General features: G+C 62.6%; 55 protein-coding genes (2 of these 55 cut by a window edge). 13 read left to right on the top strand and 42 right to left on the bottom strand.

Annotated features, from left to right (window positions below; translation table 11 throughout):
- Together AB5Y70_RS05560 and rpsU are read right to left on the bottom strand one after the other, a co-directional pair.
- Nucleotides 1-97: the 5' end (the start) of a GatB/YqeY domain-containing protein gene (locus AB5Y70_RS05560; protein ID WP_010675618.1), read on the bottom strand. 347 nt of this gene lie to the left of the window's left edge; only the first 97 of its 444 coding nucleotides appear in the window; it begins with the start codon at nucleotides 95-97; its stop codon lies off the left edge, out of view.
- 15 nt (nucleotides 98-112) lie between these two features.
- Entirely contained in the window at nucleotides 113-328 is a 216-nt protein-coding gene (gene rpsU, locus AB5Y70_RS05555; protein ID WP_005309452.1) for a 30S ribosomal protein S21, read from the bottom strand.
- Nucleotides 329-507: 179 nt separating this feature from the next.
- On the opposite strand from rpsU, the gene tsaD reads away from it, so the two are divergent.
- Nucleotides 508-1521, top strand: a complete 1014-nt coding sequence (gene tsaD, locus AB5Y70_RS05550; protein WP_041213897.1) for a tRNA (adenosine(37)-N6)-threonylcarbamoyltransferase complex transferase subunit TsaD — start codon at nucleotides 508-510, stop codon at nucleotides 1519-1521.
- Between the two features lie 73 nt (nucleotides 1522-1594).
- On the opposite strand, the gene rpoS is transcribed toward tsaD, so the two are convergent.
- From rpoS to rlmD, 14 genes are all read right to left on the bottom strand, one after another.
- Entirely contained in the window at nucleotides 1595-2578 is a 984-nt protein-coding gene (gene rpoS / locus AB5Y70_RS05545; protein WP_010675620.1) for an RNA polymerase sigma factor RpoS, read from the bottom strand.
- Nucleotides 2579-2624: 46 nt separating this feature from the next.
- Nucleotides 2625-3659, bottom strand: a complete 1035-nt coding sequence (locus AB5Y70_RS05540; RefSeq protein WP_223930489.1) for a LysM peptidoglycan-binding domain-containing protein — start codon at nucleotides 3657-3659, stop codon at nucleotides 2625-2627.
- Nucleotides 3660-3704: 45 nt separating this feature from the next.
- Entirely contained in the window at nucleotides 3705-4286 is a 582-nt protein-coding gene (locus tag AB5Y70_RS05535) for a YqaA family protein (RefSeq protein ID WP_010675622.1), read from the bottom strand.
- Nucleotides 4283-4900 carry a protein-L-isoaspartate(D-aspartate) O-methyltransferase gene (locus tag AB5Y70_RS05530; RefSeq protein ID WP_010675623.1) on the bottom strand — a complete coding sequence of 206 codons (618 nt, stop codon included), beginning with the start codon at nucleotides 4898-4900 and terminating at the stop codon, nucleotides 4283-4285. Before AB5Y70_RS05530 ends, AB5Y70_RS05535 begins: the two co-directional genes overlap by 4 nt.
- Nucleotides 4901-4904: 4 nt before the next feature.
- On the bottom strand, nucleotides 4905-5666 hold the full coding sequence (gene surE / locus AB5Y70_RS05525) for a 5'/3'-nucleotidase SurE (RefSeq protein ID WP_041211067.1): 762 nt from the start codon (nucleotides 5664-5666) through the stop codon (nucleotides 4905-4907).
- Nucleotides 5647-6705 (bottom strand): tRNA pseudouridine(13) synthase TruD, encoded by a 1059-nt coding sequence (truD, locus tag AB5Y70_RS05520; RefSeq protein ID WP_043154863.1) that lies wholly within the window; start codon nucleotides 6703-6705, stop codon nucleotides 5647-5649. Before truD ends, surE begins: the two co-directional genes overlap by 20 nt.
- Entirely contained in the window at nucleotides 6705-7181 is a 477-nt protein-coding gene (gene ispF, locus AB5Y70_RS05515) for a 2-C-methyl-D-erythritol 2,4-cyclodiphosphate synthase (RefSeq protein ID WP_043154801.1), read from the bottom strand. The genes truD and ispF overlap by 1 nt, the downstream gene beginning before the upstream one ends.
- A 58-nt stretch (nucleotides 7182-7239) precedes the next feature.
- Nucleotides 7240-7971, bottom strand: coding sequence for a 2-C-methyl-D-erythritol 4-phosphate cytidylyltransferase (gene ispD, locus AB5Y70_RS05510; RefSeq protein ID WP_043154802.1), 732 nt, complete (start codon nucleotides 7969-7971; stop codon nucleotides 7240-7242).
- Entirely contained in the window at nucleotides 7964-8281 is a 318-nt protein-coding gene (ftsB, locus tag AB5Y70_RS05505; RefSeq protein WP_010675628.1) for a cell division protein FtsB, read from the bottom strand. The genes ispD and ftsB overlap by 8 nt, the downstream gene beginning before the upstream one ends.
- 177 nt (nucleotides 8282-8458) lie before the next feature.
- Entirely contained in the window at nucleotides 8459-9760 is a 1302-nt protein-coding gene (gene eno / locus AB5Y70_RS05500) for a phosphopyruvate hydratase (RefSeq protein ID WP_043154803.1), read from the bottom strand.
- Between the two features lie 89 nt (nucleotides 9761-9849).
- Entirely contained in the window at nucleotides 9850-11487 is a 1638-nt protein-coding gene (gene pyrG, locus AB5Y70_RS05495; protein ID WP_010675629.1) for a glutamine hydrolyzing CTP synthase, read from the bottom strand.
- Nucleotides 11488-11628: 141 nt separating this feature from the next.
- Nucleotides 11629-12426: a nucleoside triphosphate pyrophosphohydrolase gene (gene mazG, locus AB5Y70_RS05490; protein ID WP_049636102.1), complete on the bottom strand. Its 798-nt coding sequence runs from the start codon at nucleotides 12424-12426 to the stop codon at nucleotides 11629-11631.
- A gap of 171 nt (nucleotides 12427-12597) precedes the next feature.
- A complete protein-coding gene (relA, locus tag AB5Y70_RS05485; RefSeq protein ID WP_010675631.1) occupies nucleotides 12598-14808 on the bottom strand; it encodes a GTP diphosphokinase in 2211 nt (736 codons plus the stop codon).
- 349 nt (nucleotides 14809-15157) lie between these two features.
- The gene (gene rlmD / locus AB5Y70_RS05480) at nucleotides 15158-16480 is read right to left on the bottom strand and encodes a 23S rRNA (uracil(1939)-C(5))-methyltransferase RlmD (RefSeq protein ID WP_134996888.1); all 1323 of its coding nucleotides are present in this window, start codon (nucleotides 16478-16480) and stop codon (nucleotides 15158-15160) included.
- A gap of 269 nt (nucleotides 16481-16749) precedes the next feature.
- On the opposite strand from rlmD, the gene barA reads away from it, so the two are divergent.
- The 3 genes from barA to AB5Y70_RS05465 all read left to right on the top strand — a co-directional run bounded on the left by barA (nucleotide 16750) and on the right by AB5Y70_RS05465 (nucleotide 20943).
- Entirely contained in the window at nucleotides 16750-19470 is a 2721-nt protein-coding gene (barA, locus tag AB5Y70_RS05475; protein ID WP_052814802.1) for a two-component sensor histidine kinase BarA, read from the top strand.
- A 64-nt stretch (nucleotides 19471-19534) separates the two neighbouring features.
- The gene (locus AB5Y70_RS05470; protein WP_010675634.1) at nucleotides 19535-20020 is read left to right on the top strand and encodes a DUF1456 family protein; all 486 of its coding nucleotides are present in this window, start codon (nucleotides 19535-19537) and stop codon (nucleotides 20018-20020) included.
- Between the two features lie 32 nt (nucleotides 20021-20052).
- Nucleotides 20053-20943, top strand: coding sequence for an N-acetylmuramoyl-L-alanine amidase (locus AB5Y70_RS05465; RefSeq protein WP_161470273.1), 891 nt, complete (start codon nucleotides 20053-20055; stop codon nucleotides 20941-20943).
- Nucleotides 20944-21084: 141 nt separating this feature from the next.
- On the opposite strand, the gene pdxJ is transcribed toward AB5Y70_RS05465, so the two are convergent.
- From pdxJ to rpoE, 10 genes are all read right to left on the bottom strand, one after another.
- Nucleotides 21085-21822 (bottom strand): pyridoxine 5'-phosphate synthase, encoded by a 738-nt coding sequence (gene pdxJ / locus AB5Y70_RS05460; RefSeq protein ID WP_010675636.1) that lies wholly within the window; start codon nucleotides 21820-21822, stop codon nucleotides 21085-21087.
- Between the two features lie 157 nt (nucleotides 21823-21979).
- Complete coding sequence (gene recO, locus AB5Y70_RS05455) at nucleotides 21980-22690, bottom strand: DNA repair protein RecO (protein WP_039040537.1); 711 nt, start codon at nucleotides 22688-22690, stop codon at nucleotides 21980-21982.
- On the bottom strand, nucleotides 22691-23590 hold the full coding sequence (era, locus tag AB5Y70_RS05450) for a GTPase Era (RefSeq protein ID WP_041211854.1): 900 nt from the start codon (nucleotides 23588-23590) through the stop codon (nucleotides 22691-22693).
- Between the two features lie 61 nt (nucleotides 23591-23651).
- Nucleotides 23652-24323, bottom strand: coding sequence for a ribonuclease III (gene rnc / locus AB5Y70_RS05445; protein WP_010675639.1), 672 nt, complete (start codon nucleotides 24321-24323; stop codon nucleotides 23652-23654).
- The gene (lepB, locus tag AB5Y70_RS05440; protein WP_010675640.1) at nucleotides 24324-25247 is read right to left on the bottom strand and encodes a signal peptidase I; all 924 of its coding nucleotides are present in this window, start codon (nucleotides 25245-25247) and stop codon (nucleotides 24324-24326) included.
- Between the two features lie 3 nt (nucleotides 25248-25250).
- Entirely contained in the window at nucleotides 25251-27044 is a 1794-nt protein-coding gene (gene lepA, locus AB5Y70_RS05435) for a translation elongation factor 4 (protein WP_010675641.1), read from the bottom strand.
- 159 nt (nucleotides 27045-27203) lie between these two features.
- Complete coding sequence (locus tag AB5Y70_RS05430) at nucleotides 27204-27665, bottom strand: SoxR reducing system RseC family protein (protein ID WP_039040538.1); 462 nt, start codon at nucleotides 27663-27665, stop codon at nucleotides 27204-27206.
- 90 nt (nucleotides 27666-27755) lie between these two features.
- Nucleotides 27756-28736 carry a MucB/RseB C-terminal domain-containing protein gene (locus tag AB5Y70_RS05425; RefSeq protein WP_010675643.1) on the bottom strand — a complete coding sequence of 327 codons (981 nt, stop codon included), beginning with the start codon at nucleotides 28734-28736 and terminating at the stop codon, nucleotides 27756-27758.
- Nucleotides 28737-28757: 21 nt separating this feature from the next.
- The gene (locus tag AB5Y70_RS05420) at nucleotides 28758-29345 is read right to left on the bottom strand and encodes a sigma-E factor negative regulatory protein (protein ID WP_043154818.1); all 588 of its coding nucleotides are present in this window, start codon (nucleotides 29343-29345) and stop codon (nucleotides 28758-28760) included.
- Between the two features lie 22 nt (nucleotides 29346-29367).
- Nucleotides 29368-29949: an RNA polymerase sigma factor RpoE gene (gene rpoE, locus AB5Y70_RS05415; RefSeq protein ID WP_010675645.1), complete on the bottom strand. Its 582-nt coding sequence runs from the start codon at nucleotides 29947-29949 to the stop codon at nucleotides 29368-29370.
- A gap of 181 nt (nucleotides 29950-30130) precedes the next feature.
- On the opposite strand from rpoE, the gene nadB reads away from it, so the two are divergent.
- Nucleotides 30131-31738 carry an L-aspartate oxidase gene (gene nadB / locus AB5Y70_RS05410; protein ID WP_010675646.1) on the top strand — a complete coding sequence of 536 codons (1608 nt, stop codon included), beginning with the start codon at nucleotides 30131-30133 and terminating at the stop codon, nucleotides 31736-31738.
- 118 nt (nucleotides 31739-31856) lie between these two features.
- On the opposite strand, the gene AB5Y70_RS05405 is transcribed toward nadB, so the two are convergent.
- Both AB5Y70_RS05405 and AB5Y70_RS05400 read right to left on the bottom strand, forming a co-directional pair.
- Entirely contained in the window at nucleotides 31857-32228 is a 372-nt protein-coding gene (locus AB5Y70_RS05405; protein ID WP_043154867.1) for a protein YgfX, read from the bottom strand.
- A gap of 58 nt (nucleotides 32229-32286) precedes the next feature.
- Nucleotides 32287-32556, bottom strand: a complete 270-nt coding sequence (locus AB5Y70_RS05400; protein ID WP_041213909.1) for a succinate dehydrogenase assembly factor 2 — start codon at nucleotides 32554-32556, stop codon at nucleotides 32287-32289.
- Nucleotides 32557-32669: 113 nt separating this feature from the next.
- Between AB5Y70_RS05400 and ygfZ the strand changes: the two genes are divergently transcribed.
- On the top strand, nucleotides 32670-33581 hold the full coding sequence (ygfZ, locus tag AB5Y70_RS05395; protein WP_043154820.1) for a tRNA-modifying protein YgfZ: 912 nt from the start codon (nucleotides 32670-32672) through the stop codon (nucleotides 33579-33581).
- Between the two features lie 7 nt (nucleotides 33582-33588).
- Here the strand turns inward: ygfZ and AB5Y70_RS05390 are convergent, their stop codons facing one another.
- Complete coding sequence (locus tag AB5Y70_RS05390; RefSeq protein ID WP_043154822.1) at nucleotides 33589-34470, bottom strand: LysR family transcriptional regulator; 882 nt, start codon at nucleotides 34468-34470, stop codon at nucleotides 33589-33591.
- Between the two features lie 124 nt (nucleotides 34471-34594).
- On the opposite strand from AB5Y70_RS05390, the gene AB5Y70_RS05385 reads away from it, so the two are divergent.
- Nucleotides 34595-35032 (top strand): PACE efflux transporter, encoded by a 438-nt coding sequence (locus tag AB5Y70_RS05385; protein ID WP_039040541.1) that lies wholly within the window; start codon nucleotides 34595-34597, stop codon nucleotides 35030-35032.
- Nucleotides 35033-35102: 70 nt separating this feature from the next.
- Here the strand turns inward: AB5Y70_RS05385 and AB5Y70_RS05380 are convergent, their stop codons facing one another.
- On the bottom strand, nucleotides 35103-35444 hold the full coding sequence (locus AB5Y70_RS05380; RefSeq protein ID WP_010675652.1) for a hypothetical protein: 342 nt from the start codon (nucleotides 35442-35444) through the stop codon (nucleotides 35103-35105).
- A gap of 183 nt (nucleotides 35445-35627) precedes the next feature.
- Here AB5Y70_RS05380 and cutA point away from each other — a divergent pair, with 183 nt between their 5' ends.
- From cutA to AB5Y70_RS05365, 3 genes are all read left to right on the top strand, one after another.
- Entirely contained in the window at nucleotides 35628-35945 is a 318-nt protein-coding gene (gene cutA, locus AB5Y70_RS05375) for a divalent-cation tolerance protein CutA (protein ID WP_010675653.1), read from the top strand.
- Nucleotides 35942-37720: a protein-disulfide reductase DsbD gene (locus AB5Y70_RS05370; RefSeq protein WP_043154825.1), complete on the top strand. Its 1779-nt coding sequence runs from the start codon at nucleotides 35942-35944 to the stop codon at nucleotides 37718-37720. Before cutA ends, AB5Y70_RS05370 begins: the two co-directional genes overlap by 4 nt.
- A 124-nt stretch (nucleotides 37721-37844) precedes the next feature.
- Entirely contained in the window at nucleotides 37845-38270 is a 426-nt protein-coding gene (locus tag AB5Y70_RS05365) for a hypothetical protein (RefSeq protein WP_039040544.1), read from the top strand.
- An 18-nt stretch (nucleotides 38271-38288) separates the two neighbouring features.
- Here the strand turns inward: AB5Y70_RS05365 and AB5Y70_RS05360 are convergent, their stop codons facing one another.
- From AB5Y70_RS05360 to AB5Y70_RS05320, 9 genes are all read right to left on the bottom strand, one after another.
- On the bottom strand, nucleotides 38289-39590 hold the full coding sequence (locus tag AB5Y70_RS05360; protein ID WP_043154827.1) for an FAD-binding oxidoreductase: 1302 nt from the start codon (nucleotides 39588-39590) through the stop codon (nucleotides 38289-38291).
- 153 nt (nucleotides 39591-39743) lie between these two features.
- Nucleotides 39744-40823 carry a class II fructose-bisphosphate aldolase gene (fbaA, locus tag AB5Y70_RS05355; protein ID WP_010675658.1) on the bottom strand — a complete coding sequence of 360 codons (1080 nt, stop codon included), beginning with the start codon at nucleotides 40821-40823 and terminating at the stop codon, nucleotides 39744-39746.
- A gap of 115 nt (nucleotides 40824-40938) precedes the next feature.
- Nucleotides 40939-42102 carry a phosphoglycerate kinase gene (locus AB5Y70_RS05350; protein ID WP_043154829.1) on the bottom strand — a complete coding sequence of 388 codons (1164 nt, stop codon included), beginning with the start codon at nucleotides 42100-42102 and terminating at the stop codon, nucleotides 40939-40941.
- Between the two features lie 66 nt (nucleotides 42103-42168).
- A complete protein-coding gene (gene epd, locus AB5Y70_RS05345) occupies nucleotides 42169-43179 on the bottom strand; it encodes an erythrose-4-phosphate dehydrogenase (protein ID WP_041211676.1) in 1011 nt (336 codons plus the stop codon).
- 50 nt (nucleotides 43180-43229) lie between these two features.
- Nucleotides 43230-44159, bottom strand: coding sequence for an ROK family protein (locus AB5Y70_RS05340; protein WP_043154831.1), 930 nt, complete (start codon nucleotides 44157-44159; stop codon nucleotides 43230-43232).
- Nucleotides 44160-44310: 151 nt separating this feature from the next.
- The gene (hemE, locus tag AB5Y70_RS05335; RefSeq protein WP_043154833.1) at nucleotides 44311-45378 is read right to left on the bottom strand and encodes a uroporphyrinogen decarboxylase; all 1068 of its coding nucleotides are present in this window, start codon (nucleotides 45376-45378) and stop codon (nucleotides 44311-44313) included.
- Nucleotides 45379-45517: 139 nt separating this feature from the next.
- A complete protein-coding gene (gene nudC, locus AB5Y70_RS05330) occupies nucleotides 45518-46297 on the bottom strand; it encodes an NAD(+) diphosphatase (protein ID WP_043154835.1) in 780 nt (259 codons plus the stop codon).
- A 165-nt stretch (nucleotides 46298-46462) separates the two neighbouring features.
- Entirely contained in the window at nucleotides 46463-47068 is a 606-nt protein-coding gene (locus tag AB5Y70_RS05325; RefSeq protein ID WP_010675664.1) for a TIGR04211 family SH3 domain-containing protein, read from the bottom strand.
- Nucleotides 47069-47220: 152 nt separating this feature from the next.
- Nucleotides 47221-47973, bottom strand: coding sequence for a potassium channel family protein (locus tag AB5Y70_RS05320; RefSeq protein WP_029314808.1), 753 nt, complete (start codon nucleotides 47971-47973; stop codon nucleotides 47221-47223).
- A gap of 100 nt (nucleotides 47974-48073) precedes the next feature.
- Here AB5Y70_RS05320 and AB5Y70_RS05315 point away from each other — a divergent pair, with 100 nt between their 5' ends.
- From AB5Y70_RS05315 to glnE, 3 genes are all read left to right on the top strand, one after another.
- Complete coding sequence (locus AB5Y70_RS05315) at nucleotides 48074-49324, top strand: methyl-accepting chemotaxis protein (protein ID WP_010675666.1); 1251 nt, start codon at nucleotides 48074-48076, stop codon at nucleotides 49322-49324.
- Nucleotides 49325-49464: 140 nt separating this feature from the next.
- A complete protein-coding gene (locus AB5Y70_RS05310) occupies nucleotides 49465-49905 on the top strand; it encodes a GNAT family N-acetyltransferase (RefSeq protein ID WP_010675667.1) in 441 nt (146 codons plus the stop codon).
- A 135-nt stretch (nucleotides 49906-50040) separates the two neighbouring features.
- Nucleotides 50041-52911, top strand: a complete 2871-nt coding sequence (glnE, locus tag AB5Y70_RS05305; protein WP_043154838.1) for a bifunctional [glutamate--ammonia ligase]-adenylyl-L-tyrosine phosphorylase/[glutamate--ammonia-ligase] adenylyltransferase — start codon at nucleotides 50041-50043, stop codon at nucleotides 52909-52911.
- Nucleotides 52912-52970: 59 nt separating this feature from the next.
- Here glnE and AB5Y70_RS05300 read toward each other — a convergent pair whose 3' ends face one another.
- The 3 genes from AB5Y70_RS05300 to AB5Y70_RS05290 all read right to left on the bottom strand — a co-directional run.
- On the bottom strand, nucleotides 52971-53705 hold the full coding sequence (locus AB5Y70_RS05300) for an SDR family oxidoreductase (protein ID WP_043154840.1): 735 nt from the start codon (nucleotides 53703-53705) through the stop codon (nucleotides 52971-52973).
- A 139-nt stretch (nucleotides 53706-53844) separates the two neighbouring features.
- Nucleotides 53845-56001: an AsmA family protein gene (locus AB5Y70_RS05295; RefSeq protein WP_043154842.1), complete on the bottom strand. Its 2157-nt coding sequence runs from the start codon at nucleotides 55999-56001 to the stop codon at nucleotides 53845-53847.
- A 203-nt stretch (nucleotides 56002-56204) separates the two neighbouring features.
- Nucleotides 56205-56630 carry the 3' end of a prolyl oligopeptidase family protein gene (locus tag AB5Y70_RS05290; RefSeq protein ID WP_043154844.1) on the bottom strand. The gene runs 1722 nt beyond the window's last position, so 426 of the gene's 2148 nt are visible here — the last part of the coding sequence; its start codon lies off the right edge, out of view; it ends in the stop codon at nucleotides 56205-56207.

The following is a 56630-nucleotide window of genomic DNA, read 5'->3' as shown; positions in this document are numbered from 1 at the left end:
TTTCTGCCATCAACAAGCGGATAGCACCCAACCGAGGCTTGTCTTTGGCAAGCATGGCGAGCTTTTGCTGATCCTTGAGTTGATCCTTCAGAGACACGGCATGATCCCTTGATTAGTACAGGCGGATACGACGTGCGTTTTCGCGGGACAGCTTCTTGGCGTGACGCTTGACAGCGGACGCTTTGGCGCGCTTGCGAATGGTAGTCGGCTTCTCGTAGAACTCACGGCTACGAACTTCGGACAGGATACCGGCCTTTTCGCAAGAACGCTTGAAGCGACGCAGAGCAACGTCAAACGGCTCATTTTCACGGACTTTGATTACTGGCATGTGCCTTTCACCTCAGTGATAAATTGTTAGCTGACCTTCAATCGATCAGCATGTCTTAAAATGGTGCGAAATTATACTCTGGACAGGGAATGAAAGTAAACCCGCAGAGATCGCTCTGGTTTAAAAAACCCGCGAAGGTTACCATAGCCGTCTCATTTTAGCAGTGAAATTTTTTAGCAATGCGTGTATTGGGCATAGAGACATCCTGTGACGAAACCGGGATCGCGATCTTCGATGATCAAAAAGGGATCCTTTCCCACCAGTTGTACAGCCAGGTCAAGCTGCATGCGGACTACGGCGGCGTCGTTCCCGAGCTCGCCAGCCGGGACCATGTACGCAAGACGATCCCCTTGATCCAGGCCGCCTTGAAAGAGGCCGGACTTGGCAAGGATGACATCGATGGCATCGCCTATACCGCGGGGCCAGGTCTGGTTGGCGCCATCCTGGTCGGGGCGACCATAGGCCGCTCGCTGGCCATGGCCTGGGACAAGCCGGCCATCGCCGTACACCACATGGAAGGTCACCTGCTGGCCCCCATGCTGGAAGAGAAGGCCCCCGAGTTCCCCTTCGTGGCGCTCTTGGTTTCCGGCGGGCACTCCATGCTGGTTCGGGTCGATGGCATCGGCAGCTACCAGTTGCTGGGCGAATCGATCGACGATGCCGCCGGTGAGGCGTTCGACAAGACCGCCAAGCTGATGGGTCTGGACTACCCCGGTGGTCCGCTGCTCTCCCGGCTGGCAGAAAAGGGCACCACTGGACGCTTTACCTTCCCGCGTCCCATGACCGACCGTCCCGGGCTCGACATGAGCTTCTCCGGCCTCAAGACCTTTGCCGCCAATACCATAGCAGCCAATGGCGACGACGAGCAGACCCGTGCCGACATCGCCCGGGCGTTTGAGGATGCAGTGGTCGACACCCTGGCCATCAAGTGCCGTCGTGCCCTGAAAGAGACCGGTCTCAATCGTCTGGTCGTGGCAGGCGGCGTCAGCGCCAACCGTCATCTGCGCGCCCAGCTGGCCGAGCTGATGGAGAGCCTCAAAGGTGAAGTCTTCTACCCGCGCACCGAATACTGCACCGACAACGGCGCCATGATCGCCTATGCAGGCATGCAACGCCTTAAGGCGGGAGTCTTCGAACCCCTGGTCGTCAAGGCCGTGCCGCGCTGGCCGCTGGATACCCTGGATCCGGTGTGATCCTGACGATCCACGACAAAAAGAAAGGGGCCTGCGGCCCCTTTTTCATCTTGATGACGGTATTCATACCCGTTTAGTTGGTGCGGAACAACGCTTCGATGGAGAGTCCCTGCCCCAGCAGGATCTCCCGCAAGCGGCGCAACCCTTCTACCTGGATCTGACGCACCCGCTCGCGGGTCAGACCAATCTCGGCGCCCACGTCTTCCAAGGTGGCCGGTTCATAGCCGAGCAGACCGAAACGGCGGGCCAGCACTTCGCGCTGCTTGGGATTCAGCTCCTCCAGCCAATGCACTATGCTGCTGCGCATGTCATCTTCCTGGGACTCCAGCTCGGGCCCCATGCCGCGCTCGTCGGAAAGTACATCCAGCAGCGCCTTGTCGCGATCGCCACCAATGGGAGTATCCACCGAGGTGATCTTCTCGTTGAGCTTGAGCATGCGATTCACATCGTCCACAGAGCGATCCAGTGCAGAGGCGATATCCTCGGCGGTCGGCTCATGGTCGAGACGATGGGAAAGCTCGCGCGCAGTGCGCAGATAGACGTTCAGCTCCTTGACCACATGGATGGGCAGACGAATGGTCCGGGTCTGGTTCATGATGGCCCGCTCTATGGTCTGGCGGATCCACCAGGTGGCATAGGTAGAGAAACGGAAGCCTCGCTCGGGGTCAAACTTCTCGACCGCGCGAATAAGACCGAGGTTGCCCTCTTCGATGAGATCCAGCAGCACCAGGCCGCGGTTGTTGTAGCGCCGGGCAATCTTGACCACCAGGCGCAGGTTGGATTCAATCATGCGCTTGCGCGCCGCTTTGTCGCCACGCAGAGCACGGCGGGCGTAGTAGACTTCCTCTTCGGCCGTGAGCAAGGGGGAGAAACCTATCTCCCCCAGATAGAGCTGGGTGGCGTCCATTACCTTGTTCAGCTCGGGCGCCATCAGTTCATCGGAAATGGTTTCTTCGGCTTCGGCCGCCACTTCCTGAACCTCTTCTTCCTCCTGAACCTCCAGCTCCTCGTCGAACTCTAACTCTGCATCCTGCATTACCAGTTGTTCTTGGCTCATGATATCTCTCCCTGACCTACACCAGAGTAAGACTCAGCTCTCTGAGTTAACGCTTTGGCAAATAGCCCATCGGGTTGATCGACTTGCCTTTGTACCGGATTTCAAAGTGCAAGCGCACATCCGGCGCATCCGTGCTACCCATATTGGCGATAACCGCTCCGCCCTTCACGGTGTCTCCCTCCTTGACCCTCAACTCATCGTTGTGAGCGTAGGCGGAGAGGTAGTCATCGTTGTGCTTGAGAATTATCAGCTTGCCATAACCTCGCAGTGCACTGCCCGCATAGACCACTTTGCCGCTGCTCGCAGCGTAAATGGGTTGGCCCTTCTGGCCGGAAATGTCGATGCCCTTGTTGCCTTGTTCCGCAACGGAGAAGCCTTCAACGATCCGCCCTTTGGTCGGCCAATGCCAGGAGAGTGTTGACGAGGAACTGACGGTTTTTTGTTCTTTCGCCTGAGCGTATGCTGTTGACGAGGCAGGAGCAATCGTTTTCTGAGCAATAAATGGTGTGGTCGTACCTGCCGGAGCCGTGGCCAGGGGTTTGGGCCCCGTGCTGGTCACAACCGGTGTGGTTGCTGCCACCATCTGACCACCCGAGGAACCCGCTCCCCCCACATTGAGCACCTGGCCCACGTGCAATGCATAAGGAGCCTGGAGGTTGTTGCGCTGGGCCAACGCCTGGTTGGAAAGACCGAACTGGCGACCGATGCTGCTCAATGTATCGCCACGGCGCACCTCGTAACTGCCAGACCCCGTCACGCTGCCACGACTGACAGGGCTGCCGACGGTTGCCACCGCCATAGGGGCGGAAGCGCCATCGAGCCTGAGCTGCTGGCCGGGATAAATGTTATAGGGGGGAGTGATGCCATTGATGCTGATAAGCGAAGCCACATCCATGCCAGAACGAAATGCAATGGAATAGAGAGTGTCTCCTTTGACCACGGTGTACCCGTTGCCTGCAATGCCGGGCTTGGTCATACCTTGACGCACGGGGATGGTCGAAGCGACCTGATCATTGCCCAGGCTGTGCACCGGAGCCGCAGTCTTGCTGGAGGAACAGGCAAGCAGCAGCCATGACAACACGACGACACCGCTACCTTGCCAAACACGCGAACACATAGTGGATCCTTAACGACTAAACCAGAAATAGGCCGCAACGGCCAAACCAATACAGAGCCAGCCCAGCACATCCACATAGTGCATCAGCTTGCGCTCCATCTTCTCGCCGCCCCAGCGCATCAGACCTGCAACCAGGAAGAAGCGCATGCCACGACCGATCAGCGAGGTCAGGATGAAAGGCAACAGTGCCATGTGGAGCAAGCCAGCCGTGACGGTAAACACCTTGTAGGGGATCGGCGTGAAGCTGGCAATAAAAATAACCCAGATGCCCCACTGCGCGAACCACTGCTCGGCCAGGGCAATCTTGTCCTCATAGCCAACCGAGGTCACCAGCGGCTGCACCACTGGCTCCCACAGGGCATAGCCGAGCAGATAACCAAACAGGGCGCCCAGCACCGAAAAGAGAGTGGCCAGCGCGGCATAGTGCCAGGCGCGATGAGGTTTGCCGAGCGCCATGGGTGCCAGCATCACATCCACCGGGATGGGCCAGAAGATGGATTCAATAAAGGCGGTGATGGCCAGATACCAGGGGGCATACTTGTGGCGTGCCCACTGCATCACCAGAACATAAAGGCGGGAAAACAACTTCACTCGACATCTCCGTCAATCAGGGGAACGAAACGTACCGGCTCCAGGATCCGGCTGGTGAGCTGGGAGCCCGATCGCTCGATGAGCTGCAGGGTCTGCTGACCATCACCCACCGGCAACACCAGACGACCACCGTCAGCCAGCTGATCGGTCAGGGCCTTGGGGACCTCACTGGCCGCCGCAGTCACCAGAATGGCGTCGAAAGGGCCCTTGTTGGGCCAACCTAGCCACCCATTGCCGTGCTTGGCCGACACATTGTGCAGATCGAGCTGGCGCAATCTACGCCGGGCCTGAAACTGCAGCGACTTGATCCGCTCCATGGTGTAGACATGCTCCACCAAGTGGGCCAGTACCGCCGTCTGGTAGCCCGATCCCGTCCCGATCTCCAGCACATGGGCTGGATCGTTCTGGATCAGCAGCTCGGTCATGCGCGCCACGATGTAAGGCTGGGAGATGGTCTGCCCATGGCCGATAGGCAGGGCCGTATTGTCCCAGGCCTTGTGGGCCATGGCCTCATCCACGAACAGCTGGCGCGGCACCTTCGCAATCGCCGCCAATACGCGGAAATCGCGGACATCCTGGGCAATCAGTTGATTCAACAGGCGCTGTACTATCACAACGTCATCCCTGCAGATCCAGCCACGCGCCCAGGGTCGACAGACTGCCGTAGGCCGTCATGTCGATGGTCAGGGGAGTGATGGAGACATAACCCTGCTCGATGGCGGCAAAGTCCGTTCCCTCTCCCGCATCCTGCTGGTTGCCGGGGGGGCCAATCCAGTAGACGGGCTGACCACGGGGATCCTCGGTGCGGATCACCGACTCCGCCCGGTGGCGATTGCCAAGACGAGTCACCCTGATCCCCTTGATCTGCTCGAGCGGCAGGTCCGGCACATTCACGTTGAGGATCTGATCCGCAGGCAACGGATGCACCATCAGCCCCCGCACCAGCTGGGCGGCGTAGTGGGCCGCACTGGCGAAATGAGTCTTGCCCACCAGCGAAACGGCGATGGAGGGGAAACCAAGATGACGCCCTTCCGTCGCGGCCGCCACCGTCCCCGAGTAGATGACGTCATCCCCCAGGTTGGCCCCGTGATTGATACCGGCCACCACCATGTCGGGCTCAGGGCGCAACAGTTCGTTGACCGCCAGATGAACGCAGTCGGTCGGCGTCCCCTTGACCGCATAACTCTTGATGCCGTGAAAACTGGACGCATCGAGGCGGGTGACCCGCAGCGGTACTTCCAGCGTCAGGGAGTGGCTGGCACCGCTGCGGTTGCGATCCGGTGCCACCACCACGACCTCGCCACAGGCACGCAACGCCTCGCTGAGGGCGCGAATGCCCTCGGCGTGTACCCCATCGTCATTACTGACCAGAATTCGCATCGGTTGAGTTCCTGAAACCGTGATCGGCCTCTTCGGCCAGCATTAACTCTCGTACCACGCTGGTGGCAAAGGCACCGGCAGGCAGGAAGAACGACAGGGTCAGCACCTCGCCCTCCCGTTGCCAGCTCATCTGCTCCGGCTTGAGCAGCAGCGGACGCCTGTCCTGATCCAGCCCGGCTTTCTCCAGTCCTTCGCACCAGTCACCATAAGGAGCCAGCACTTCTTGCTCGAACTCGGCAGCCGCGCCCTGGCTCGCCAGACGGCCACGGCCCCACTGGGGAGCGGTCAGCTGCACGTCTCCGGAGGCAAGGCGTGCCTCCAGCTCGGGAGTCACGCTCTCTTCGCTGAAGATGGAGTGGCTGCCCTTGAGCATCACGCAGTCGCCTGCCAGCAGCTGATGGGCCAGTCCCTGCTCGATGCGGGCGCTGACGATGGCATTGAACAGCATGCTGCGGGCGGCGGACAGATAGAGGGAGCGCTTGTTGCGATCCTTGATCCGTTTGCCGGCGAACATCGCCTTGGCGGCCTCCAGGTTGTTGCCACCTCGGCCGAAACGCTGCTCGCCGTAGTAGTTGGGCACCCCCTGGGTTGCTATCGCCTGCAAACGGGATTCCAGCCCGTCGGCCTGCTCCAGCCCGGTGAGACGCAGGGTGAAGTGGTTGCCCTTGAGATAGCCGACCCGCAGCTTCTTGTTGTGGCGCTTCACCTCAAGGATCCGGATGTTGTCGTTCTCGATGACCGAGAGATCCGGCTCGCCCTTGCCCGGCAGATGGATGCCGAACCACTGTTCGGTCACCGCATGGCGATCTTTCAGACCAGCCCAGGTCACTGCATTGCGGGCAACCCCGGCCGCATCGGCCAGCAGGCCAGCCACCCAGGCGGTATTCTCGCCAGTTTTGCGTACCCGGACGAAGATGTGTTCCCCCTCGCCGCAAGGTGCAAACCCGAGATCTTCATTGACCACGAAGTCGGCGGCCTCGGCCTTGAGGATGCCGCGAGCAGTGGGCGTCCCGTGCAGATAGGCAAGTTGTTCAAGCATCATTGTTTCACCAGCAAGACGACGGCTTCGGTGGCGATCCCTTCCTTGCGCCCCGTGAATCCGAGTTGTTCGGTGGTGGTCGCCTTGACGTTCACCCGGTTCAAATCACATTGCAGATCCGCGGCCAGCACGGCGCACATGGCGTCGATATGGGGGGCCATCTTGGGGGCCTGGGCGATGATGGTCACATCCAGGTTGCCGATGGCATAACCTGCGCGCTGCACGCGGGCAAAGACATCCCGCAGCAGGATGCGGCTGTCGATGCCCTTGAATTCGGCTGAGGTATCGGGAAAGTGGCGGCCGATGTCACCGGCGCCGATGGCCCCCAGCAGGGCATCGCTCACCGCATGCAACACCACGTCGCCATCGGAGTGGGCCAGCAGGCCCTGTTCATAGGGCACCGCCACCCCGCCCAGCATGCAGGGGCCGACCCCGCCAAACTTGTGAACATCAAAACCATGTCCGATCCGCATCATGCCTGCGCCCTCCTCAATACACGGAAATCTGTCTCATCAAAACCATGTCCGGTGCGGATCATGCCTGCTCCTCTGGGGATGAATCGGGTCGTGCCGACCGGCACGCACGTTGTTGCTGTAAATAGAGCCCGGCCAGGGAGAGATCTTCCGGCCGGGTCACCTTGATGTTGTCGGCCCGCCCTTCCACCATGCGCACGGGGAAACCGGCGCGTTCCATGGCGGAGGCTTCATCGGTGATGGCAGCGCCGAGCGCCAGCCCCTCCTCCAGCGCCCGCTTGAGGGGGCGGACCAAAAACATCTGGGGCGTCAGGGCATGCCAGAGCTGCTCGCGATCCACGGTGGCGAGGATATTGCCGGCCGCATCGGTGCGCTTCATGGTATCGCGCACCCGGCTGCCGAGGATGGCACCGCCAGAGGCCATGGCGGCAACAATGAGCGCATCGAGATCCTCATGGGTCAGACAGGGCCGGGCGGCGTCATGCACCAGTGCCCACTCCCCTTCTGCCACGTGCAACGCATTGAGCACGGAGAAGGCGCGCTCGCTTCCCCCTTCCACTCGCAGCACCCGCGGGTCAGTGGCCACGGTCAAGGTCTCAAACCAGCTGTCGTGGGGCGCCAGCGCCACGATCACACGGGCGATGGCGGGATGGGAGAGCAAACGCTCCAGGGTGTGCTCCAGAATGCATTTCCCTGCCAGGGACAGGTACTGCTTGGGGCAACTGGCCCCCATGCGACTACCAATACCGGCAGCCGGGACGATGGCGGTCAGGCCGCTCAGGCTATCAGTCATCGTAGGGGGCACCATCAGGCTCCGTCACCTGATCCTTTTCTTTGGGAATGATTCGGTAGAAGGTCTCGCCCTGCTTGATATAGCCAAGATCGTTGCGCGACAACTCCTCGATGGCCTCAAGGCCAGAGGTAAGATCGTCGATTTCCCGGTAAATCAGACTGTTGCGATCCTTGAGTACCAGGTTGTCCTGTTGCTGCCGCTCGATGGCGGTGGAGAGTTCCCGATAGTCGGAGAGGCCGTTTTTCCCCAGCCAGAGGTCATATTGCAGCCCTCCCAACAGGAGGAGCAGGATAAGAGTGAGTAGCCGCATGCACTGAGTCTCCTTCAAGCGGCCTAGTTTCCCATATTCGCAGGCAAGACAAAAGAAAGCCTGTGTGCCGGATGGGTTGGTCGGAATAAAAAATGCAGGTCGCACACGCCCATAAGCGCAGAACGAAAAAGCCCCGCCAGATGGCGGGGCTTTGTGAAGCATGAACGCAGGCGAAAATTAAGCCTGGTTCTTCACTTCTTTCAGACCACGGAACGGAGCCTTGGCACCCAGGGCTTCTTCGATACGGATCAGCTGGTTGTACTTGGCAACACGGTCAGAACGGCTCATGGAACCGGTCTTGATCTGGCCAGCAGCGGTACCCACAGCCAGGTCGGCGATGGTCGCGTCTTCGGTCTCACCGGAACGGTGGGAGATGACGGCAGTGTAGCCAGCGTCTTTGGCCATCTTGATGGCAGCCAGAGTTTCGGTCAGGGAACCGATCTGGTTGAACTTGATCAGGATGGAGTTGGCGATGCCGTTGTCGATACCGCGCTTCAGGATCTTGGTGTTGGTTACGAACAGGTCGTCACCCACGATCTGGATTTTCTTGCCCAGTTCGGCGGTCTGGTAGGCGAAGCCTTCCCAGTCGGATTCGTCCAGGCCATCTTCGATGGAGACGATCGGGAACTTGGTGGTCAGGTCAGCCAGGAAGTCGGAGAAACCGTTGGAGGTGAAGATACGACCTTCGCCCTTCAGGTTGTACTCTTTCTTCTCTGCGTCGTAGAACTCGGACGCAGCGCAGTCCATGGCCAGGGTGATGTCGGTGCCCAGTTTGTAACCGGCAGCGGCAACAGCTTCAGCGATCACTTCCAGCGCTTCGGCGTTGGATTTCAGGTTCGGAGCGAAACCACCTTCGTCACCGACGGCAGTGTTGTAGCCCTTGGACTTCAGCACTTTGGCCAGGTTGTGGAACACTTCTGCGCCCATGCGAACGGCTTCTTTCAGGGTCTTGGCGCCAACCGGCTGGATCATGAACTCCTGGATGTCGACGTTGTTGTCGGCGTGCTCACCACCGTTGATGATGTTCATCATGGGCAGCGGCATGGAGTAGACACCCGGGGTGCCATTCAGCTCGGCGATGTGGGCGTACAGCGGCATGCCTTTGGCAGCAGCGGCAGCTTTGGCGTTGGCCAGGGAAACAGCCAGGATGGCGTTGGCGCCGAACTTGGATTTGTTCTCGGTACCGTCGAGGTCGATCATGATCTGGTCGACAGTGGCCTGGTCCTTGGCATCTTTACCCAGCAGAGCCTGAGCGATCGGGCCGTTGACGGCTTCGATGGCTTTCAGCACGCCTTTACCCAGGAAACGGCTCTTGTCGCCGTCACGCAGTTCCAGCGCTTCGCGGGAACCGGTGGACGCGCCAGACGGAGCGGCTGCCATACCAACAAAACCACCTTCCAGGTGAACTTCGGCCTCAACGGTCGGGTTACCACGGGAGTCGATGATTTCACGACCGATCACTTTAACGATCTTGGACATGTGTATTTCCTCAGGTTTCGTAAAAAAACAACAAAAATATGCCAAAAAAAGCGGCTGTGGCACAGAGCCCCAACCGCATTTATTTTCAATTACTTCAAATTACGCTTCTGATACTCGCCCGCCGCCTTCACAAAACCGGCGAACAGGGCGTGGCCATCACGGGGAGTCGAGGTGAACTCCGGGTGGAACTGCGCGGCCACGAACCAGGGGTGATCCGGGATCTCGATGATTTCCACCAGCTTCTTGTCGGCGGAGAGACCGGTCACCTTCAGACCTGCCGCTTCAATCTGCGGCAGCAGCTTGTTGTTCACTTCATAACGGTGACGGTGGCGCTCGTAAATGGTCGGGCTGCCGTACATCTGACGGACCTTGGAATCTTCCACCAGGTGGCAGAGCTGGGAGCCCAGACGCATGGTGCCGCCCAGATCGGACTTCTCGGTCCGGGTCTCGACGTTGCCTTCATCATCCACCCACTCGGTGATGAGACCGACCACGGGGAACGGGCTGTCTTTCTTGAACTCGGAGGAGTGAGCCCCTTCCATGCCCGCCACGTTGCGGGCGTATTCGATCAAGGCAACCTGCATGCCCAGGCAGATACCGAGGTACGGGATCTTGTTCTCGCGGGCATATTTGGCGGCCAGAATCTTGCCTTCCACGCCGCGTTCGCCGAAGCCACCCGGTACCAGGATCGCATCCAGACCTTCCAGCAGCTCGGCGCCACGGGTCTCGATGTCCTGGGAGTCGATGTACTTGATGTTGACGGAGAGACGGGTCTTCAGGCCACCGTGCTTGAGCGCTTCGTTGACGGACTTGTAGGCGTCCGGCAGAGAGACATACTTGCCCACCATGCCGATGGTGACTTCGGCAGTCGGGTTGGCCTCTTCATAGATGACCTGTTCCCACTCGGCCAGGTCGGCTTCTTTGCACTCGATGCCGAAGCGCTCGGTGATGTAGCCGTCCAGCCCCTGGGATTTCAGCAGCGCCGGGATCTTGTAGATGGAGTCGACATCCTTCATGGAGATGACGGCGCGCTCGGGCACGTTGCAGAACAGGGCGATCTTGGCACGCTCGTTGGCCGGAATGGCGCGGTCGGAGCGGCAGATCAGCACATCCGGCTGGATACCGATGGAGAGCAGCTCCTTCACGGAGTGCTGGGTCGGCTTGGTCTTCACCTCGCCGGCGGCGGCCAGGTAAGGAACCAGGGTCAGGTGCATGAACATGGCATTGTTGCGACCCACGATGGCCGCCAGCTGACGAATGGCTTCAAGGAACGGCAGGGACTCGATGTCGCCCACGGTACCGCCCACTTCGACGATGGCAACCTGATGGCCTTCGGCACCGGCAATCACCCGCTCCTTGATGGCGTTGGTGATGTGCGGGATCACCTGGATGGTGGCGCCCAGATAGTCACCACGACGCTCCTTGCGCAGCACGTCCGCATAAATGCGGCCGGTGGTGAAATTGTTGCGGCGGGTCATCTTGGTGCGGATGAAACGCTCGTAGTGGCCCAAATCCAGATCGGTTTCGGCCCCGTCCTCGGTTACGAACACTTCACCATGCTGGGTCGGGCTCATGGTGCCCGGATCCACGTTGATGTACGGGTCCAGTTTCATGATGGTCACATCCAGACCACGGGCTTCCAGAATGGCTGCCAGAGAAGCTGCGGCAATGCCTTTGCCGAGGGATGAAACAACGCCACCAGTCACAAAAATATATTTGGTCGTCATGCTGAACCTGAAAGAAGTTTAGGGAATTTTAAGGGGTGCTTCGGGGATGAAGCAGGACGGGGAAACAGTATACCAAAACCCCCACTCCCAAACAATGAACAAAAATCTATCAGGCTCCCCGCCGCCCCGTCTTGCGCCAAATCAACTTTGCTCGGTTTCCTTGGCCTTGTCCCAGGCCTCGTCCAGCTTCTCCAGGGAGCAATCCGTCATTTTCAGACCTTCTGCGGCAATAAAGTGTTCAACCTGACGAAAACGACGCTCAAACTTGGTGTTGGCAGCCCTCAGCACCTGCTCGGGATCCTTGCCCAGATGGCGCACCAGGTTGACTGTGGCGAACAAGAGATCACCAAGCTCGTCGCTCACCCGCCCCTCGTCCACATCCGCCATCAACGCCTCTTCCATCACCTCGTCGATCTCCTCGTGGATCTTGTCCACCACGGGCCCCAGCGTCTTCCAGTCAAAACCGACGGTAGCGCAGCGCTTCTGGATCTTGGCTGCCCGGGTCAGGGCAGGCAGGGAGAGGGGGATATCGTCCAGCACGCTCTCCTTGTCGAGCGCCGCACGCTCTTTGGCCTTTTCCGCCTCCCAGTTCGCTTTGACCGCCTGCTCGTCACCCAGGTCGGCATCGGAGAAGACATGGGGGTGGCGGCGAATGAGCTTCTCGCTCACGGTATCGACGATGTCGGCAAAGTCGAACAATCCCTGCTCCTTGCCGAGCTGGGCATAGAACACGACCTGGAACAGCAGATCACCGAGCTCCCCCTTCAGCCCTTGCCAATCTTCGCTCTCGATGGCATCCGCCACCTCGTAGGCCTCCTCCAGGGTGTGCGGCACTATGGTCTGGAAGCTCTGCTTGAGATCCCAGGGGCAGCCCCCGTTCGGGTCACGCAATCTGGCCATGATGTCGAGCAGTTGGGGAAGGTCGTAGCGTTGGGACATGGGTAACTCACTTTCGATTCGGTAAATGGGGTTCATCAATATCCGCTCACGCCACTGTTCCACATGATGTGGAGCCATGGCGGACGGAGATGGGGCGCGTGATATCCGTCTTCAATGCTCTGCAAGGAGGGAGAAAATGCAGACCGGCCACTGGGGCCGGTCGGTTGAGCATTACAGCCGCTTGGCGCTGATCACGTCGTTGAGCTGACTGAGCTTGGCCAACGCCCGGTTGAAGGCGTTGATGTTGTAAATCTCCAGCTCCATGTCTATTTCGGCGGTCTGCTCGCGCACGTTGGAGCGCGAACGCACTCCCATCACGTTGATCTTCTCGTTGGCGAGCACGGTGGTGATGTCGCGCAGCAGGCCGGATCTGTCGTTGGAGAGAATGCGGATGGTGAGACCGTAACCGCCGGAGTAGTTCTCCCCCCAGACCGCATCGATCAAGCGCTCCGGGTTGCGACGCGACAGCTCCTTGAGCTGCTCGCAATCCTCCCGGTGGATGGAAACCCCCCGTCCCATGGTGATGAAGCCCTGGATGGCGTCCCCCGGGATGGGCTGGCAGCAGCGGGCGATGTGAGTCATCAGGTTGCCCACCCCTTCCACTACTATGTGATCCTTGGGTTTGGGGCGGAAGGGCACATTGGCCTTCTGCTCCAGCTTCTCCAGCAGACGGCGATCTTCTTCTTCCGCCGTCGGCTTGTTGTAGCGGGTATCCAGATAATTGAGCAGCTGGTTGATGCGGATGTCGCCGCTGCCGATACCGGCCAGCAAATCTTCCAGCTCCTCCGCATGGAAGCGCTCCAGCACTACCTTGTCCACCTTGGAGAGGGTGAGGTTGTGTCTGTCCAGCTCTTTCTCCAGCAGCTCCTTGCCGGCGGCGATGTTCTTGTCCCGGTCCAGCTTTCTGAACCAGGTGGCCACCTTGGCCCGCGCCCGGCTGGAGCGCAGGAAGCCGGCGTTCGGGTTCATCCAGTCGCGGCTCGGGTTCGGCTCCTTCTGGGTGATCACCTCCACCTGGTCGCCGGTCTGCAGCGTATAGGTGAAGGGCACGATACGACCGTCGATCTTGGTGCCGATGCAGCGGTGACCGATCATGCTGTGCACGTGATAGGCGAAGTCGAGCGGCGTCGCCCCTGCCGGCAGGTCGATGACATCGCCCTTGGGAGTGAAGACATAAACCCTGTCCTCGAACACCTGACTGCGCAGATCGTCCAGCAAGGAGCCGCTCTCCGAGAGATCCTCCTGCCAGGCGAGGAGTTTGCGCAGCCATTCGATCTTGTCTTCGAAGGTGCTGGTCTTCGCAGCGGCCTGGGCCCCTTCCTTGTAGCGCCAGTGCGCGGCCACACCGAGCTCCGCATCCTGATGCATCTGCTCGGTACGGATCTGGATCTCCACCGTCTTGCCCTCCTCCCCCACCACCACGGTGTGGATGGACTGGTAGCCATTGGGCTTGGGGTTGGCGACATAGTCGTCAAATTCGCGGGGAATATGGTGGAAATGGGTGTGAACGATACCGAGCGCCGCGTAGCAATCCTGCAGCCGCTTGGTGATCACCCGCACCGCGCGCACATCGAACAGCTCGTTGAATTCGAGGTGCTTCTTCTGCATCTTGCGCCAGATGCTGTAGATGTGTTTCGGTCGGCCATAGACCTCGGCCTCGACGCCGGCCTCGGCCAGGGCATCGCGCAGAGACTGCACGAATTCACGGATGTAGCGCTCGCGGTCGAGCCGTTTCTCGTCCAGTTGCTTGGCGATCTGCTTGTAGGTGTCCGGGTGCAGGTAGCGGAAGGCGAGATCCTCGAGCTCCCACTTGAGCTGACCGATACCGAGGCGGTTCGCAAGGGGGGCATAGATGTTGGTGATCTCCTGGGCCATCAGCACCCGGGTCTCCTCATCCGCCTTCTTCGCCTCACGCAGGCAGGCGATGCGCTCCGCCAGCTTGATGACCACGGCGCGCACGTCCTCGACCATGGCGAGCAGCATGCGGCGCACGTTGTCCACCTGCTCCGGCGAGGTTTCGCTGCGGTGAAGGGTTTGCAGGGAGCGGATGGCCTCCATCTCCAGCACCCCTTCCACCAGCTTGGCGATCTTGGGGCCGAAGTCCTCGTTCACCTTTTCCTGGCTGATGAGACCGGCTTCGACGAAGGGATAGAGAATGGCGGCCTTGAGGGTGGCGAGATCCATGCTGAGCATCAGCAGGATGCCCACCATCTCGACCCCGCGCACCAGCAGGCGGTTGGTGAGCGCTTCGTCACCCAGGGTCAGGCAATACTGGTAGACGGTTCGCAGCTGATTCTTGTCACTTTCACTCAGGGTAAGGGAACTGACCCACTCATCCAGAGTGAAATTGTCTTTCAAATGAATATCGCGCACCGCAACCATGGTATCAATCCTTAAAAGTGTGGGGTCGAAAGCCGATGCTCTCCTCATCCCCTCATCAACTGATGACTGCCTCAAATGGGGATGCATGAAAGAGTTTTCAAGGCATGTCACCGCGCAAGGTGACAGGGCTCTTCCCCGCATCCGATCCACTATCGACGACCTAGATTACCCTAATCACTCCCGCTCAAACAGCGCTGCCGCCGCTGGAAAACCAAGATAACCGCATGCTGCCCTGCCCGTTGAAGGCAGCGAGAAACACCTGTTTTACCTCACTCTGGCAGCATCATGCACATCGAAAAATCATCACGACCGCATCTTGATTCATCCAGAATAATGCGGTCGCCTCGACTCAGCCCCGTTCGAACAGCGCCATGGACTCCAGATGACCAGTGTGGGGGAACATGTCCAGCATCCCCAGACGGGTCAGCTTGTAGCCCCCCTGCACCAGCACCTGACTGTCACGGGCCAGGGTGACCGGGTTACAGGAAACATAGACCACCCGTTTGGGGGAAAGTGCCACCACGTGGCTCATCACCTCCAGCGCCCCGGGTCTGGCCGGATCCAGCAGCACCAGATCGAACCCTTCCCGGGCCCAGGACATGCCCACGATGTCGCCGCTCAAGTCCGCCTTGTAGAAGCGGGCGTTGTCGATGCCGTTGCGGCGAGCATTCTCCTGTGCACGCGTCACCATGGCGAGCTCCCCTTCCACCCCCACCACTTCGCGGGCCTGACGGGCCAGCGGCAGGGTGAAGTTGCCGATGCCGCAGAAGAGGTCCAGCACCTTGTCATCCTTACCTGCGTCGAGCCAGCTCAATGCCTGCTCCACCATGCGCTGGTTGACGGGCCCGTTGACCTGGATGAAGTCGCCGGGAGCGAATGCAAGAGACAGGCCATCCAGCGTGTAACTTGGCTGAGACTGTTGACGCAGAGGTTCGATCTGCTCGTCCGCCGCCTGCAGATAGAGGTCTATCCCCTGGGCGGTGGCAAACTCGGTCAAGTGCGCCCGATCCGCCTCGGTGGGGCGACCGGTGTGGCGCAGCAGCATCAGAATGCCCTGCTCCCCCTGAATGAGTTCCGCATGGCCCAGTTCGCGCTGGCTCTTCAGCCGGTTGAGGCATTCGCGCAGAGGGGCGATAAGGGCGGAGAGGGGCTCGGCCAGCACAGGGCAGCCGGCAATCTCTACCAGATCGTTCGACTGGCGACGACGAAAGCCAACCCGGGTGCAGCGACCGTTCTTGTCAAACTTGATGGCCAGACGGCAGACCCGGCGGTAGGCGCGGGACTCTCCCGTCAGCGCAGGTGCCAGCGTAGGCGCCTGGATGTTGCCAAGGCGCTCGAACAGGCTGACCAGTCCCGCCTCCTTGGCCGCCAGTTGATCTCCCTCTCCCAGGTGCTGGGCACTGCAACCGCCACACTCGCGATAGTGGTCGCAGAAGGGGGCGACCCGGTTGGCCGCCGGGGTCACCACCTGTTGCAGGGCGGCGTGGGCATAGTGCTTCTTGTCGTCGATGATGCGGGCCTTGATGGCCTCGCCGGGCAGCGCCCCTTCGACGAAGATGGCCTTGCCCTGATGACGGCCGACGCCGACACAGTGGTGATCCAGACTGTCTACCGTAAATTCAATACGTTGGGGCTGGGTGGATTTCTTTTGGGGCTTGAAAAACTGGGCCATAAAACTTGGTGCCTATAGGTGGCTATGTCATGATTGTGGAATCTGCGGCAGACCATTGTCCCACAAGAATAATCGTATGACCAAATACGGCCTGAGGGCCCCAGCCGCGGCATCCGCCCCATCGTCCATTCTGACCAAAAGTGGCCCATTGATATGACCGGATACGGCCTGAGACCCCGTACAGCGACAGTGACTGTATTGCCTGCCCGACCCCGGTGCCTGCATGCGCCCCGGGTCATGGCTTCTCTTGCGAAAGGCGGGTCGGCGGCATGACCAAGTACGGTCTCAGGGCCCGGGTGCTGGCCTTCACCATCTTGCCGACCCTCATCATCGGCGGCCTCATCGCCGGCTATTTCACCTTCCACCGCTATCAGCAGCTGGAAAACAACCTCATCGATCAGGGCATCAACATCATCGAGCCCCTGGCCATCGCCAGCGAATACGGCATGACACAGCACAGCCGCGAATCCCTCAAGCGGCTGATCGGGCTCACCCATCGCAAGAACTCGCCCTTCATCAAGTCCATCGCCGTCTTCACCCAGGAGAACCAGCTGTTCGTGACGTCCAACTACCACAGGGACTTCAGCCAGCTTCGTCTGCCGGACGGCAGCGTCATCCCGGCCCTGACCAGCGTCTCCGTCAACGGCGATGACATCATACTGCGCACCCCCATCCAGGCAGAGACCAGCCTGGACGGCTTCCCGCTGCCAAGCGATCTGGAGCCGCCGGTCATCGGCTACATCTCCATGCAACTTGCCACGGACAGGGCCATCGTCCTGCAGTACCGCGACGCCTTCTTCGCGGTCATCATCGTGCTCATCGGGCTGGCCATCAGCGCCCTGTTCGGCTTCCGTCTGGTCAAGAGCGTGACCCAGCCCATCACCGACATGGTGCAGGCGGTGCACCGGATCAGGGAGGGGCGACTCGATACCCGGGTCAGCGGCCAGCTCACCGGCGAGCTGGACATGCTCAAGAACGGCATCAACGCCATGGCCAAGGCGCTCTCCGAATATCACGAGGAGATGCAGCAGAACATCGATCAGGCGACGTCGGATCTGCGGGAGACCCTCGAGCAGATCGAGATCCAGAACGTCGAGCTCGACATGGCGAAGAAGCGCGCCCAGGAGGCGGCCAGGGTCAAGTCCGAGTTTCTCGCCAACATGTCCCACGAGCTGCGCACCCCGCTCAACGGGGTCATCGGCTTCACCCGCCAACTGCTCAAGACCAGTCTGACCCCGAGCCAGACCGACTACATGCAGACCATCGAGAAGTCGGCACGCAACCTCCTTGGGATCATCAACGACATCCTCGACTTCTCCAAGCTGGAGGCGGGCAAGCTGCAGCTCGAGCACATCCCCTTCAGCCTGCGGGACACCCTCAACGAGACCATGCACCTGCTGGGGCCGAGCGCCCACGACAAGCAGCTCGAACTCTCCCTCCAGGTGGATGCCGCCGTGCCGGACTACCTCACCGGCGACCCCATGCGCCTGCAGCAGGTGCTCACCAACCTCACCGGCAACGCCATCAAGTTCACCGAGCGCGGCAACGTGGACGTGCGTGTCGAGCAGACCGGGGAATCGAACGGCAACAAGGTGCGCCTGCGGGCGCTGATTCGCGATACCGGCATCGGCATCTCGGAAGAGCAGCAGCGCCAGTTGTTCCAGGCCTTCAACCAGGCAGACTCCTCCATCTCCCGCCGCTATGGGGGCACCGGGCTCGGGCTCGTCATCACCCAGAAGCTGGTGCAGCAGATGGGGGGCCAGATCCGCTTCGAATCCGAACTCGGCAAGGGGTCGGTCTTCTCGTTCCACCTGGATCTGGATGTCTCGCCCCTGCCCCAGAGCGAGCGGCTTCCGCTGGATCGCATCCAGGGCAAGCGGGTCTGGCTGCTGGAGCCGGATCCCTTCACTCACGCCTCCCTGCTTGCCCTGCTGGGAGAGTGGCACCTGGATGTGCACTCCCTGACGGTGGACGAGGAGTGGCCCCCGATGAGCAGCCAGGACATGGTGCTCATCGGCAGCAGCACCCTGCACAGCCCGCAGCAGGTGATTGCCCGTCTCGACGGACTGGACGGCCAGCAGAACACCATAGTGCTGCTCAGCAGCCACGAGCCGGCCCTCTACGACGCCATGCTGGCCCACGGCGCCGTCCACTGCCTCTCCAAGCCCATCAACCATCGCAAGTTGCTGCACGCTCTGCTCTCCCCCGAGGCGGTACGCCGTGCCCCCCTGCCCGCGCCGACGCCGCGCAGCGTGCAGGCTGTCAAGGTGCTTGCGGTGGATGACAACGCCGCCAACCTCAAGCTCATCGCCGCCATGCTCAAGGAGATGGTGACCGAGGTGGTGGTGTGCAAGAACGGCAAGGAGGCGGTCAACCTGGCCCAGAGCCAGCCGTTCGACATCATCTTCATGGATATCCAGATGCCCGTCATGGACGGCATCAGCGCCACCCAGGCGATCCGCCACCACTCCCTCAACACCGAGACCCCCATCGTCGCGGTCACCGCCCATGCCATTCCCGGTGAGCGGGAGCGCCTCATTCGCCAGGGCATGGACGACTACCTGGCCAAACCCATCGACGAGGGGATGCTGGCGCAGCTCATCACCGACTTCGCTCACCGGCGGCACCAGAATCACGGGGATCAGCAGATAGACTGGCCCCTCGCCGTGCGTCAGGCCGCCGGCAAGCCAGCCCTCGCCCGGGAGATGCTGACCATGCTGCTGGCCAGCTTCGACGAGGTGGAGCCCATCCTGGCGGCGGCGCTGGAAGGGAGTGCCGACGATGCAGACGTGCTGGCCCAGCTCCACCGCCTCAACGGTGGCTGCGCCTACTCCGGGGTGCCGGGTCTGCAACGCCTGCTCTCCCAGCTCGAGCAGCAGCTGCGCGACGGGGTCACCGTGAGCGATCTGGAACCCGAATTGCTGGAGCTGCAGGATGCCCTGGAGCAGGTGAGGCAGGAGGCCCCCCGCTACCTGGCCCTGACCGACTGAGGCGCTTTTTCTGACTGGACAGGCGGCAGGTGGTAACATCTGCGCCGTTTCCACAGGAGTCAACATGACCAACAACGATATTCTGCGCCGCCTGCGCTATGCCCTCAGCATCAGTAACGACCAGATGGTCGAGATCTTTGCCAAGGGCAATCTGGCCATCACCCATGCCCAGTTGCACGGCTGGCTGATGAAAGAGGCCGAAGAGGGCGAGGCACAGGAAGCGGGCTTCGCCGCCTGCCCGGACTCGGCACTGAGCCAGTTCCTCGACGGCTTCATCGCCCTGCGCCGCGGTGTGCGGGAAGATGCCCCGCCCCAGGTGATCCCGAACCGGATCAACAACAACCTGATCCTGCGCAAGCTGCGCATCGGCCTCAACTACAAGGAAGAGGAGATGCTGGGCACCCTCAAGCTCGCGAACTTCAACCTCTCCAAGTCCGAGCTGAGCGCCCTGTTCCGTGCCAGGGATCACAAGCACTATCAGGATTGCGGGGATCAGATCCTGCGCAACTTCCTGATTGGCCTCACCGCCAAATACAGGCCCGGGCCCTGATGACCGCCTCCGGCCAGGTGCGAGGCTAGACCATGGGCTGGCGCCGCCTGCTGACTCCACGCCCGTCGGCGAGCGGCGGCGCGTGCCGGTTCGCGGCGCGCTGGCGCTGGTCACTGCCCCTCATCCTGCTGCTCGGCGCCTGCCAGCCTGCGCCCTATCGTCTCAACCAGGATCATCAGAGCGCCAGCCAGAACGAACGCATCGCCTTTCTCATCCTGCACTACACGGATGAAGAGGATGCCCGCTCCCTACGCCTGCTGACCGAACCGGAGCACAAGGTGAGCGCCCACTACCTGATCCCCCGCGACACCGACGAGCAACCGTTCCCGGTCTACCAGCTGGTGCCCGACAGCCAGCGGGCCTGGCACGCCGGACGCAGTCGCTGGCATCACTACGCCGGGCTCAACGCCAGTTCGCTCGGCATCGAGATAGTGAATCTCGGGTATGACGAGAAAGACGCGGCCCTGCCCGCCCATCTGAGACACTGGCAACCCTATCCTCCTGCCCAGATCGCCGCCCTCGGCGCCCTCGCCCGGGATCTGGTCGAACGCTACCAGATCCCCCCCACCCAGGTGCTGGCCCACAGCGACGTCGCCCCCGAGCGCAAGCAGGATCCCGGCCCCCGGTTCCCCTGGCGCGAGCTCGCCCTGCGCTACGGTGTCGGCGCCTGGCCCGACGAGGCCCGGGTGGCCGAGCTGCGCCAGACGCAGCTCATCCCCTGGGATGCGCTGCAATGGCAGCAGCAGCTTGCCCGTTACGGCTACGGCCTCCCCCAGCACGGCGCCTGGGATGAGCAGAGTCGCGCCGTCCTGCGCGCCTTCCAGCTTCACTTTCGCCCCGCCCTGGTCACCGGCGAGCCGGATGCCGAGTGCCAGGCCATCCTCACCGCCCTGCTGGAGCGCTACTTCCCGGAACCAGGCTGAGACGCCCCTTCCCTTTCGCCCTCTGCACACGGATGCCCGGCCCCATGCCAGATGAGCACGGGGTTCACCCCGCCTTCCACTCCTGAAAACCACAAGGGACGCCGAAGCGTCCCTTGTGGTTTTCATACCTGCGAAGCGGCATCAGATCCCCTGACGGGCTTCCTGCATCAGCGCACGCATGTCGCTGACCGCCTTGGCCAGACCGTCGAAGGCGGCGCGACCGATGATGGCATGACCGATGTTGAGCTCATAGAGCTCGGGGATCGCGGCGATGGCCTTGACGTTGTGGTAGTGCAGGCCGTGGCCCGCATTGACCTTCAAGCCCTTGCCAGCGGCGTAGGAAGCTCCGGCTGCGATGCGCTTGAACTCGGCGTTGCGCTCGGCATCCGTGGTGGCATCGGCGTAGCGGCCGGTGTGGATCTCGATGAAGGGAGCACCGCTCGCGGCGGCCGCATCGATCTGCAACGGATCCGCATCGATGAAGAGCGACACCTGGGCGCCCACGGCGGCCAGGCGGGTCACCGCATCGGTCACCTTGTCCAGCTGGCCCGCCACGTCCAGACCACCCTCGGTGGTCACCTCGGTGCGCTTCTCCGGCACCAGGCAGACGAAGTGGGGCTTGATGCGGCAGGCGATGCCGATCATCTCCTCGGTCACCGCCATCTCCAGGTTCATCCTGGTCTGGATGGTCTGGCGCAGGATCTCCACGTCCCGGTCGGTGATGTGGCGGCGATCTTCCCGCAGGTGGACCGTGATGCCATCGGCACCGGCCTGCTCGGCCACGAAGGCGGCCTGTACCGGATCCGGATACTGGGTGCCGCGGGCGTTGCGCAGGGTGGCGATATGGTCGATGTTCACACCCAGGTAGATCTCGCTCATTGCTTACTCCTTGATACAGGTCATCTGTGAATGCCGGAGCGGGTGGAGCCCGCTCCTCTGTCCATGTGCCGCCGCAGGCCGGTTCTGGTCGCGGCGACAGCATTATTGTTCATGAAAGGCGATGTCATAAACACAAAACATCACCAGATAATAAAAATCAGCTTGAAACACTGCCTTTTCGCTTCAAAAAGAGCTCCCTGCTCTTCAGTTGACGCTTGCCGAGATAGGGCTGCAGCGCCAGTCGGCTGAAACGCTTGGCCGCCTGCAGCAAGGGAGGCGTGTCAAAACGCCCCTCGGCGAAGGCCAGCAGGTGGGCGCCGAGGAACAGGGTACGGGGATCCGGCGCCCGCTCGCAAGCGACAAAGCCGAGCTCCCGCTCGAAGCCGTAGAGCAGGGTGGGGTCGATGGGGGAGTCGTCGTCCGCGGCATATTCGAAGTCCACCGCGTAGCCCAGGGCCTGCAGCAGCAGGAACTCGAAGCGGCGCAGGGGCAGCTCCGGGGTCTCGCCGTCCGCCAGGGCCATGATGGCACGGGCATAGGCGTCGAACACCTCGGGGAAGGGGGTGTGCGCTTCCAGCAGGTAGTAGACCAGCTCGTTGAGATAGAGGCCGTAGAAGAGACGATCCCCGCCGAGGCGCAACGAGTGATCCGGGCACTCCACCTGGGTGAGGTTCTTGAGATCCCCCTTGCCGCGCCAGGCAATGGTGAGCAGGGTGAAGGGCTGAAGCAGCCCCTTCAGAGAGGAGCGTGGCCCGCGGGAACCGCGAGCCACCAGGGTGAATCGACCGCTATCCTGGGTGAAGACCTCGACCAGCTGGCTGGTCTCCCGATAGGGCCGACTGTGGATGACGAAAGCCGGGGTCAGCAATCAGTCGTCGCCATACCCGAGGCTGCGCAGGGCCCGCTCGTCGTCGGCCCAGCCGGACTTGACCTTGACCCACAGCTCGAGATGCACCTTGTTCTGGAACAGCCGTTCCATGTCGATGCGCGCCTCTGTGCCGATGGTCTTGATCTTCTCGCCCTTGTTGCCGATGACCATCTTTTTCTGGCCTTCGCGCTCCACCAGGATGAGCCCGTGGATGTGGTAGAGACCGGTCTCCTCCACCTTGAAGCGCTCGATCTCCACCGTCACCGAATAGGGCAGCTCCTCACCGGTGAAGCGCATCAGCTTCTCGCGGATGATCTCGGAGGCCATGAAGCGGGAAGAACGGTCGGTCACGTAATCTTCCGGGAAGAAGTGGACGTTCTCCGGCAGCAGATCCTTGGCCCACTCGCGGATCTTCTCCACGTTGGTGCCCTTCTCGGCGCTGATGGGCAGGATGTGGGCAAAGTTCATCTGCTGACCCAGCCACTCGAGGTGCGGCAGCAGATCCTCTTTCTCCTTGACGTTGTCGATCTTGTTGACCGCCAGCACCACGGGGCACTTGAGGTGGCGCAGCTTGCCCAGCACCATCTCGTCATCCTTGGTCCAGTGGGTGCCGTCCACCACGAACACCACCATGGCCACGTCCCCCAGGGAACTGGTGGCGGCGCGGTTCATCAGGCGGTTGATGGCCCGCTTCTCCTCGATGTGCAGACCCGGGGTATCCACATAGATGGTCTGATGGTTCTCCTCGGTGTCGATCCCCAGGATCCGGTGACGGGTAGTCTGGGGCTTCTTCGAGGTGATGCTGACCTTCTGGCCGAGCAACTTGTTGAGCAGGGTGGACTTGCCCACGTTGGGGCGGCCCACGATGGCGACAAAGCCGCAATAAGTGGTATCTGTCATGACCGCGTTCCCAATGCTGATGGAGTGAAAAGAGCGCACAGTGCCGGATCCGTCATGGTGCTCATGACAGCCGTTCCAGTGCTTGCTGCGCCGCGGCCTGTTCGGCCTTGCGGCGGCTGGAGCCGATCCCGACCAGGGGGCCATCCAGCCCATCCACTTCGCACTGGACGGTGAACTCCTGGTTGTGGGCCTCGCCCTTGACGTTGGTCACCGTGTAGGTCGGCAGGGATTTGCGGCTTCCCTGCAGGATCTCTTGCAGACGGGTCTTGGGATCCTTCTGTTCGATCCCGGGCTTGATCTCGCCAAGGCGGCTGGCATACCAGCCGAGCAGGAGGCTGCGCACCCGCTCCAGATCCGTGTCCAGATAGATGGCGCCGATCACCGCCTCGACGGTGTCGGCCAGGATGGACTCGCGGCGAAAACCGCCGCTTTTCAGCTCCCCCGGCCCCAGGATCAGGTGATCCCCGAGGTCGAATTCCCGGCCCAGCTCGGCCAGCGTCTTCTCGCGCACCAGGGTGGCGCGCATCCGGCTGAGATCCCCTTCCGCCGCCTGCGGGAAGCGGTGGAAGAGGTCATCGGCAATCACCAGACTCAGGATGGAGTCCCCCAGAAATTCCAGGCGCTCGTTGTGACGGGACCCTGCGCTGCGATGGGTCAGTGCCCGGGTCAGCAGCTCAGGATCCTGAAAGACATGCCCGAGACGGGACTGCAGTCTGTTCATCTTGATATTCATTTACTTGATTCCGCCAATGCGGTTGAAGCGCACACCGGTCGGCACCCAGCTCGGCAAGCTGGATCCTTCCTCGCGCTCGAATTCGAAACTGATCCAGATGGCGACCGCCTTGCCCACCAGGTTCTGCTCGGGCACGAAGCCCCAGAAACGGCTGTCGGTGCTGTTGTCGCGGTTGTCACCCATCACGAAATAGTGGCCTTCCGGCACCACCCACTCGTCGGGGTAGGTGCCGGGCTGGCGATAGTAGCGGTCCACCAGGTCCGGCATCAGCGGGTTGCGCAAGGTCTCGTGGGAGACATCACCCAGCTGTTCGGTGTAGCGATCCAGCGGGATCCCCATCTGGCTGAACTCGCCGCGCTGCTCGAACTTGACGTCCAGCTTCTGGAAGCCAGGGCACGTTTTCCCTTCCTGCTCATCGCACTTGGGCCGGATCATCAGCTCCTTGTTGCGATAGATGACCCGATCGCCGGGCATGCCGACCACCCGCTTGATGTAGTCCACCCGGGTATCCAGCGGATACTTGAAGACCACCACATCACCGCGCTTCGGCTCACCGGTCTCGAGGAACTTGGTGTTGGTCACCGGGTCCTTGAGGCCGTAGGCAAACTTCTCCACCAGGATGAAGTCGCCCACCAGCAGGGTCGGCATCATGGAGCCGGACGGGATCTGGAACGGCTCGAAGATGAAGGAGCGCAGGATCAGCACCAGCGCGATCACCGGGAAAACCCCGCCGGTCTGTTCGATCCAGACCGGCATGGGGGCCACCTTGGCCAGTGTCTTCTCGTCCACATCCGGACCGGCATTGGCACGGGCGGCGGCAATCTTGGCCGCCCGCTGCTTGGCCCAGACCAGCTTGTCGAGCGTCCAGATGATGCCGGTCAGCAGGGTGACGACGACGAGGATCAGGGAAAAGGTGCTTGCCATCGATTAATCCTTTCCGACGTGGAGAATGGCGAGGAAGGCCTCTTGCGGCACGTCCACACGGCCCAGAGACTTCATCCGCTTCTTGCCTTCTTTCTGCTTGTTCAACAGCTTCTTCTTCCGGCTCACGTCACCACCGTAGCACTTGGCGGTGACGTCTTTACGCAATGCCTTGACGGTGCTGCGGGCGATGATCTGGTTGCCGATGGCGGCCTGGATGGCGATGTCGAACATCTGGCGCGGGATCAGCTCGCGCATCTTCTCCACCACCTGGCGACCGCGATACTGGGCGTTCTCCTTGTGGGTGATGATGGCCAGGGCGTCGACCCGCTCGCCGTTGATCATGATGTCCAGACGGACCATGTCGGAGGTTTCGAAACGCTTGAAGCCGTAGTCCAGGGAGGCGTAGCCGCGACTGGTGGACTTCAGACGGTCGAAGAAGTCGAGCACCACTTCCGCCATCGGGATCTCGTAGGTCAGCGCCACCTGCTTGCCGTGGTAGACCATGTTGGTCTGTACGCCGCGCTTCTCGATGCAGAGGGTGATGACGTTGCCCATGTACTCCTGCGGCAGCAGGATGTGGCACTCGGCGATGGGCTCGCGCATCTCCTTGATGTTGTTGATGGCGGGCATCTGGGCCGGGCTGTCGATGTGGATGGTGGAGCCATCGTTCAGCTCGATCTCGTAGACCACGGTCGGTGCGGTGGTGATGAGATCCAGATCGTATTCACGCTCCAGACGCTCCTGGATGATCTCCATGTGCAGCATCCCGAGGAAGCCGCAGCGGAAGCCGAAGCCCAGCGCCGTGGAGCTCTCCGGTTCGTAGAACAGGGAGGCATCGTTGAGGGAGAGCTTCTCCAGCGCATCGCGGAAGGACTCGTAGTCATCGCTGGAGATGGGGAACAGGCCCGCATAGACCTGGGGCTTCACCTTCTTGAAGCCGGCCAGCGCCTTCTCGGCACCGTGCTTGGCCAGGGTCAGGGTATCCCCCACCGGCGCACCGTGGATGTCCTTGATGCCGCAGACGACCCAACCTACCTCGCCACAACCCAGGCCGTCGGTGTCCACCTGCTTCGGCGTGAAGATACCGATGCGATCCACACCCCACACCTGACCGGTGCTCATCACCTTGATCTTGTCGTTCTTCTTCAGGGAACCGTTCTTGATCCGCACGAGCGACACGACCCCGAGGTAGGAGTCGAACCAGGAGTCGATGATCAGCGCCTGCAGCGGCGCCTCCGGATCCCCTTCTGGGGACGGGATCTTGGCGACGATCTCTTCCAGCACCAGATCGACACCGAGGCCGGTCTTGGCGGAGCAGCGCACCGCGTCCACCGCGTCGATGCCGACAATGTCCTCGATCTCCTCGGCAACCCGCTCGGGCTCTGCGGCCGGCAGGTCAATCTTGTTCAGCACCGGCACCACTTCCAGATCCATTTCCATGGCGGTGTAGCAGTTGGCCAGAGTCTGTGCCTCAACCCCCTGACCGGCATCCACCACCAGCAGTGCCCCTTCACAGGCAGCCAGGGAGCGAGAAACCTCGTAGGAGAAATCCACGTGGCCCGGGGTGTCGATAAAGTTCAGCTGATAGGTGTTACCGTCTTGTGCCTGGTAGTTCAGGGTCACACTCTGTGCCTTGATGGTAATGCCGCGCTCGCGCTCCAGATCCATGGAGTCCAGCACCTGGGCCTGCATCTCGCGATCGGACAGGCCGCCGCAAGTCTGGATCAAACGGTCCGACAGGGTCGACTTACCGTGGTCGATGTGCGCAATAATCGAAAAGTTACGAATGTGTTTCATCGAGCAAGAATCACTCAAAATTAAGTTAGGGTCGGATATGAGGGCAGGATTTTACTGGATAACCCGGTCGACGGCCAATCTTTAGTCGGCGGGCCCCACAAATAGCGCCTTGTCTGGCGGGCGTTGGGCACCTGGATGCCCTCCGCCAGACCAGGCCCCTCAAGAGAGATGACGGGTATTGAGCACCACCCCGAGCATGCGGGGACCGTATTCCCCCTGCTCGAGCCGGTCAGAAAAGTAACGAACCAGTAAAAATCCGATGGCGCCGCCCAGCAGACAGCAGAGGATGGTCACCCCCTCTCCCGCCGACAAGAGCGGCACCAGCCAGAGCTGGCCGAGCAGGGCGCCCAGCAGCAGACAGAAGAGCGGCAGCACGTACACCAGGGCCGCACCGCGCAGGATGCTGGCCTGAGGGATGCCCAGGCGGATCTGCTGGCCCACCGCTACATCGCCGGTGAGGGCGACCCGCAGCCGCTGCGCCTTCATGGGAAAGGCCTTGGCGACGGTGCCGGTCCCGCAGCTGGATTGTTGGTGGCAACCGCTGCAGGCGGATCGCCGCTCGCACTCCACCCAGGCGTGATTGCCGTCGATGGCCACTACTGTGGCCAGCTCTTCACTCATGTTACTCACCTGATGACTCCTCACAGGGGGCGGTGGATGCACCGGATCTCAGCACGGCGGCACCCTCAGGGCAAGTCTCACGGCAAAGACTCACTGCACCGCCTCGTTGCGGGCCAGCGGCTGCACGGCCTCGGCGATGCGCTTGGCGGTTTCGGCGGGCACCTCGCCCACCACGGTGATCTCTACCCCGACCTCGTTGACGAAGCTCACCAGCGAGGTGGCCCCCTGGCGAATCAACTGCTGGCGCACCGCCTGCTTGGGATCGACCCGGGAAACGTAGACGGAGAGATCCACCAGCCCGTCGGAGAGCATCATGTAATCCACCGGCAGACTGGTGCTGACCAGCTGATGCCGATCCTGAGAGAGCACCTTGAAGCCATCGGGCAACCAGGTCAGGTGCCAGTTAAGGGTCTGCTGGGGAGCGGGATAGGCATCTTCCAGCGCCAGCGCATCCGGCAGCTTGCTGCGTGCCAGGGTGACCAGCCAGGGGGCCGGCGCAGATTGCCTGTCCAGATCCACCCCCAGCACCTGCTCCACCAGATTTCCTTCCCGATCCACCATGTCCACCCGCAGCAGCAGATGGCTCTGTTCGTCAATCCAGAGCACGAAGCCGTACTTGTCCGCCTCCTTGGGCACCAGCCGTACCACTTGTGCCACCAGGCCGGCCACCCGGCTGCGGCCCGCCAGCACGGGGTCATAACTCTCCATCACCCGGGGCAGCGGCATCCTCACCAGGCTCGACCAGACCCCGGGGAAACGCGCCCCCTTGAGGGTGTAGGGTTCATGGGTGTTTTCGAAGAAGGTGTATTCGTTCTGGCGTTGCAGGAACTCCACGGCCTTGCCGTCGAGATAGCTCAGGTGAGCCACCTCCTTGCCATCGATGATCCCGTGGCTGAAACGGATAGGCTCGAGGCGCCCCTGGCGGGCCTTGACCATGGACAATTCGAAGTTTTGTTGCGAAACGGCACTCTGCATCTGCTGCAACAAGGCCTCGGCCGACAGATCGTCGGCCGAGGCCTTGGCACAAATCAACAGGAGAGAGGCCAGCAGGATACGGCTGGACTGGCGCACGATCTGATCCCTAAAAATGCGTTATTCCTGAATCTGCTTGTCTTGCAGCAGACGCTGTTGCAGTTGATGGTCGCGCAGGAAGGCATTGATGCGCTCGCGCTGCTCCTGCATCTGCTGCTCGCTCAGACCTTGCTGACGCACACCGGTCCGGCTGCCATCCTGGGGATAGTGCACGCTCACCGGCGCAGCACTGCCACCCACGGGTATGGTATTGAGCACCGGACTGGCCGGTACACCATCCTTGCCCTGGTACTGCTGCACGCCGAAGATGACGGCGGCAGCCACGGAGGCGGCAATGGCATACTGCCCCACTTGCTGGCCAAAGCGGCGAACGAAGGGGATCACCTTGCCGGCGGGCTGCACCTGGGGCGCAGCAGGCTGTGCCGGCTTGGGCGCCAGTATGGCGGGTTCATCCTCCAGCGCCAGCATGATGCTGTCGCTGAGATCCAGTTGCAGATTGACCGGCAGGTCACCCCGCATGGCATCACCGATCAGATGGTAACGCGACCAGGTATCCTGCAGAGCGGGATCCGTTCCCAGCTCGTTCAGTACCTCGATTTCGCTAAGGTCGCCATCCATCAGGGCTGAAAGTTGCTCTTTATTTGCCATAAGTTTGCCTGTCTTTCCCCAGTTAATGCTCGATCAGAGGTTGCAGCTTTTTATCGATTGCTTCCCTCGCCCGGAAGATGCGGGATCTCACCGTACCCACCGGACAATCCATGATCTCCGCAATCTCCTCGTAGCTCAGCCCTTCCATTTCACGAAGGGTGATCGCCGTTCTCAAATCTTCTGGCAAGGCTTCTATGGCGGTAAACACGGTACGCTTGATCTCGTCGGTCAGCGCCAGGTTTTCCGGGGTGGCCACCTCTTGCAGGGCTTCACCACCACCATAATATTCAGCCTCGTCCGCTTCGACATCACTGCTGGGCGGTCTGCGCCCCTGTGACGTCAGGTAGTTTTTGGCCGTGTTGACGGCAATCCGGTACAACCAGGTGTAAAACGCGCTCTCGCCACGGAATGTCGGCAACGCACGGTAGGCCTTGATGAATGCCTCCTGCGCCACATCCGGTACATCGCCCGGATTGTTGACATACCTGGCCACCAGGTTGACCACCTTGTGCTGGTACTTGCGTACCAACAGGTTGAATGCATTTTTATCGCCACGCTGGACCCGTTCAACCAGCTGTTCGTCCAGTAGATTCTGGTCGCTCATCAGAGCCGTAAAACCCCCATCAGGTTATCGTTTTTCTTTTCCGGCCCCTTCTAAGCGCACAAGTTCAGACAGGAGGAATCAGGGAAAGTTCGCTTGCATTGAAAAAAATGTGATGCGGGCTGCATCACAACCCCCCTTGGGCTACCATGGGGCCAGTTCTTAATCCAGGCCAATGATACTTATGAAAGCAAGTGTTGAATACCTTTGCGACGTACTCATCATTGGCAGCGGTGCCGCCGGTCTGTCCCTCGCGTTGCGATTGGCAGACCAGGCCAAAGTCCTGGTTCTGAGCAAGGGGCCCATCAGTGAGGGGGCCACTCTCTATGCGCAAGGAGGCATCGCTGCCGTGTTCGACGAGACCGACAGCATCGAATCCCACGTGAGCGACACGCTCAACGCCGGCGCCGGGTTGTGCGACCCGGCGGTGGTGGAGTTCACCGCCCGCAACGCCCGCGACTCCATCCAGTGGCTCATTCAGCAAGGGGTCCCCTTCGATCAGGAAGAGGATGCCGAGGGGGAATCCCACTATCACCTGACCCGGGAAGGGGGTCACAGCCATCGCCGCATCTTCCACGCGGCCGACGCCACCGGCAAGGCGGTGCAGCTCACCCTGATCGACCAGGTGCGCGCCCACCCCAACATCCAGCTGATGGAGCGCTTCAACGCGGTCGATCTCATCACCACCCGCAAGCTGGGTCTGCCGGGCAACAAGGTATTGGGAGCCTATGTCTGGAATCGCAACGCCGAGCAGGTCGAGGTGATCCGCGCCCGCTTCGTGGCGCTGGCCACCGGCGGGGCCTCCAAGGTGTACCAGTACACCTCCAACCCGGACGTCAGCTCTGGCGACGGCATCGCCATGGCATGGCGCGCCGGCTGCCGGGTGGCGAACCTGGAGTTCAACCAGTTCCACCCCACCAGCCTGTTCCACCCTGACGACCCCAACTTCCTGCTGACCGAAGCGCTGCGTGGCGAAGGGGCCTACCTGCGCCGTCCCGACGGCAGCCGCTTCATGCCGGAGTTTGACGAGCGGGCCGAGCTGGCCCCGCGGGACATCGTCGCCCGCGCCATCGACCACGAGATGAAGCGCCTCGGGGCGGATTGCATGTATCTGGACATCAGCCACAAGCCGGCGGATTTCATCATCAAGCACTTCCCGACCATTTATGAGCGCTGCCTCGCGGTCGGTATCGACATCACCAGGGAGGCGATGCCCATCGTCCCGGCGGCCCACTACACCTGTGGCGGCGTGATGATCGACAACAACGGCCAGACCGACATCCCCGGCCTCTATGCCATCGGCGAGGTGACCTATACCGGGTTGCACGGCGCCAATCGCATGGCCTCCAACTCCCTGCTCGAATGCGTGGTCTATGCCCACCAGGCGGGAGCCGACATCCTGGCCAAGCTGCCCACCAGCGTGGCGCCCCCCAGCCTGCCGGCCTGGGACGAGAGCCAGGTGGATGACTCGGACGAGCAGGTGGTGATCCAGCACAACTGGCACGAGCTGCGGCTGATGATGTGGGACTACGTGGGCATAGTGCGCACCAACAAGCGCCTGGCCCGGGCCAAGCGTCGCATCGATCTGCTCAAGCAGGAGGTGCAGGAGTACTACGCCAACTTCCGGGTCTCCAACAACCTGCTGGAGCTGCGCAACCTGTTGCAGGTGGCCGAGCTCATCGTCAACTGCGCCCTGGAGCGCAAGGAGTCTCGCGGTTTGCACTACAACCTGGATTATCCGGACATGCAGCCGGACTCCAAGCCAACCGTGCTGACCCCGGATCGGGAATGACGCCGGATCTGGAATAAGGCCGTTGCGTTCGATTCGGGCGTATGCCCTCCCCCAGATGACCCCGCCCAGGCGGGGTCATCTGCTATGAGCGGCAGATGTAGCAGGTAGAGAGACGCCCCTAGCGGACAGCGAGGTGGATGGCGCGGGCCAGGGCGCGGTAGTGTGCAGGGGCCAGGGCATCGGAGAAGAGCCAGAGCTGCCCCTCGGAGCCCTCCACCGTCTTCAGCCGCAACCAGAGCACCCCGGGCAGGATGCGGCTGCGGGGATCCAGCCGATGGCGCGCCCCTTGCCACTCGAGCCACTCCCCATCCCAGACGAGCACGCCGCTCGCCGCCGGATGGCGGCGCAACGCGCGCCACAGACTCAGCCCCCAGACAGGGAGGAACAGCCCCCATTGCCAGCCCTGGATCAGGCTGGCGACGGGCAAGAGCAGCAACAGAAACAGGATGCACAGCAGCAGACGCTGCTGGCGGGAGGCGATCACGGGCATCACTGCCCGCTGGGGAGACGCGAGGCTGGCCATGAGGGGTGGCGGTCGCGAGTCGGGCTCAGCGCAGGCTGTCGTGGCGGGCCTGATTGCGCTCGAGGATCAGGGGGATCATGGCGGCAAAATCGGGATCCTCGGGCACGCCGTGACCCATGCACCAGCGGAACAGCTCGGGATCCTCGCACTCCAGCAGGCGGATGAAGGTGCGCTGTTCGGCCTCGCCGAGGCCATCGAACTCGTGCTCAAAGAAGGGCATAAAGATCACATCCAGCTCGAGCATGCCGCGACGGCAGGCCCACTTCAGGCGGGACTTCTCACTTGGGTTCAACATGGAACTCTCCTTACAAAGACCGGGGAATGGTAGCAGCAGGATTTTCCGGCTGACAAACATTCCTTACGTCTTTACCATGCAGGTCACATACTTTCTGTCTCTGGAATCCCATCGTGAGCCTGCCGACCCCTCTTCTTCCTGCCGAGCCGACCCTGTTTTCCCTGACCAACCTGGCCATCACCCGCCTCGGCGGCCCGGATCGCGCCAAGTATCTGCAAGGTCAGGTCACCTGCGACGTCAACGCCCTGCAACCGGGTCAGAGCACCCTCGGCGGCCACTGCGATCCCAAGGGCAAGCTGTGGAGCGATTTTCGCCTGCTCTGCCTGGAAGACAGCCTGCTGATGTTGACCAAGCCGTCAGTGCTGGCCCGCCAGCTGCCGGAGCTCAAGAAGTTTGCGATCTTTGCCAAGGTCGAGATCGGCGAGTTTCAGGGCAGCCTGACCGGACTGGCCGGTCAGGGGACGGACGACTGGATGGCACAGCACTTCGCGCTGACCGGCACCGGTCTGGTGGAGGGCGGCATGGTAGTCAGGGTGGAGGCGGACCGCTGGCTGCTGGCGACCACATCCCCGCAGGCCCTGAACCTGCCGGTGGGCGACGAAGGACTCTGGTGGGGGCTGGAAATCAAAGCCGGTCTCCCCCATCTGGAAGCGGTCCACCAGGGGGAATACATCCCCCAGATGCTGAACCTGCAAGCCCTTGATGGCATCAGCTTCAACAAGGGCTGCTACATGGGGCAGGAGACGGTGGCGCGCGCCAAGTATCGCGGCGCCAACAACCGCGCCCTCTTCGTGCTGAGCGGCACTGCCGCAACGCAGGTAGCCAGCGGTGACACCCTGGAGATCCAGCTCGGTGACAACTGGCGCCGCAGCGGTCTGGTGCTCAACGCCTGGCAGCAGCAGGGTCAGGTGTGGCTCACCGCCGTGCTGCCCAAGGACACCGAGGCCGACGCCCGCTTCCGCCTCAAGCTGGAAGAGGGCTCCAGCCTCGGTCTGCAACCCCTGCCCTATGCGTTGATCGACTGAATCCCCCCTAGCGAGGCACCCGCGCCAGCAGTGCCTCCTGCAACCAGCGCCCCGCCTGCCCGAGCGGGCGGGCGCGATACCACTGCAACTCCAGCGCCAGTTCCGCCTCGGCGATGAAGTCCGGCTTGAGCACCACCAGCTCCCCCCGCGCCAGGGGCCGGTGCAGCAGAAACTCGGGCACCGCCGCCCATCCCAGCCCCAGTTTCACCAGCTCCAAGATCCCGAGATCCCCCTCCACCCACCACACTTGCGCCGAGAGGCGGAAGCGATGGCGCTCCGTCCCCTCCCGCCGTCCGGTCACCATCAACTGGCGAGCCCCTTGCAGGTCGCTCTCCTTCAACGGCGTCTTGTGGGCCAGGGGGTGATCCGGAGAGACCACCAGGGGCATGGTGACCGTCCCCAGGGAGCGGGAGACCAGCTCCCGCTCGGGGTGCGCCTTCTGATAGCTGATGCCGAGCTGGGCACGGCCGCTCTTGAGCAGCTCGGTCACGTCCTCCATCAGCGGGAACAACAGCTCCAGCTCCACCGCCGGGTAACGGTTGGCGAACTCCTCCAGCAGGGAGCCAAGCCAGGGCAGGTGGGAGTCATCGTCGATAGCCAGGGTGAGGCGCGACTCGACGCCGTTGGCCAGCTCGCCGGCAATGGCCTGCAGTCGCTCGCTCTGGGCCAGCAGCACCCCTGCCTCCTGACAGATGCGGGCACCCGCCTCGGTCAGCACGGGATAGCGGCCGCTGCGATCGAACAACGCAAGGCCGAGATCGATCTCCAGGTTGGCGATGGCAGCACTCACCACCGACTGGGCCTTGCCCAGCCTGCGCGCAGCCGCCGAGAACGACCCGGTCTCGGCCGTCGCCAGCAATGCCTTGAAGTGTTCCAGTGAAGGGGTCATGAGCCTGCTCCGCCGTGCTGTTGTGTCGTCACATCTATCTATTTTAGCGATAGATACCAACGTGAATCTATCCGGTTTTGGCGATACATTGCCGCCATTCCCTGACCAAAGAGAGAGACAGACCATGCGTACGACCCGTGACCGCCTGCGCCACGCCATCGGCTTCGAATTGATTGGCCTGCTGATCGCCGCCCCGCTGGCCAGCTGGGTGACCGGCGTCGGGCTCAACCACATGGGCCCCCTGGCCCTGTTCTTCTCGGTGGTCGCCACCGTCTGGAACTATGTCTACAACATCGGGGTGGACAAGCTGCTGCTGCGCTATCAGGGCCACACCCACAAGGCGCTGTGGCAGCGGGTGCTGCACACCCTGGGGTTCGAGGGGGGCCTGCTGATCGTGGCTCTGCCGGTGATGTCCTGGTGGCTCGACATCGGCCTGCTGGAGGCGCTGGTGCTGGATATGGGCTTCGTGCTCTTCTACCTGGTCTATGCCTTCGTCTACAACTGGAGTTACGACAAGGTGTTCCCCATTCCCATGGGACAGGTGCAGAAGGCACTGGGATAAGCGATTCGAGGGGTAAGGGCGAGGCACCATCATGCGATGGCATGATGGTGCTGAAGAGGGCCTCGCGGGGTCAGGCCTGTGCCTTGACCTCTTCCGGCGGGGTATCGTCCTGCCTGGTTTCCTGGCGCATCATGGCTTCGAGGTCGCTCTGGTACTGGTTCAGCATGCGCTGGGCCGCCACCATGTCCCCCTTGTGCAGGCGCTCGAACAGATGATGCTGCACCACGCCGTTGAGGTACTCCACCGTGATGGGTTGCTCCAACGCCGACAACAGCTCCTCTTTTTCCAGCTCCGCATTGATCTCGTCGACACTGGTACGCAGCAGACCGGCCAGTTGCACCAGCATGCGGCGCTCCCCTTCACGCAACAGGCTCAACATGCGGTTTCTCTGCTGCTCATTCTGTTGGGTCATACATTTCCTTACGTAGAATTGGAACAAGCCCGCTCATTCTGCCCTGTCCTTTTCACAGCGTCCATCTCGGGCGCATGACTTATTCCGGGTGCGGGGGGCCGGGTGCTATTTGCCCCCCGGCCCGGTATAGTAACGGCTGATCCAGGGGGCCCGTGCGCCCCATTGCCGAGACCGTCCATCCCTATGACCGACGCCATTCTGGTGCTCTGCACCTGCCCCGACGAGACCAGTGCAGACCGCCTCTGCGAGCAGCTGCTCGACCAGCGCCTCGCCGCCTGCATCAACCAGCTGCCCGGGGTCACCTCCGTCTATCGCTGGCAGGGCAAGACGGAGCGAACCCGGGAGATCCAGCTCGTCATCAAGAGTCGGGCCGCTCTGTTCGAACCCCTGCGCCAGTGCATTCTCGCCCACCATCCCTACGAGGTACCGGAGATCCTGGCGCTCCCGGCAAGCCAGGGCCACCCTGCCTATCTCGACTGGTTGACACAGGAGACCTCATGACCGCCTCTCGCCCCCTCCCTTTCCTGCTGATGCTGCTGGGCCTGCTCTGCGTCCTGACGACGGCCCCCGCCCGGGCCAGCAGCCAGGATCTGCTCGGCAGCCTCGGCATCGAGACCCAGCCCCGATTCCTCAAGGTGGATCAGGCCTTCGCCCTCGAGAGCGAACAACAGGGTGATCGGCTGCTGCTCCGGATACGCATCGCCGACGGCTACTACCTCTATCGCCACAGCATCCGTGTGAAGGGAGAGAACCTCGCCTTCGACGAGCCCGTCCTACCCCCCGGCACCGAGCACGAGGATGACTTCTTCGGCAAGAGCCGGGTCTATTACCAGGAGGTGCAGATCCCCGTGGCGCTGACCCGGGTCGGGGACGCGGCCAGCCTCACCCTGAGTTACCAGGGCTGCACCGAGGGACTCTGCTACCCACCCACCGACAAGCGGATCGCCGTCGAGCCCCTCGCCGCCCCCGCCCGGGCGGAAGCGGCGGCCAGCCTTCAGGGCACCGACGGGCCGGGCAGCCAGCAGGACAGGCTGGCGGCCGCCCTCGGCAGCCAGGGGTTCTGGATCAGCGTCGCCGCCTTCTTCGCCCTGGGTCTCGGCCTCGCCTTCACCCCCTGCGTCTTCCCCATGTATCCCATCCTGACCGGGATCATCGCCGGGGCCGGGCATCGCCTCTCCACCCGTCGCGCCTTCCTGCTCTCCTTTGTCTATGTGCAGGGGATGGCGGTCACCTATACCCTGCTCGGGCTCGTCGTCGCCTCGGCGGGCCTGCAATTCCAGGCGGCCCTGCAGCACCCCTATGTGCTCATCGGCCTCTCGGTGATGTTCGTGCTGCTCGCCCTCTCCATGTTCGGGCTCTACACCCTGCAACTGCCGAGCAGCCTGCAAACCCGTCTCTCGGGCTTCTCCAACCGCCAGCAGGGCGGATCCGTGGCCGGCGTCGCCATCATGGGCATGATCTCGGGACTGGTCTGCTCCCCCTGCACCACGGCGCCGCTCTCCGGGGCCCTCATCTACGTGGCCCAGAGTGGCGACCTCTGGCTCGGCGGTGCGGCCCTCTATGCCCTCTCCCTGGGCATGGGGCTGCCGCTGCTCTTGCTCGGCACCTCTGGCGGCAAGCTGCTGCCCAGGGCCGGCGCCTGGATGGATGTGATAAAGCAACTCTTCGGTTTTGCGCTGCTGGCGGTGCCCATCCTGCTGCTCTCAAGGCTCCTGAGCGACCTCGTCGCCACCCTGCTCTGGCTCGGCTGGGGGCTGGTGCTGTGCGGTTATCTCTATCACCACAACCAGCATCGCGCCCATTCGGTGGGCAAGAGCCTCGGCGGCTTCGTCCTGCTGCTGGCGATGATGGGCCTTGTGGTGGTGGGCAAGGATCTGCTGCTGCCACCCGAGGGGGCCAATGCCGCCGCCCAGACCCAGGCCCCCCGCTTCATTCGCATCAAGACCCTGGACGATCTCAAGGTGCAGCTCGCCGCCGCCCGCGGCAAGCCGGTGCTGCTGGATCTCTACGCCGACTGGTGCGTGGCCTGCAAGGAGTTCGAGCACAAGACCTTCAGCGACCCCGATGTGCAGGCGCGCTTCAGCGAGATGGTGCTGCTGCAGGCGGACGTCACCGCCAACGACGACGCCGACGTGGATCTGCTCAACGGCCTCAACGTGCTGGGATTGCCGACCCTCCTCTTCTTCGATCGCGATGGCAACGAGGTGAACGGCCAGCGGGTGACCGGCTTCATGGGGCCTGTCGAATTTCTCGGCCAGCTGGACAAGCTGCGCTGATACCGGGTGGCCCGTGCAACCGTGTGGGCCCCCGGTTTGACCGCCATTTTTCCGGCAATCCCTTGTATATGACCGACGCCGTGGCAGAATTTGCCCTTTCCCGTCTCGTTCGTCCGGAGTTTTGATGAAAAAGTGGTTCATCCCCCTGCTGGCCCTCTGGCTTTATGGCTGCAACGCAGGTCCCGGTGAAGAGACCATCCAGAGCCAGGTCACCGCCAGGTTGCAGGCGGGCACAGATGCTGACCTGTTCGACATCCGCGACTTCGCCGTGCTCGGCAAGGAGGAGCGGATGGAGGGGGTCTATCTGGTCAAGGTGAGCTACCAGCTCCACTTCAAGCAGGGACTGGATCAGTTGCAGGTGCTGCACGACGAGGATCTCGTCTATGACAGGGTCGGCCCCTTCCAGCAGGAGATGGGGCTGATGGAGCTCGAGCGCAAATATGGCGACTTCGAGGCAGGCCAGGCCCTGGCGCAGGAGACCCAGGTCTGGATGATGAAGACGGAGCAGGGCTGGCGCCTGGCCGAGCCAGACGCGACGCAGCAGGGATAATCCCGAGCCCCCCTCCCCCTAGAGCAGATCCTTCAGCCGATACCAGAGCATCCCGAGCGCCAGCAACGGAGAGCGCAACGCCGGGCCACCCGGGAAGGTCATGTGAGGGACGCGGCTGAAGAGATCGAAGCCCCGGCTCTCCCCCTTGATCGCCTCCGCCACCAGCTTGCCCGCCATGTGGGTGGCATTGAGGCCATGGCCCGAATAGGCCTGGGCATAGAAGACGTTGGGATGCTGCTCGAGGCGGCCTATCTGGGGCAGCCGGTTGGCGCCTATGCCTATCATGCCCCCCCACTGGAACTCGATGGCGGTACCCGCGAGCTCGGGGAAGACCCGCAGCAGCTTGGGCAGCATGAAGGCCTTGATGTCGCGGGGGTCACGGCCCGAGTAGTTGCAGGCCCCGCCAAACAGCAGGCGACCGTCCGCCGACAGCCGATAGTAGTCGAGCGCCACGTTCTGATCGCACACCGCCATGTTCTGTGGCAGCAAGCGCTGGCGCAGGCGCTTTTCCAGCACCTGGGTGGCGAGAATGTAGGAGCCCGCTGGCAGCACCTTGCCCCCGAGATCGGGCTGGAGGTCGCCCAGGTAAGCGTTGCAGCCGATCACCAGGTAGTCCGCGCTGACCCGGCCGTGGGCCGTGGTCACCTCGACCCGCTCGCCGTAATCGATGTGGGTCACCCTTGAGTGTTCGAACAGGGAGACCCCGAGACTGGCTGCCGCACGCGCTTCGCCGAGGGCAAGGTTGAGAGGATGCAGGTGACCGGAGCCCATGTCGATCATCCCGCCGATATAGCGATCCGACCCGACCACGGTGTGCATCTCCTCCCGTGCCACCATTTTCAGTGCGGGCCGGTAACCCAGGCTCGCCAGGTGCTCGGCATCCTCCTCGAACCCCTTCAGGTGGCGCGCCTTGGTGGCGAGATCGCAATAGCCCCAGGTGAGATCGCACTCGATATTGAAGCGCTCGACCCGCTCGCGCACCAGCTGTACCGCTTCGATCCCCATGAGATCCAGCTCCCGCACGCCCGCCTCGCCAATCCAGCGGGCAAACTGGCTGGTATCGTGGCCGATGCCGCGGATCAGCTGGCCGCCGTTGCGCCCCGACGCTCCCCAGCCGATGCGGTTGGCCTCCAGCAGCACCACCTTGTAACCGGCATCGGCCAGATTGATGGCGGTGTTGAGGCCGGTGAAACCGCCACCAATGACGCAGACGTCCGCATCCAGCTCACCACTGAGCTCGGGCCACTGCCGATGGTCGTTGCGAGTGGCCGCGTAATAGGAGGCCGTGTGTTCCTGATGTCCCTGTCTTCCTGTCTGCATGCTCAGCATCCTGCCTGGTTGCATTCGTTTACTAAATTAAACGGGTGTCATCGATAATACCCAGCCCCCCATCCCCAATCCAGCCCGTCAGGATCACAGAAATGCAAAAGGCGCCCCGAAGGGCGCCTTTTCATGCAATCAAGGTGCTGCGAATTACAGTACGTCGATGGCATTCAGGTCGGAGAAGGCCTTCTCCAGACGCGCGATCATGGAAGTCTGACCGGCACGCAGCCATACGCGCGGATCGTAGAACTTCTTGTTCGGCTTGTCGGCACCTTCCGGGTTGCCCAGCTGGCCTTGCAGGTAGGCTTCGTTGGACTTGTAGAAGTTCAGCACGCCTTCCCAGGTCGCCCACTGGGTGTCGGTGTCGATGTTCATCTTCACCACGCCGTAGGAGATGGATTCGCGGATCTCTTCCAGGGTAGAGCCGGAGCCACCGTGGAACACGAAGTCCAGGGACTTGGCAGGCAGACCGAACTTCTCGGAGACGTACTTCTGGGAGTTGTCCAGGATCTTCGGAGTCAGCTTGACGTTACCCGGCTTGTATACACCGTGCACGTTGCCGAAGGAGGCAGCGATGGTGAAGCGCGGGCTGATCTTGGACAGACGCTCGTAGGCGTAGGCCACGTCTTCCGGCTGGGTGTACAGGGAGGATTGGTCCAGGTGGCTGTTGTCCACGCCGTCTTCTTCACCGCCGGTGCAGCCCAGTTCCAGCTCCAGAGTCATGTTCATCTTGGCCATGCGGGTCAGGTACTCGCAGCAGATGTCGATGTTCTCTTCCAGAGACTCTTCGGACAGATCCAGCATGTGGGAGGAGAACAGCGGCTTGCCGGTTTCGGCAAAGTGCTTCTCACCGGCGTCCAGCAGGCCGTCGATCCACGGCAGCAGCTTCTTGGCAGCGTGGTCGGTGTGCAGGATCACGGGAACACCGTAGGCTTCGGCAACGGCGTGCACGTGCTTGGCACCGGAGATGGCACCCAGGATGGCAGCTTGCTGGCCTTCCAGCTTCAGACCCTTGCCGGCGGTGAACACGGCACCACCGTTGGAGAACTGTACGATAACCGGGGCTTTGACCTTGGCGGCAGCTTCCAGCACGGCGTTCACGGAGTCGGTACCGACGCAGTTGACGGCCGGCAGAGCGAAGCCGTTTTCCTTGGCGATGGCGAACACTTTCTGAACGTCATCACCAGTGATCACGCCGGGTTTTACGAAGTCGAAAATTTTCTTAGACATGTTTAATCGTCCTGTCTCGTATGCCGTTAATAAAAAGTGGGGGGTTCATCATGAACCGGCACAGCGGCCACATGATAAACGAAACGGGAGGCTTTTGCCCCCCGTCCCGGGTCAATTAGGCTTTGGCGCGCTCTTCGAGAATCGCGACAGCCGGCAGTACCTTGCCTTCTACGAACTCCAGGAAGGCGCCGCCGCCGGTGGAGATGTAGGAGACCTTGTCGGCGATGCCGAACTTGTCGATGGCAGCCAGGGTGTCACCACCGCCAGCGATGGAGAAGGCCGGGGAAGCGGCGATGGCTTCGGCGATCACCTTGGTGCCTTCAGCGAACTGGTCGAACTCGAACACGCCGACCGGGCCGTTCCACAGGATGGTCTTGGCGTTCATGATGATGTCGGCCAGGGCCTTGGCGGAATCCGGACCGATGTCGAAGATCATGTCGCCGTCAGTCACGTCGGACACGGACTTGATGGTGGCCGTGGTGGATTCGGAGAACTCGGCACCCACAACCACGTCGGTGGTCACCGGAATGTTGGTTTCGGCAGCCAGTTTCTTGGCGGTGTCGATCAGATCGTGCTCGCACAGGGACTTGCCGACGTTGTGACCGGCAGCAGCGATGAAGGTGTTGGCGATGCCACCACCGACCACCAGCTGGTCAGCGATCTTGGAGAGGGATTCGAGTACGGTCAGCTTGGTGGAGACCTTGGAGCCGCCCACGATGGCAACCATGGGGCGCTCGGGCTTCAGCATGGCTTTGCCCAGGGCTTCCAGTTCACCGGCCAGCAGGGGGCCTGCACAGGCAACCGGCGCGAACTGGGCCACACCGTAGGTAGAACCTTCGGCGCGGTGAGCAGTACCGAACGCATCCATTACAAAGACGTCACACAGGGAGGCGTATTTTTTGGCCAGCTCTTCGGTGTTCTTCTTCTCGCCTTTGTTGAAGCGGCAGTTTTCCAGCACAACCAGCTCACCGGCGGCGACGTCTACGCCATCCAGGTAGTCTTTGGCCAGACGAACCGGGCAGGACAGTGCGTCTTTCAGATAGTTGACAACCGGAGCCAGGGAGAATTCTTCGTTGTATTCACCCTCGGTCGGACGACCCAGGTGGGAGGTGATCATCAGCTTGGCGCCCTTTTCCAGAGCCAGCTTGATGGTCGGCAGAGTCGCAACGATACGTGCATCGGAAGTGACCTTGCCGTCTTTTACCGGCACGTTCAGGTCAGCACGGATCAGAACGCGTTTGCCCGCCAGATCCAGGTCGGTCATCTTGATAACAGACATATTCAGTCCTCTATATATTTTCAGGTAATGTTAAAAAAACAGTAACCTTGCGCCCGGTGCAGACTTTCAGCCTGCGGCCATCATGGCCCGGGTGGTATCCAGCATGCGGTTGGCGAAGCCCCATTCGTTATCGCACCACATCAACATCTTGACGAGGTTGGCATCGCTGACCCGGGTCTGGGTACCATCAATGATGCAGGAGTGTGCATCATGATTAAAGTCTACGGAGACCAGTGGCTCTTCCGTGTAGTCCAGAATACCGTGTAATGTACCTCTGGATGCCCGTTGCAGGGCTTGATTTACGTCACTAACTGTCACTTTTTTACGAACAGTAATGCTCAGATCCATGGCGGTTACATTGATGGTCGGTACCCGTACCGCGATCGCCTCGAACTTGCCGGCAAAGTGGGGAAGGATACGTTCCAACCCCTTTGCCAGCTTGGTGTCCACCGGGATGATGGACTGGCTGGCTGCCCGGGTTCTGCGCAAGTCGCCGTGATAGGCATCGATGACTTGCTGATCGTGCATGGCCGAATGAATTGTCGTAATAGTACCACAATTTATCTCGAATTCTCGATGCAATGTTTCGATGACGGGGACCACGCAGTTGGTGGTGCAGGAGGCGTTGGAGACGATCCGCTCCCGCCCGGTCAGCACCTGGTGGTTGACCCCGTAGACGATGGTGGCGTCCACGTCCGCGTCCGCCGGATGGGAGAAGAGCACCTTGCCCGCTCCCGCCCCCAGATGCAGCTCGGCATCGGCCCGGGAGCCGAACACCCCGGTGCAGTCCAGCACCACGTCCACCCCCAGCGCCCGCCACGGCAAGTTCGACGGATCCCGCTCGGCAAACAGGGCGATGAGATCCTCCCCCACCTGCATGCTGTTGCCCGCCAGTTGCACCGGATAGCGGAAGCGACCGTGGCTGGTGTCGAAGCGGGTCAGGTGCACCATGGCCTCGGGGGCCGCCAGCTCGTTGATGGCCACTATCTTGATAGTCTTGTCGCGGCCGCTCTCGTAGAGGGCCCGCAGCACGTTGCGGCCGATGCGGCCATAGCCGTTGATGGCAATCTTGATCATGGAAACGTTGTGTCCTTAGCTGCGACAAAGGGATGGGAGGAAGGGGCGACTCACGAGAGCAGTGCCTCGCGAAAGACGCCGCGGGCCAGCAGTGCGGCACCGAATACCCCGGCGCTGTCCCCCAGGGCCGGCGCTATCATGGGGGTGGCGAAACGGGGGTTGAACAGGAAGGGCAATACCGTTTCGCGCCCGGCGCGATAGAGGCTCTGCACATTGCCCACGCCGCCACCGATGACGATGACGTCCGGATCGAGAATATTGATCACGTTGGCGAGGGCCTGGCCGAACAGCAGGTGCAACCTGTCCATGGTGAGCCTGGCGACGTGATCATGGGCACTGGCCGCAGCAATCTGGGCGAGCGAGAGACGGCGTTTGGTCCTGGCCTCGTACCAGGCCTCCAGCGCCGGGCCGCTGATGAGGGTTTCGACGCAGCCGCGCTTGCCGCAGTAGCACTCTGGCCCCTCCGGCAACAGGACGTTGTGCCCCCACTCCCCGGCGATGCCGTGGTGACCGTTGAGGATCTGGCCGTTGATGACGATGCCGGCCCCGACCCCGGTGCCCATGATGATGCCAAACACCACTTTTGCATCGGGATGCTGCTGGCGCACCGCCCCCAGATGGGTTTCCGCCAGGGCGAAACAGTTGGCGTCGTTGGCGATGAGCACGGGGACGCCCAGCCTGCGCTCCAGATCTTCCTTGAGCGGCTTGCCGTTGAACTCGGTGGTGTTGCTGTTTTTCAGCAGCCCGGTCTGGGGGTCCCGGGCCCCCGGCGTCCCCATGCCGATGAGTGCAGGACGCTGACCGAGTTTGGCGGCACACTCGTCCACCAGTTTGGCGATCTGGCCCAGCATGTGCTGGTAGCCGCCGTGCCGTTCAGTGGGAATGCGGTGGCGCAGCAACACCTCGTCGCCATCGAGCACCACGCACTCGCACTTGGTCCCGCCAAGGTCGATCCCCCAATCCCACGCCTGCTTCTCCATCCAGCCTCCTGCCCCTCAACGACCCCATCCCGGCCACGACTGCCAACATGGGGGTGCAGTGTAACCCGAGCCGCAACCAGGATGCAGCCCCCTGTGTCACGGACAGCAAAACGGGGCCCGCAGGCCCCGTTCATCACGCTGTTTGCCGCGCTCAGCGACCGTGGTACCGGGCGGAGAGCTCATGCACCGCGTTGACGAACACGCCGGCATGTTCCGGGTCCACATCCTGATGGATGCCGTGCCCCAGGTTGAAGACATGACCGTTGCCATGACCGAAACCGGCCAGAATGGTGGCGACCTCTTCGCGGATCCGCTCCGGGGTGGCGTAGAGCATGGAGGGGTCCATGTTGCCTTGCAGCGCCACCTTGTCGCCGACCCGGCGTTTGGCGTCCGCGATGTCGGTGGTCCAGTCCAGCCCCAGGGCATCACAGCCGGTGGCGGCGATCTGCTCCAGCCACTGGCCGCCGTTCTTGGTGAACAGGGTGACCGGCACACGGCGGCCCTCATGTTCACGGATCAGGCCATCGACGATCTTGTGCATGTACTGCAGGGAGAAGTCGCGGTAATCGCGCGGGGTGAGCACGCCGCCCCAGGTGTCGAATACCATGACCGCCTGGGCACCCGCCCTGATCTGGGCGTTGAGATAGCTAATCACGCTGTCCGCCAGCTTGTCGAGCAGCAGATGCAGGGTCTGCGGCTCTGCATACATCATCTTCTTGATCTTGGTGAAGGCCTTGGAGCTGCCCCCCTCCACCATGTAGGTGGCCAGGGTCCAGGGGCTGCCGGAGAAGCCGATAAGCGGCACGTCGCCCTTGAGCTCGCGGCGGATGGTGCGCACCGCATTCATCACGTAGCCGAGCTCGTCTTCCGGATCCGGGATGGGCAGGGCCTGCACGTCGGCCATGGAGGTGATCGGGCGCTCGAAGCGCGGGCCTTCCCCCTGTTCGAAGTAGAGGCCCAGCCCCATGGCATCGGGCACGGTCAGGATGTCGGAGAAGAGAATGGCGGCATCGAGTGGATAGCGGCGCAGGGGCTGCAAGGTGACTTCACAGGCCAGCTCGGCGTTGCGACACAGGGACATGAAATCCCCCGCAACGGCGCGGGTCGCCTTGTATTCCGGCAGATAACGGCCAGCCTGACGCATCATCCATACCGGGGTCATGTCCACTTCCTGGCGCAGCAGGGCACGCAGGTATCGATCGTTTTTCAGCTCTTTCATCCCAGTTCCTGAGTCATGTCACGCATAAAATGGCGGACATGATACCACTTTGTGCAAGGCTGAGGGCGCCCCTGACGCCGCACATCGCCGCAGGAGTGCAAAGATGTGAGGGGGCGCATACAAGCGCCCCTGTTTTCCCTCAACGCGCCTCGGCGAGGCACTGTTCGATGAGCCGGCGCGCTATGGTGCCATGAGGGGGCAAGCGCGGCAGCCGGTCAGCCTCAAAGAAGCCTGCCGCCACCAGTTCGTCATCCTGCACCCGGATCTCGCCGCTCTCGTAGTCGGCGGTGAAGCCCATCATCAGGCTGTGGGGGAAGGGCCAGGGCTGGCTCGCCACGTAACGCACATTGGTCACCCGGATGCCGCTCTCCTCGAACACCTCCCGCGCCACGCACTGCTCCAGATTCTCCCCCGCCTCCACGAAGCCGGCCAGCACGGTATACATGGGATCATCCGCCTGATAGTGACGGCGGTGGGCTGCCAGCAAGATGGCCGGCCCCTTGCGCACCGCGACGATGATGCAGGGGGAGATGCGCGGATAGACGACATGGCCGTGATGACACCCCTGGGCCCACTCCCCTTCCCTCGGGGTCATGGGGGCGCCGCACTCACCGCAGAAACGATGGGTACGGCGAAAAGTGGCGAGCTGCCAGGCCCGCCCTGCGAGGCGAAAGCCCTCTTCGTCCCCCGCCACCATGAGCTGGCGCAGCGGGGCCATGGCCCCGGTCTCCGCCTCGCCCCCCAGATCCAGCAGATGGCAAGGCAGGCCGTCCCACTCGTCGAAGCGCTCGAAGGGGGCGGTGTGCAGATGGGTGGGCAAAACGGCACGGGGCCCTTGTGGAATGCGCCCCTGTTCATCCAGCAGGACGAGGTGATCGCCCCCCAGCACGAACCAGAAGGCCTGTTCAGTTGATGACATATGATGAAGGCTCTTGTTGAGAATGCGCGCGGCACAGGATCGTTCGCCTCATCTTACGAGCGGGAAGGGCCGATGGCGACCCCCGACATGGCCCTCTTCTCGCCAGACACACCATGAAAAAAGGCCGCCTCTGGCGACCTTTCATCCTGTTGACCGCCCGGGCGATCAGTTCATCCAGCGCTCGCTGCTCTTGCGACGGCGCGGGAGCATGGGCAGGAGGATCCCGAGCAGGATGCCGCCCCCCACCATGGCACCACCGCGGATGAACCAGTCCATCTGCATGTCGTGCTCACGGTTGTCATAGCTCTGGGTCAGGGCGTCGTTCTGTTCCTTGAGGCTGCTCATCTCGGCGCTCTGGCTGTCCAGACGGGCTTTGAGGCTGGCGATCTCCTTGCTCTGCTCGGCGATCTTGCCATCCTTCTCGGCGAAGCGTTTCTCGTTGTCGCCATTGAGGTTCAGCAGACGGGCCTTGGCTTCGTCCAGCTCTTTCTGAACCTGGGGAAGGCGTTCACGCAGGCTGATCTCCCCCTGCAGCTCGCTGTTCTTGATCCAGCCCTCGCGGCCACGACCGTCCACCACCTGGGTGAATCCGGCCTCCTGGTTCACCGCCTTGACCTCCAGCGGCTCACCGGCCTTGACGCTGCCGAGGATCCGGTACTGGGTACCCGGACCGTTGTGGATATAGGTAAAGATGTTGTCTGAAACATAGCGGGTATCGGCCAGTGCCTGTTGGGCACACAAGCAGATCAGGATCCCGAGAAGGGCGCGCATGGTCGATCGATTCTCTTCGTTGGATTAGGTTGCAGGCCGAATGTTAAGCCGCCTGCGGGTCAAAGGACAAGCAAAGAAAAGCGCCATCTCCCCGAGTGAGAGCTGTCTCGCAGCGCCGCCGGTTTGCCACGCGACCATTCCAGACGTCGTACCTACTTCTGTTTCAGCGCCTGTACCTCAGCGCGCAGGGCCTTGAGCTCTTTGAGCAGTTGCGCCTGCTGCTCGCTCTGCTGGCGTCGCCACACCGCGGTGTCGTCGTTGGTCTTGCCGGGATGGACGAACAGGCTGGCCATGAAGCCGCTGAGGGCGCCAAACAACCCCACTCCAAAGAGGATCAGCAGGCTGGCGACGAAGCGCCCCTCCTCCGTCTTGGGCACCAGATCCCCGTACCCCACGGTAGAGAGGGTCACCAGCGTCCACCAGAAGGCATCGTAAGGAGTCTGGATCTGGCTGCCGGGTTGCCCCGTTTCCAGCCAGTACATGACGCCGGAGCCGACCCCCAGCAACAGGAAGAAGAGGAAGAGAATGCCGGAGAGGGTGGTTTCGTTGCGTTCACGACGGAACATGGCCAGCAGATCCGGTCTGTCCCGGAGCAACTGGTAGACCCGCCACAGCTGGATGAGCCGCGCCCAACGTAGTTGTTCCACCATGGGCAGGCTGCCGGGCAGATAGAACCAGTTGCTCTTGAAGAAGGCCATCCTGTCGGAGGCGCGCGCCCAGCCATAGGCGAAGTGAGCGAGGAAGAAGTAGCAGATCAGGCTGTCGACATCATAAAAGAGCTGCAAAGTCTGGGGGCTCAGTTCACCGTGCCCCAGCCAGCGAGCAGCCACCAGGCAAACCGAAATCACGGAGAGAAACCCCATCAGCAGATCCATGGTACGCAAATGAGTTAAGTGATGTCGCATACATTTTCCAACTTTAAGCACGGTGCAAATTAATAAAAAGGAAGATAATGCCGATAGCTATGACGGCAAAGGAATAATGGACGTTGAAAGGAGAAAAATTATGCAGTTGAACCCGCTGGAGAGGCGCATGAGCAACATCCGACTGGTGCCCAAGGTGGTGCTGCTCATGGTGTTCAGCACCCTGCTGCTGCTGGCCAAACTCTGGTTCGATGCCAGCAACCTGGAAGCGACCCTGCTCAGCGAGGGCATTGATGCCGCCATGGCCAACACCATCGCCGATCGCCTGCTCTGGACCGGGCTGGTGGAGACGGCGCTCATGGGGGTCGTCTTCGTGGTGCTGCTGCTCACCGGCTCCCGCCTCATGGTCAAGCAGGTCCACTACCTGGTGGGGCTGCTGGAGCGTTTCGCCAACAAGGATCTCAGCCACAGCGTGCTGCTCAAGTCCCGGGACGAGTTCGGCGACATCGCCAAGGCGGTGGCCCACTCCCAGGAGAACCTCAAGGAGGTGTTCGGGACCCAGCGTGCCGCCTGCAAGGAGCTCAACGAGATCGCCTCCCAGGTGACTCTCTGCATGGATGAGGCGAACGAGGCCATCAACGAGGAGTTCACCCAGATTGAGCAGCTTGCCAGCGCCATGAGCCAGATGGTCGGTGCCATTCGAGAGGTGGCCAACCACGCGGAGCAGGCGTCCCACGCCACCGCCGAAACCAGCCAGCTGGCCGAGGAGGGCAGCCGCTGCGTGGCGGCTACCGTCAACACCATCGACACTCTCTCCGGCAACATCCAGCGCTCCTCCACCGTGGTCAACGAAGTGGAGCACGGGGTCGATCGCATCGGCTCCGTGGTGGACACCATCCGCAGCATCTCCGAGCAGACCAACCTGCTGGCCCTGAACGCCGCCATCGAGGCCGCCCGCGCCGGTGAAGCGGGTCGCGGTTTTGCCGTGGTCGCCTCCGAGGTGCGCGAACTCGCGAACCGTGCCCAGGCGGCCACCGTCGAGATCCAGAAGATGATCGAGCAGCTTCAGGGCAACGCCCGCCAGGCCGTCGGCCTGATGGCCGAGAGCGTGCAGCAGGCGGACAAGGGGGTGGAGCAGGTGACCCAGGCTGGTACCCAGCTCGACACCATAGTGCAGCGGGTGCAAGGAGTGGCCGACATGAACCGCCAGATCGCCGCCGCCTCCGAGCAGCAGAGCTCGGTCGCCGAGGAGATGAATGCCAACCTGGAGCAGGTCAAACAGGTGGTGGAAGGCTCCGTCGTGGTGCTGCGGGAGCTGAAAGATGCCTCCGAACTGGTGGAACACCACAGCCAGACGCTGGACAGCCATATCCAGGCCTTCAAGCTGGCCTGATGCTGGCCTGATGCTGGCCTGATGCTGGCCTGATGCTGGCGCCCATCGTCAAACCTTCAGGCTGGCCTGAGGTCGTGATTTGAGTACACTGGAAGGCCCCCTTAGGGGCCTTTCTTTTTTCATCACGGCAAGGAGCCAGGATGCAGACCACAGAACGTGCGCTTGAGATAAGCGACGACAAGGGGCGCCTCGACGTCCCGCTCATTCACCGTTTCCTCAGTGAAGAGGCCTACTGGTGCCTCGGCATTCCCCTCGCTACCCTGCAGCGGGCCATCAACCACTCCCTGTGCTTCGGAGCCTATCTCGACGGCCAGCAGGTCGCCTTCGCCCGGGTCATCACCGACAAGGCAACCTTCGGTTATCTCGCCGACGTCTTCGTGCTGCCCGAACATCGCGGGCGCGGTCACAGCAAGGCCCTGGTGGCAGCCATCCTCGCCCACCCGGAGCTGCAAGGGCTGCGCCGTCTCTCCCTCGCCACCTCCGATGCCCACGGCCTCTACGCCGGCTTCGGTTTTGTGCCGCCGAGAAGCCCCGGCAGCCTGATGGAAATCTACGACCCCGAGATCTACCGGCGTCCCTGAGCCCGGCCGATCGCCAGATCCGTCGCCGGATCACCTTCCGGGCAGCGGCGCTGTGACGCCAGCGCCCGGGAGTGCTAGATTGGCAGCCGGCATTTCACTCTCCCTGCAGACTCGTCAACCACAAGGATGGCAACCGTGGCCCAGCACTCTCCCTCTTTCTCCGCCTTCTCTCCCTTGTTGCAGGAGCAGGCCCTGCGCCACTGGCAGCGGCTGCTCGCCCTGGCGCCCCAGTATGACGCACTGCCCGAGCCCACCCGCCAGACCCTGCTGACCCTGCTCGGCCTCTCCGACTTTGTCGCCGACTCCCTTATCAAGCAGCCGGGGCTGCTGGCCGAGACCCTGGCATCGGACGCACTGACCCGGGCCGAGCGCTGGCCCGCCTATGAACCTGAGCTCGCAGCCCTGCTCGCCGAGGTCGCGGACGAGGAGGCGCTCAAGCGCATCCTGCGTCAGTTCCGCCGCAGCCGCATGCTGGTGATCGCCTGGCGCGAGCTGCTCGGGGAGTCCGAGGTCGAAGAGAGCTTCATCCATCTCACCAAGCTGGCGGATGCCCTCATCTGTGGAGCCCGCGACTGGCTCTACGCCAAACAGTGCAGCGAGCTGGGCACCCCCATGGACGGCGATGGCAACCCCCAGCCGCTGCTCATCCTCGGGATGGGCAAGCTCGGCGGCGGCGAGCTCAACTTCTCCTCGGACATCGACCTTATCTTCACCTTCCCCGAGAACGGCTACACCGTTGGCGGGCGGCGGGAGCTCGCCAACCAGCAGTTCTTCATCAAGCTGGGGCAGCGTCTCATCAACGCCCTCCACCAGCCCACCCAGGATGGTCAGGTGTTCCGGGTCGACATGCGGCTGCGCCCCTTTGGCGATGCGGGGCCGCTCGCCATCTCCTTCGCCGCTATGGAGGACTACTACCAGCATCACGGCCGCAACTGGGAGCGCTACGCCATGGTCAAGGCGCGGGTGCTGGGCCCCCAGTGTGAACACGCCACGGCCCTGACCGAACTGCTGCGCCCCTTCGTGTTCCGCCGCTACATCGACTTCGGCGTCATCGACGGCCTGCGCCAGATGAAGGCGATGATCGCCGCCGAGGTGCGCCGCAAAGGACTGGAGGGCAACATCAAGCTGGGGGCCGGGGGCATTCGCGAGGTGGAGTTTATCGCCCAGGCGCTGCAACTCATCCGTGGCGGGCGCGAGCCCGCCCTGCGGGTACGCCACCTGCCCGAGGCGCTGGCCGCCATCGCCCAGGGGGGCGCCCTGGAGGGGAGCCAGTGCGAACGCCTGCTCACCGCCTATCGCTTCCTGCGCCGGGTGGAAAACATCTTGCAGGAGATCGGCGATCAGCAGACCCAGACTCTGCCCACCGAGGATCGGGATCGCCAGCGGCTCATCGCCACCCTCGGCTTTACCGACTGGGACGCCTTCATGGCCCACCTCGATGAGGAGATGGCCGCCGTCCATCAGGAGTTCGTCGCCGTGGTGGGGGAAGAGAAGGAGGCCCCCGCCCACCTGGAACAGCTCTGGCTCGATCTCTGGCGCACCGAGCTCGATGCCGCCGAGCTGGAAAAACTGCTGACCACGCAGGGAGTGGTGGAGCCCGCCCCCCTCGGCGCCGCCCTGCTGCGTTTCAAGGAGGAGTACAAGCGCCGTCAGGTGGGGCCCCAGGGGCGTATCGCCCTGGACTGGCTGATGCCGGAGCTGCTGCGGCTGGTGGTGGCGAGCCGCGAGCCCGCCCGCCTGTTCGAGCGGGTCTGCACCCTGCTGACTCGCATCTTCACCCGCAGCGCCTATCTGCAACTGCTGGCGGAAAACCCCGCCGCCCTGCGCCAGCTGGTACGCCTGTGTGACGAGAGCAACCTGGTGAGCGAGCAGCTGGCCCGCTACCCCATCCTGCTGGACGAGCTGCTGGATCCCCAGCACCTCTACCACCCCACCCCGCTGGATCAGTACAAGCCCCAGCTGCGCCAGTTCCTGCTGCGCATCCCCGAGGAGGATGTGGAGCAGCAGATGGAGGCGCTGCGCCAGTTCAAGCAGGTGCAGCTCCTGCGCATCGTCGCCGCCGACATCGCCGGCGCCCTGCCGCTGATGAAGGTGAGCGACCACCTCACCTGGCTGGCGGAGGCGATCACTGAGGAGGTGGTCAATCAGGCGTGGGCCCAGATGAGCGAACGCTACGGGGTGCCGCCCGAGGTGGCGGTGAGCGGCCAGCGCGGCTTTGCGGTGGTGGCCTACGGCAAGCTGGGGGGCATCGAACTCGGCTACGGCTCGGATCTCGATCTGGTGTTCCTGCACGGCGGCGACCCCAACAGTTACACCGATGGCCGCAAGCCCATCGACAGCCGCCAGTTTTACCTGCGCCTGGCCCAGCGGATCCTGCATCTGTTCAGCACCCGCACTCCGTCCGGCATCCTCTACGAGATCGACATGCGGCTGCGCCCCTCCGGCGACTCAGGCCTGCTGGTCTCATCGCTGTCGGCCTATGAGCAGTACCAGCAGCAGGAAGCCTGGACCTGGGAGCATCAGGCCCTGGTGCGAGCCCGTCCCATCTATGGCGATGATACCGTGGTCGCCGAATTTGCCCGCATCCGCCGCGACGTGCTGGCCAAGGAGCGGGATCTGCCCACCCTGGCCCGCGAAGTGCGGGAGATGCGCCAGAAGATGCGGGATCACCTGCTCAAGGCGGGAGAGGGAGAGTTCGATCTCAAGCAGTCCCCCGGTGGCATGGTGGACATCGAGTTCATCGCCCAGTACCTGGTGCTGGCCCATGCCTGCGGTGAGCCGGACGCCCTCACCCGCTGGTCAGACAATGTGCGCATCTTCGATGAGTGCGTGATGGCGGGGGTACTCACACTGGAGCAGGCAGAGGGGCTCAAGCAGGCCTATCTGGAGATCCGCAACCTCGGCCATCGCCTCAATCTCTCGGAGATCTCCCGCAAGGTGGGGGACGATCAGTTGCCGCGAGAGCGGGGCCATGTGCTGGCGGTCTGGCAACAGCTGCTGGGATAATAAGCAGAAGGGGCGCCATGGCGCCCCTTCTCGTTGACGAGAGGCTTGTTGAAGATGACCTAGCGCCCACCTGCCACATCAATGAAGGTGCCGGTGGCATAGGAGGCCTCGTCCGACAGCAGCCAGGCGATGGCGGTCGCCACCTCACGGGGTTCGCCGCCCCGTTGCAGCGGAATGGCCCCCTTGATCCTGTCCACCCGGCCGGGCTCGCCGCCGTCGGCATGCATGTCGGTGTAGATGAAACCCGGACGCACCCCGTTGACCCGGATCCCCTGGGCCGCCAGCTCCAGCGACAAGCCTCTGGTCAGCACGTCGACTGCCCCCTTGGCGGCGGCATAATCCACGTACTCCCCGGGGGAGCCCAGCCGGGCAGCGGCCGAAGAGACGTTGACGATGGCGCCCCCTGCCGTCATGCGGCGCACTGCCTCGCGGCAGCAGAGAAAGCAGCTGGTGACATTGGTGGTCAGAGTCTGGTTGATGCGCTCTGCGCTCATCTCCAGCACCCGCATCTGGGGCTGCAACCTGCCGGCGTTGTTCACCAGGTGGGTAACGGGGCCGAGCCTCGCGTCCATCTCCTCGAACAGGCGCACCACCTCGGCCTCCACGCTGACATCGGCCTGCACCGCGATGCACTCGACCGGATGGGTGGCCAGGATCTCGGCCACCACCGCCTCGGCGGACGCCCTGTCCTGACGATAGTTGAGACAGAGATGGTAACCCTGCGCCGCCAGATAGCGGGCTGTCGCGGCCCCGATACCTCTGCCACCGCCGGTGATCAGCACCCGTTTGTTCATGAACCCTCCTGGTTCCCGGTTTCGAAGACTATTTCGCATAGTACCTCATGTTGCCGACCACACCTCGTCCCGTAACGCCCGGCACCACAGCAAAGAGCCCGCACGGGGCGGGCTCTTGATGACAACAACGGGAGGGTGGCTATTTGAACAGGCCCTTGAGCAGCTGGTCCGCCACCCCCTTCACCCCTTCGTTGTCGGCCTTGTCACCCAGCAGCTTCTTGAGACCGCGCTCGGCCTCCTTGCGGGCCTTCTCCTCCAGCACCTTGTTGTTGCTGAGCAGTGCCTTCACGTCGAGCTTGTAGCTCGGCGCCTGCCAGTGGCCGCCGATGCGCACCGGTATGGTGATGTCCTTGAGCTCGTCCACCGTCTTGCCCCCCTGTCCCTTGCTGCTCTCCACCACGGAGGTGAGGAACAGGAAGTCGAGGGTCTCCGGCACCAAGGCGGTCTGGCCCTGCCCCTTCACCCGCAGGGCGGGGGCAAAGAGCTGGATGTCGTCGCTCCTGGCAATCCCGTCGGCAATCTGGAAGCTGGCGGTGAGGGCGCTGAAATCGGTCTTGCGCACCTCCTTCACCTGATCCGCTCCCTTGCCGGTCAGGGTGGCCCGCGCCTCGCGGATCATCTCCGCCAGGTTGATGCCGTGCAGGGCACCGTCGCTCAACTTGAGGTTCACCTTGCCCTGCATCCGGCTGCGCAGCGCCTGCTCGGAAAGACCGCTACCCTGCACCTCCACCTCCAGATCCCCCTTGCCTTCCAGCAGGTCGGTCTGGGCCAGGGTCTGCAGCAGGGGCCGCACTTCGACTCCCTGCACCCGCTTATGCACCTGATAGCGGGCCGGCTGCTGACGGGCATCAAGCACGCCGCTGGCGGTCACCTGGCCGCCGGCCACCCCGGCGCTGAACTGCTTGAGGGTGAGCTGGCCACCGGCCAGGGCCAGTTGCAGATCGACGGCGCTCAGATCCAGCCCCTTGAGGCGCAGGCTGCCCAGTTGCAGTCGGCCAGCCAGGTCCACCGACTTGAGGGCGGTAAGATCCGGTTCGGCCGTGGAGAGCGCCCTGTTGGCGGGCACGGCGGTCTGTGTCGGCGTTCCGGCCGGTGCAGCCGCTCCCGAGGTGGCGGCCACAGGTGCAGCCTTGGCCGGTTGACCGAGCCAGCCGTCGAGATCCAGCTTCTCCCCCTTGAGGTCAAAGTCCACTTTGGGAACGGCCCCCAGACGAACGGCGCCGCTGCCGCTCAGCAGAGCATCATCCACCCCCATCACCAGGTTGCTGAGGGTGACGGCCTGCTTGTCCAGCTCGGCGCGGGCAAAGCCAGCGAGTTTGAGCTGCATCTGCGGGCGCGGCAGGGCATCGCCGCTCAGCTTGGCGGCCAGCACGGCATCCGACAGCTCCAGCAGTTGCCGGTTTTCATCGAGGCGCGCCTTGAGGGTCCCCTCCAGCGTACCGGCCAGGGTCGGCTTGTCCGCCGCCCCCTGTGCCCCGCTGAGGCTAAGGCTCAGACTGCTCCACTCCCCCAATGCCAGCCGATCGGCCTTGAGGGAGAAAGCATCCAGCCGCTGGGTCGGCTGGTTCAGGCTGCCGCTGAGATTGAGATCCTTAAGCTCGCTCTTCATGGCCTCCCGGGCCGGTTTGAGCTGGGCCTGACCCTTGAGATCAAAGGCCAGATCCCCCTGTGCCCCCTTGGCCGCCAGGGTCACCGGTACCCACTCCCCCGGGGTCAACTGCCCCAGATCGAGATCCAGCCTGTCGAGCCGGGAGACGGTACCGCTGCGGTCGTCCCGCACCAGGGCGCTGGCATCCACCAGCGCGATGCCTTGCAGGCTGATCTGCCAGGGCTGTTTGTCACTGGCGGCTGGGGGCGTCGTTGCGGCGGGCTCGGAGGTCGCCTCCCCCTTGGGGTCGGCGGAGGCCTGGAGTAGATCCCTCAGGTTGGAGCTGCCGTCAGCCCTGGTCTGGATAAACAGATGAGCGCCGCTCAGGGTCACCTTGCCGATCTCAAGTCGGTGGGAGAGCAGCGGCAGCAAGCCTACCGAGGCCTCACCCTGCTCGAATCGCACCAGGTCGGGCTCGGCAAAGCCGGCGGGGTTGCGTAGCGCCACCTTCTCGAGGGAGAGGCCCAGGCTTGGCCAGAAACGCCAGCCGATATCCCCTTGTATCACCAGCTCGCGGCCGGTGCTCTTGCGCACCTGCTCCGCCAGCTGGGGCTTGAACTGGTTGGGATCGATGAGAGACACCAGGGCGGCGATGGCCACCACGGCCGCCAGCGCCAACCCCAGCAGGATGTAGATGATCTTCTTCACGATGGACTCCTTGAATGCGGATCTTGTGGCTGACTATACCACCGGGGGGATGACAGATGGGGCCCGTCTGCCAAAACGGGCCAGCGGCGAGACAGGGATGGTCGCAGCTAGTGCAGCCAGCGCAGCTCTTCCAACGCGCGGCAATAAAAAGGGCCCCGCAGGGCCCTGATGATAGTGGATGGCTGGCGCCCGTCTCGCCCGGATCAAGGCTGACGCGGCAGCTCCCTGTAGCCCATCTCGTACAGGGTGAAGGCATAGATGTCCGCACTCTGCTCGATAAGTTTGGCCACCGGCGTGCCCGCCCCGTGCCCGGCATTGGTCTCGATGCGGATGAGCTGGGGATGGGGGCCGGCATTGTCGGCCTGCAGGGTGGCGGCAAACTTGAAGGAGTGGGCCGGCACCACCCGATCGTCGTGATCCGCCGTGGTCACCAGGGTCGAGGGGTAGCTGACCCCGGGCCGGACGTTGTGCAGGGGCGAGTAGCCCTTCAGGTAGTCGAACATCGCCTCGCTGTCGGCGCTGGTGCCGTAGTCATAGGCCCAGCCCGCCCCGGCGGTGAAGGTGTGGTAGCGCAGCATGTCGAGCACCCCCACCGCCGGCAGGGCGACCCGCATCAGATCCGGCCGCTG

The organism is Aeromonas sp. s1(2024) (genome assembly GCF_040908005.1).
In the GTDB taxonomy this organism is placed as follows: Bacteria; Pseudomonadota; Gammaproteobacteria; order Enterobacterales; family Aeromonadaceae; genus Aeromonas; species Aeromonas caviae.
The sequence above is the reverse complement of the archived record's forward strand: the minus strand, read 5'-3'. Positions and strand labels throughout refer to the sequence as shown.

Excerpts from the sequence above, each read along its gene's own strand:
- rpsU (WP_005309452.1), bottom strand. The coding sequence starts at position 328 with ATGCCAGTAATCAAAGTCCGTGAAAATGAGCCGTTTGACGTTGCTCTG.
- tsaD (WP_041213897.1), top strand. The coding sequence starts at position 508 with ATGCGTGTATTGGGCATAGAGACATCCTGTGACGAAACCGGGATCGCG.
- rpoS (WP_010675620.1), bottom strand. The coding sequence starts at position 2,578 with ATGAGCCAAGAACAACTGGTAATGCAGGATGCAGAGTTAGAGTTCGAC.
- surE (WP_041211067.1), bottom strand. The coding sequence starts at position 5,666 with ATGCGAATTCTGGTCAGTAATGACGATGGGGTACACGCCGAGGGCATT.
- truD (WP_043154863.1), bottom strand. The coding sequence starts at position 6,705 with ATGCTTGAACAACTTGCCTATCTGCACGGGACGCCCACTGCTCGCGGC.
- ispF (WP_043154801.1), bottom strand. The coding sequence starts at position 7,181 with ATGATGCGGATCGGACATGGTTTTGATGTTCACAAGTTTGGCGGGGTC.
- ispD (WP_043154802.1), bottom strand. The coding sequence starts at position 7,971 with ATGACTGATAGCCTGAGCGGCCTGACCGCCATCGTCCCGGCTGCCGGT.
- ftsB (WP_010675628.1), bottom strand. The coding sequence starts at position 8,281 with ATGCGGCTACTCACTCTTATCCTGCTCCTCCTGTTGGGAGGGCTGCAA.
- eno (WP_043154803.1), bottom strand. The coding sequence starts at position 9,760 with ATGTCCAAGATCGTTAAAGTGATCGGTCGTGAAATCATCGACTCCCGT.
- pyrG (WP_010675629.1), bottom strand. The coding sequence starts at position 11,487 with ATGACGACCAAATATATTTTTGTGACTGGTGGCGTTGTTTCATCCCTC.
- mazG (WP_049636102.1), bottom strand. The coding sequence starts at position 12,426 with ATGTCCCAACGCTACGACCTTCCCCAACTGCTCGACATCATGGCCAGA.
- relA (WP_010675631.1), bottom strand. The coding sequence starts at position 14,808 with ATGGTTGCGGTGCGCGATATTCATTTGAAAGACAATTTCACTCTGGAT.
- rlmD (WP_134996888.1), bottom strand. The coding sequence starts at position 16,480 with ATGGCCCAGTTTTTCAAGCCCCAAAAGAAATCCACCCAGCCCCAACGT.
- barA (WP_052814802.1), top strand. The coding sequence starts at position 16,750 with ATGACCAAGTACGGTCTCAGGGCCCGGGTGCTGGCCTTCACCATCTTG.
- AB5Y70_RS05470 (WP_010675634.1), top strand. The coding sequence starts at position 19,535 with ATGACCAACAACGATATTCTGCGCCGCCTGCGCTATGCCCTCAGCATC.
- AB5Y70_RS05465 (WP_161470273.1), top strand. The coding sequence starts at position 20,053 with ATGGGCTGGCGCCGCCTGCTGACTCCACGCCCGTCGGCGAGCGGCGGC.
- pdxJ (WP_010675636.1), bottom strand. The coding sequence starts at position 21,822 with ATGAGCGAGATCTACCTGGGTGTGAACATCGACCATATCGCCACCCTG.
- era (WP_041211854.1), bottom strand. The coding sequence starts at position 23,590 with ATGACAGATACCACTTATTGCGGCTTTGTCGCCATCGTGGGCCGCCCC.
- rnc (WP_010675639.1), bottom strand. The coding sequence starts at position 24,323 with ATGAATATCAAGATGAACAGACTGCAGTCCCGTCTCGGGCATGTCTTT.
- lepB (WP_010675640.1), bottom strand. The coding sequence starts at position 25,247 with ATGGCAAGCACCTTTTCCCTGATCCTCGTCGTCGTCACCCTGCTGACC.
- lepA (WP_010675641.1), bottom strand. The coding sequence starts at position 27,044 with ATGAAACACATTCGTAACTTTTCGATTATTGCGCACATCGACCACGGT.
- AB5Y70_RS05430 (WP_039040538.1), bottom strand. The coding sequence starts at position 27,665 with ATGAGTGAAGAGCTGGCCACAGTAGTGGCCATCGACGGCAATCACGCC.
- AB5Y70_RS05420 (WP_043154818.1), bottom strand. The coding sequence starts at position 29,345 with ATGGCAAATAAAGAGCAACTTTCAGCCCTGATGGATGGCGACCTTAGC.
- rpoE (WP_010675645.1), bottom strand. The coding sequence starts at position 29,949 with ATGAGCGACCAGAATCTACTGGACGAACAGCTGGTTGAACGGGTCCAG.
- nadB (WP_010675646.1), top strand. The coding sequence starts at position 30,131 with ATGAAAGCAAGTGTTGAATACCTTTGCGACGTACTCATCATTGGCAGC.
- AB5Y70_RS05405 (WP_043154867.1), bottom strand. The coding sequence starts at position 32,228 with ATGCCCGTGATCGCCTCCCGCCAGCAGCGTCTGCTGCTGTGCATCCTG.
- AB5Y70_RS05400 (WP_041213909.1), bottom strand. The coding sequence starts at position 32,556 with ATGTTGAACCCAAGTGAGAAGTCCCGCCTGAAGTGGGCCTGCCGTCGC.
- AB5Y70_RS05390 (WP_043154822.1), bottom strand. The coding sequence starts at position 34,470 with ATGACCCCTTCACTGGAACACTTCAAGGCATTGCTGGCGACGGCCGAG.
- AB5Y70_RS05385 (WP_039040541.1), top strand. The coding sequence starts at position 34,595 with ATGCGTACGACCCGTGACCGCCTGCGCCACGCCATCGGCTTCGAATTG.
- AB5Y70_RS05380 (WP_010675652.1), bottom strand. The coding sequence starts at position 35,444 with ATGACCCAACAGAATGAGCAGCAGAGAAACCGCATGTTGAGCCTGTTG.
- cutA (WP_010675653.1), top strand. The coding sequence starts at position 35,628 with ATGACCGACGCCATTCTGGTGCTCTGCACCTGCCCCGACGAGACCAGT.
- AB5Y70_RS05370 (WP_043154825.1), top strand. The coding sequence starts at position 35,942 with ATGACCGCCTCTCGCCCCCTCCCTTTCCTGCTGATGCTGCTGGGCCTG.
- AB5Y70_RS05365 (WP_039040544.1), top strand. The coding sequence starts at position 37,845 with ATGAAAAAGTGGTTCATCCCCCTGCTGGCCCTCTGGCTTTATGGCTGC.
- AB5Y70_RS05360 (WP_043154827.1), bottom strand. The coding sequence starts at position 39,590 with ATGCAGACAGGAAGACAGGGACATCAGGAACACACGGCCTCCTATTAC.
- fbaA (WP_010675658.1), bottom strand. The coding sequence starts at position 40,823 with ATGTCTAAGAAAATTTTCGACTTCGTAAAACCCGGCGTGATCACTGGT.
- AB5Y70_RS05350 (WP_043154829.1), bottom strand. The coding sequence starts at position 42,102 with ATGTCTGTTATCAAGATGACCGACCTGGATCTGGCGGGCAAACGCGTT.
- epd (WP_041211676.1), bottom strand. The coding sequence starts at position 43,179 with ATGATCAAGATTGCCATCAACGGCTATGGCCGCATCGGCCGCAACGTG.
- AB5Y70_RS05340 (WP_043154831.1), bottom strand. The coding sequence starts at position 44,159 with ATGGAGAAGCAGGCGTGGGATTGGGGGATCGACCTTGGCGGGACCAAG.
- hemE (WP_043154833.1), bottom strand. The coding sequence starts at position 45,378 with ATGAAAGAGCTGAAAAACGATCGATACCTGCGTGCCCTGCTGCGCCAG.
- nudC (WP_043154835.1), bottom strand. The coding sequence starts at position 46,297 with ATGTCATCAACTGAACAGGCCTTCTGGTTCGTGCTGGGGGGCGATCAC.
- AB5Y70_RS05325 (WP_010675664.1), bottom strand. The coding sequence starts at position 47,068 with ATGCGCGCCCTTCTCGGGATCCTGATCTGCTTGTGTGCCCAACAGGCA.
- AB5Y70_RS05320 (WP_029314808.1), bottom strand. The coding sequence starts at position 47,973 with ATGCGACATCACTTAACTCATTTGCGTACCATGGATCTGCTGATGGGG.
- AB5Y70_RS05315 (WP_010675666.1), top strand. The coding sequence starts at position 48,074 with ATGCAGTTGAACCCGCTGGAGAGGCGCATGAGCAACATCCGACTGGTG.
- AB5Y70_RS05310 (WP_010675667.1), top strand. The coding sequence starts at position 49,465 with ATGCAGACCACAGAACGTGCGCTTGAGATAAGCGACGACAAGGGGCGC.
- AB5Y70_RS05300 (WP_043154840.1), bottom strand. The coding sequence starts at position 53,705 with ATGAACAAACGGGTGCTGATCACCGGCGGTGGCAGAGGTATCGGGGCC.